The following is a 57,671-nucleotide window of genomic DNA, read 5'->3' as shown; positions in this document are numbered from 1 at the left end:
CTGACAGGCGCGGCTGAGTGAGGCGATCCCTCGACCCCGTTCGGGCGGGGATCCCTCGCGATCCCCGCCCGAACGCCGCCGTCGCGTCAGCGCACCTCGCGCAGCGCCGAGACCAGCGCGTCGATGTCGCGCTCGGCCGAGTAGGCGTGCAGCGAGAGGCGCAGCCGCTCACCTCGGGGCGAGGTGCCGATGCGCCGCTCGGCGAGGCGCGCGGCGAGATCGTCGGGATCCTCGCCGATCACGGCCACCTGGGGACCTCGGTGCGCGGCGTCCTCCGGGTAGTCGAGCTGCAGGCCGAGCCCGCGCAGCTGCTCGGCGAGGTACTCGCGAAGCCCCACGATGTGCTCCCACGCGGCGGCGGGGTCGAGCTTCGCGACCATCTCGAAGCCGGCGACGCCCGCGTAGGCCGAGGGGATCGGATGGGTGCCCAGCTCGAAACGGCGCGCGTTGGCCGGGTAGTCGACGCCCGCGGGGTCGAACGCGAACGGGTTCACCCGGCCGAACCAGCCCGTCAGGGCGGCGGGGCGCTCCACGTTCCCGCTGTCGCGCACGTAGAGCATCGCGATGCCGGGCAGACCGAGCAGGTACTTCAGGTTGCCCGTCACGAGGTAGTCGCAGCCGAGCCCATCGACCGAGAAGGGCACGACGCCCGCGCCCTGGTAGGCGTCCACGAACACGAGCGCTCCGACCGAGTGGGCGTGCTCGACGACGCGCTCGATCTCGGGGCGGGTGCCGTTGATGTAGCTGACGAGAGGGATCGACACGAGTTTGGTGCGCTCGTCGATGAGCGGGATCCAGTTGTCGGCGTGCAGTGCAGCCTCGACGCCCTCGACGTTCACGACGTCGATCCCGTCGCGCTGCGCGCGCCACACGTTGCCGACCGAGGGGAACTCGAGATCCGAGGTGACGAGGCGGTTGCGCTCGCCGCTCCAGTCGAGCGAGGAGACCACCTGGAAGGCGCACTCGGAAGCGCAGGAGAGGACGGCGACGTTCTCCCCGCTGGTGCCGAGAAAGCGGCCGGCGAGGGATCGGTACTCCTCCACCTTGGCGACCCACGCGCCCCACGGCGCCTGCGCGTCCATGAGCCCGGCGGTCATGCGCTGCATCGTGTGGGCGAGGTGATCGGAGAGCGCGCCCTGGCTGCAGCTCGCGAAGTGCGGCGCATCGTCGAGGGCGGGGAACAGCGTGCGGAACTGCGCAGGGGCGAGCGGTGCGGGAGTGGCGGACATGGTTTCTCCTTAGCGGGTTTCGGTCGTGGTGCGGGTGCGCTGGTCGCCGACGGCGGTCGGGTCGGCCTGCGGCGCGTCGGCATCGAGGTCGGCCGCGCGCGAGGGATCCTTCTCGACGGAACCGCCGATGCCCTCGTATCTGCGACCCCAGCCGGTGAGCACAGCGGTGAGGATGACGCAGGTGAGCACGAGCGGGTAGAAGGCGCCCGTGAAGATCGACATCGGGTCGAGCGCCGGGGCGGATCCCTGATCGACCGTGAGCAGGCTCGCGATGAACAGGAAGGAGCTCACCACCGGCACGACACTGCCGAGGCCGAGTGCGAAGCAGTCCATGACGTTGGCGCGGCGGAACGGGTGCAGCTTCACCTGGGCGCCGATGCGATCGGCGATCGGGCCGAAGACCAGCATCGACGGGCCGTTGACCCCGGCGAAGAGGGTGGTCGTCGCGAGGATGCCGGCACCGATCGCGAGCTCTGCGCGTCGCGGCGTGGTGACCCAGCCGCTCGACACGACCTTCTCGACGAGGCGGTCGAGCACGCCCGCGCTCTCGAGCACGCCGAGCATCGCGAAGATACCCACGTTGAGCCCGATGATGGGCAGGATGTTCGCCACCCCGCCGATGAGGAAGCCGGTGATCGCGTCACCCTCGACGCCGATGATGCCCGCGGGCTCGAGCACGCCGCTCAGCAGGCCGACCACGATGCCCGATACGAGGCCGGCGGTCACGGCCTTGAAGATGTTGCGGGTGACGATCGCCGTGCCGAGCAGCACGACGACGGCGATGAGCATCCAGAGCCCGGCTGGAGAGAAGTCGTCGGGCGAGACACCGGCCACGGCCTCGCTGCCCGGGGAGACCAGCGTTCCGATGCCGAGGAAGAGGCAGAACGCGATGGCGGCGGCCGTCAGCGAGTAGCGCAGCCGGCTGCCGACCACGCCGGGCACCTCGGCCGTGCCGTCCTTGGTGCGGTAGCGCTGCGTCGTCGAGGAGATGACCGTCGAGTCGGAGATCGGAGCGAGGTTGTCGCCGAAGAGGGCGCCCGACAGGATGGCACCCGCGAGCAGCACGGGATCGGCACCCAGCACGAAGCCGGCCGGGTAGAAGATCGGGAAGGCGGTGAACATCGTGCCGAGGGACGATGCGGTGGCCATGGCGATGGCACACACGGCCGCGAAGGTGATCGCGATGAAGAGGCCGCCGTGCACGCCGAGCGACAGGGACAACCAGATGAATCCCTCGGAGATGCCGGTCGACTTGATGAGCGAGGAGGTGAGGCCGATCGAGAAGAGGAGCAGGATCAGGATCACGGAGGTCTTCGAGGAGACGCCCCGAGCCGCGGCCTCCCAGAAGGCGTCGTAGCGACGCGCGAAGGGCGCCGCGATGAAGAGCCCCGCGAGGGCAGCTGCGGTGAGCGCGTTCATGTCGAACGCGCGGAAGACCACGAAGAAGACGATCGTCGAGACGACGAACACGATCGGCGCGATGAAGGCCCCGAGCAGGCCGATCCGGAAACTGAGGAGGGGCGCTGCGGCCCGGTCTTCACTCATGAGGCACCTTTGTCTGTTCTGAGTTCGAAGTGGGCACCGCCGTTCGCGGTGCCGCGGCGCGAGGATCGCGCTCGACTCAGTTTACTCAAACAAAAGCGAAATTCAATATCAGTGAAACTGATGAGGTGCTCGCTCACCGCGGAGTCGGAGACGCGCACTCCCCCATCGGACGCGCCCGGCCCGGCGGTCAGTAGCTGGGCGGCGTCACCGACAGCGTGAACCGCACCACCGCCTCGGTCCGGTTCAGGAAGCGGTGCGGATGCGCAGATGCGAAATACGCGCTGTCGCCCGCAGCCAGCTCGACCTCCTCGCCGTTCACCTCCAGCGTCAGCGTTCCCGCCAGCACGAGCACGCACTCCTCGCTCGGCGCATGCGCCCACGGCTCCTCACTCGACGCAGCCCCGGGAGCCAGCTCCCCCATCAGCACCTCGAGCCGACCGCTCCCCGGCGACACCCGCGAATACGAGAGACCACCGCGCGGCGTGCGCACGACCATGCGCTCGTCCTCCCGCACGACGCGCACGGGGCCGTCCTCACTCTCCGAGAAGAAGTCGAACAGCGGCGTTCCCAGCGCACGCGCGATCCGACGCAGCGCGTCGAGGCTCGGATCGCTGTTCCCGTGCTCGATCTGACTGATCTGGGCCGGCGACAGCCCGGCGTCGCGCGCCAGTTGCTGCGCCGTCATTCCGATCGACTGCCGCTGTCTGCGAATGCGTTCTCCAAGCACCCCGATATCTTGTCACACTCCCCGCTCAGGACACGCAAGCGGCCCGGGCCGATCCCTTCGGATCGACCCGGGCCGCAGCGCTCTACGAGCGGGAATGAGCAGCTTCGCGGCTAGTATCCTCCGTGCTCCGCACGTCGGCTGAGCGCGGGGGCGCGCTCAGCGGCAACGCCGCGCAAAGCTCCGCTTTGCTTTGAGCGGCTGGCCGCCCCCTCGATCGAGTGGGAATGCGCAGCTTCGCGGCTCATTCCCACTCGATGGTCCCCGGGGGCTTCGAGGTGACGTCGAGCACCACGCGGTTGACCTCGGGCACCTGGTTCGTGATGCGGTTCGAGATGCGTGCGAGCACATCGTAGGGCACGCGGGTCCAGTCGGCCGTCATCGCGTCCTCCGACGAGACCGGACGCAGCACGATCGGATGGCCGTAGGTGCGGCCATCGCCCTGCACGCCGACCGAGCGCACGTCGGCGAGCAGCACGACCGGGCACTGCCAGATCGTCTGGTCGAGACCGGCCGCGGTCAACTCCTCGCGAGCGATCGCGTCGGCCTCGCGCAGCGTCTCGAGGCGATCGCGGGTCACCTCGCCGACGATGCGGATGCCGAGACCGGGGCCCGGGAACGGCTGACGGCCGACGATGGCCTCAGGGATGCCGAGCTCGCGGCCGATCGCGCGCACCTCGTCCTTGAACAGGGTGCGCAACGGCTCGATGAGCTCGAAGTCGAGGTCTTCGGGGAGGCCGCCGACGTTGTGGTGCGACTTGATGTTCGCGGTGCCGGCGCCGCCGCCCGACTCGACCACGTCGGGGTAGAGCGTGCCCTGAACGAGGAACTTGACCTTCTCACCCGAGGCCTTTGCCTCGGCGACGAGGTCGAGCTGCACCTTCTCGAAGGCGCGGATGAACTCGCGGCCGATGATCTTGCGCTTCTGCTCGGGGTCGGTGACGCCCTCGAGATGCCCGAGGAAGGTGTCGGCGGCGTCGACGGTGATGAGGTGCACGCCGGTCGACTCGACGTAGTCGCGCTCCACCTGCTCGCGCTCGCCCTTGCGCAGCAGGCCGTGGTCGACGAACACGGCGGTCAGCTGGTCGCCGATGGCCTTGTGCACGAGCGCGGTCGAGACGGCGGAGTCGACGCCGCCCGACAGCGCGGAGATGACGCGCGCATCGCCCACCTGCGCGCGGATGCGCTCCACCTGCTCGGCGATGACGTTGCCCGCGTTCCAGTCGGAGGGGATCCCGGCGACCTCGTGCAGGAAGTTCTCGAGAATGCGCTGCCCGTGATCGGAGTGCTTCACCTCGGGATGCCACTGCACGCCGTAGAGCTTGCGCTCGGGCGATCCGAACGCCGCGACCGGGGTGACCGCTGTGCGGGCGAGCACCTCGAAGCCCTCAGGTGCCTGCTGCACGGCGTCACCGTGGCTCATCCACACGTTCTGGGTCTCGGGCTGCCCGCCGAGGATCGCACCGCCACCGCCGACGACGACCGCCTCGGTCGCGCCGTACTCGCGGTCGCCGGTGTTGCCGACCACTCCGCCGAGCGCGCTCGCCATGACCTGGAAGCCGTAGCAGATGCCGAGCACGGGCACGCCGAGGTCGAAGATGCCGGTGTCGAGCCGCGGCGCACCCTCCTCGTACACGGACGAGGGGCCGCCCGACAGCACGATGCCGAGCGGCTGCTTGGCGGCCACCTCGGCTGCGGTGATGGAGTGTGGCACGAGTTCGGAGTAGACCCCCGCCTCCCGCACGCGGCGCGCGATCAGCTGCGCGTACTGCGCACCGAAGTCGACGACGAGAACCGGTTTCTGCGCCGTGTTGGTCTGTTCTGTCAAGAGGGATCCTTTGCGCTTTCGTAGTCGGGAGCCGCTGGAACGGCTGCGGTCGAATCGAGGAACTCGGTGACCTCGCGCACGATGCGGGCCTCCAGGAAGAAGGACATGAAGGGGATCACGCCGCCGAGCGCGATGAGGATGAAGCGCCAGAAGCTCCATCGCATCGGGCTCCACAGCATGAAGTCCGAGACGAGGTAGACGACGTAGAACCAGCCGTGCGCGATGAGGATGGCCCGGAACAGATCGAAGCCTTCGGGCTTGAACTCGCTCTCGAGCCCCTCCTGCGCGATCGGGTAGAAGTGCGCGAAGCCGTCGGGGGTGAAGAGGAAGAGCTGCACGCCGAAGGCGTATTTCATCACCATCACGGCGCAGAGCAGCAGCAGCATGACGCCGGTGATCACCGAGGTCACCTTGTACAAGCTCAGCGCTTTCCGGATGCGCGGATAGTCGGCGGGCTTGGGCTGCAGTCGCATGATCTCCATTCTATCGAGAGGTTGCCTTAGAGGTCGCGCGGAACGGGCGCCGCCTTCGACAGGCGCAGAGGGCGGAAGCGGGCTCGGGGAATGGAGGCGGCTCAGACGGACGAGTCGACGCCGTCAGCGGCCTCCAGCAGTTGCAGCTCGTGCTCCTTCTCCCAGGCGTCGCGCGCGAGCCTGAACCACAGGAAGACCGCGAAGCCCGCGAACACGATCCACTCGATCGCGTAGAACACGTTGAGCCAATTCACCGACTCGGGGGCCTCCGGGGCGACCGAGTCGATCGGATCGAGACCCGCGGTGTCGAGGAGCTCGGACGCATCGCCCGTCGGGTGCATGACGAGGTATCCGGCGTAGGCCGGTCCGTCGACTCCGTTCCAGAGGTTGACGAGCTGCGCCGGCACCATGCTCTCGAGGAGCGAGGGATCCTGCCCGGGCTCGGGAACCGTCGGCCCCTCCGACGGCATGAACCGCCCCTCGAGCTCGCGTTCGCCGGTGAACTCCGGGTCGGAGGAGAGCTGCGCGACGACCCGTTCGGCGGCGCCCTCGTCGGGCGCCCAACCCACGGCGACGGCGAGGTGGGATCCCTCGCCATCGTCCGAGGCCGGGGTCACCAGGTGCGCGACCACCCAAGCGCCCCGCTCCCCCGCGTTGTCGCGGGGGGCGACGACCCGCAGATCGTCGGCGCGGAAGGCGCCCGGAACCGTGACCACGGCCCCGGCGGCGGCCTCCGTCACCGGCGCGCCGGGTTCGGCGAGGTCTGACAGGGGCCGCGGCGTCTCGAACTGCGAGGTCTCGTGGGCGTCGGTGCGGATCGCGTTGTCCATCTGCCACCTGCCGAGCCACGCGAAGACCGCGGCGACGATGAGGGCGAGCAGGAGCGCGAGGATCCACTGCGGGCGCAGCATGACGCGTGCGAGCGTCGGATCGCCCAGGTACTCCGGGCGGCGCGATGACGTCGTGCCTGACAAGATCAGCGTTCGGCGTGGACGATGCCGACCCGCTGGAACTCCTTGACCTCGGAGTAGCCGGTCGTGGCCATGGCGCGGCGCAGAGCCCCGACCAGGTTGGCGCTGCCGTCGGCGACATGCGCGGGCCCGTTCACCACCTCGGCGAGCGGCGCGACGGGTTCGACGCGGAGGCGGCGGCCGCGCGGCAGATCCTCGTGGTGGGCCTCCTGCCCCCAGTGCCAGCCGAGGCCCGGGGCGTCTGAGGCCTTCGCGAGGGCCGCGCCGAGCATCACGGCGTCGGCGCCGCAGGCGATCGCCTTGATGAGGTCGCCCGAGGTGCCGAGCCCGCCGTCTGCGATCACGTGCACATAGCGGCCGCCGGACTCGTCGAGGTAGTCGGAGCGGGCGCCGGCCACATCGGCGATCGCGCTCGCCATGGGGGCGCGGATGCCGAGGGTCGCACGGGTGGTCGAGGAGGCGCCGCCCCCGAAGCCGACGAGCACCCCTGCCGCACCCGTGCGCATGAGGTGCAGCGCCGACTGGTAGGTCGCGGCGCCGCCCACGATCACGGGCACGTCGAGCTCGTAGATGAACTGCTTGAGGTTGAGCGGCTCGCGGCCGGGCTCGGCCACGTGCTCGGCCGAGACGGTGTTGCCGCGGATCACGAAGAGGTCGACGCCCGCGTTCACGACGGTGTCGGTGAACTCGGCGGTGCGGTGCGGCGAGAGCGCGCCGGCGACGGTGACGCCCGCCTCGCGGATCTCACCGAGGCGGGAGGTGATCAGCTCGGGGCGGATGGGAGCCGAGTAGAGCTCGCGCATGCGCTTCACCGCGGTCACCTCGTCGTCGATGCCTGCGAGCTCGGCGAGCAGGGGCTCCGGATCCTCGTGGCGCGTCCAGAGGCCCTCGAGGTTGAGCACGCCGAGACCGCCGAGACGGCCCAGAGCGATCGCGGTGGCCGGCGACATGACGGAGTCCATGGGGGCGCCGAGCACCGGGATGTCGAAGTGGAACGCGTCGATCGCCCACGCGGTCGAGACGAGTTCGGGATCGCGGGTGCGCCGCGTCGGCACGATGCCGATCTCGTCGAAGGTGTATACGCGCCTCGCGCGCTTGCCGCGGCCGATCTCGATCTCGTTGCTCACCCCGCCAGTCTACCCGGCCTCCTCTCGGAGATTCGCGAGCGACCTCCACCCGCCCGGGGCGGGGCGCGCGGAGGGCGCTCGCGAGAGACAGCCGACTCAGTGCTGCACGGGCGGCTCCGCGCCGTGGCCCGTGAGCGCGCGCACCTCCATCTCGGCGGCCAGGCGCTTCGACTCGCGACCGGGATCGGTGATCGACCCCAGCCACCCGAGCAGGAAGCCGAGCGGTATCGAGATGATGCCCGGGTTCTTCAGCGGGAAGATCGCGAAGTCGAGTCCATCTCCGAGCATGGCGGCGGGATCGCCCGACACGACCGGCGAGAGGGCGATCAGCAGTACGGCCGAGACCAGTCCGCCCACCATCGACCACACGGCGCCGCGGGTGGTGAAGCGACTCCAGAACAGCGAGTACAGGATCGTGGGCAGGTTCGCCGAGGCCGCGACCGCGAAGGCGAGCGCCACCAGGAAGGCGATGTTCTGCCCCTGCACGCCGATTCCGCCGAGGATCGCGGCCGCGCCGATCACGAGCGTCGTGATCTTCGCGACACGCACTTCCTGCTTCGCCGACGCCTGCCCCTTCCTGATGACGCTGTTGTAGATGTCGTGGGCGAACGAGGCCGAGGCCGTGATGGTGAGCCCCGCGACCACGGCGAGGATCGTGGCGAACGCGACCGCCGAGATGAAGCCGAGCAGCAGCGGGCCGCCCAGGTGCAAAGCGAGCAGCGGTGCCGCCGAGTTCTGGCCGCCGGGTGCGTTCGCGATCGTCTCGGGCCCGACGAGAGCCGCGGCGCCGTAGCCGAGCACGAGGGTGAACAGGTAGAAGATGCCGATCAACCAGATCGCCCACACGACTGAGCGCCGCGCCTCCTTCGCCGTCGGCACGGTGTAGAAGCGCATGAGCACGTGCGGCAGGCCCGCGGTGCCGAGCACCAGGGCGAGGGCGAGCGACACGAAGTCGATCGGGTTGGCGCCGTACTGCAGGCCCGGTGCGAGGATCGCCGCACCGTTCGCGTTCTCGGGGTTGTTGACGGCGGCGTCGAGCACGGCGCCGAAGTCGAGGCCCTTGAGCGCGAGCACCCACACCGTCATCGCGCCGGCGCCCGCGATGAGCAGCACGGCCTTGATGATCTGTACCCAGGTGGTGCCCTTCATGCCGCCGATGAGCACGTAGAGGATCATGACGACCCCCACGACCGCGATCACGAGCGACTGCCCCAGCTTGTCGTCGATCCCGAGCAGCAGCGACACGAGGCCGCCCGCGCCCGCCATCTGCGCCAGCAGGTAGAAGAAGCAGACCGCGAGGGTCGTGAGCGCCGCGGCCATGCGCACGGGCTTCTGCCGCAGCCTGAACGACAGCACGTCGGCCATCGTGAACTTCGCCGTGTTGCGCATGAGCTCGGCGACGAGCAGCAGCGCCACGAGCCAGGCGACGAGGAAACCGATCGAGTAGAGGAAGCCGTCGTAGCCGTTGATCGCGATCGCGCCGCAGATGCCGAGGAACGACGCCGCCGAGAGGTAGTCGCCGGCGATCGCGAGCCCGTTCTGCCTGCCCGAGAACGAGCGCCCGCCCGCGTAGAAGTCGGCCGCGCTCTTGTTGTTGCGGCTCGCGCGGATCACGATGACCATCGTCACCGCGACGAAGGCGAGGAAGATGCCGATATTGAGCACCGGGTTCTGCTGGCCGGTCTCGGTCAGGTGGAAGATCTGCGCGGTCATCGGGCGCCTCCCTCGGTGCCGGTGGTGCCGTCGAGGCCGTCGGTGTCATCGCTGTTGCGGGTGCCGACGGCGCCTGAGGGATCCGCACCGCGCTCGATGTCCTCGAGCTCGCCGCGCAGTTCGACCGTGGCGGGATCGAGGCGCTTGTTCGCGAACGACACGTACCACATCGTGATGCCGAAGGTCGTGACGAACTGCGCCAGGCCGAGCCACAGCCCGACGTTCAGGCCCAGCAGCGGACGCGCCATGAAGTCGTGCGCGTAGGCCGCGAGGACCACGTAGAGCAGGAACCAGATCATGAACGCGGCGGCGAGCGGGAAGACGAAGCGCCGGAAGCGGTGCTTGTACTCCTGGAACTCCGGGCGCGCCTGGAACGCCTCGTAGTCGATGGGGGTCTCTTCGAACCCCCGGGGTTCATTGGACATGGGGCCTCCTTGCCTCATGGATGGGAAGATCTGGGATCGGACGGGGAAGATGAGGGATCGCGCCGCTCAGCGCGGCACCGACACCGCCTGCGTCGGCGGAGCCGAGACCGTGTCGCCGAGGGCCTCGATCAGCGCGTCGATCACGGTCGGATCCTCGATGGTGGCGGGCACTCGGTACTCCTCGCCGTCGACGATCTGGCGCATCGTCTTGCGCAGGATCTTGCCCGAGCGCGTCTTCGGCAGCCGTTCCACGATGGTGACGTCGCGGAAGGCGGCCACGGGCCCGATGTGCTCGCGCACCATGCGCACCAGCTCGGCCGCAAGCTCCTCGCGCACCACCTCCTCGCCGTGCTTCAGGGTGACGAAGCCCGCGGCCCGCTGCCCCTTGAGCTCGTCGTGCACGCCGATCACCGCGCACTCGGCAACGGCGGGGTGCTGCGTCAGCACCTCCTCGAGCGAGCCCGTCGAGAGCCGGTGCCCTGCAACGTTGATCACGTCGTCGGTGCGGCCCATCACGAAGAGGTAGCCGTCCTCGTCGTAGTGCCCGGCATCGCCGGTGGCGTAGTAGCCGGGGAACGCCGACAGGTAGGAGTCGACGAAGCGCTGCTCGCTCCCCCAGATGCCGAGCAGCGCGCCAGGCGCGAGCGGCAGCCTGATCGCGATGTTGCCCTCGACGCCGGGAGCCGTGATGTCCTCGCCTTTCGAGTCGACGATGCGCACGTCGAAGCCGGGCATGGGCACCGAGGTCGAACCGGCCTTCGACGGCAGCGTCTCGATGCCGAGCGGATTCGCGCAGATCATCCAGCCGGTCTCGGTCTGCCACCAGTGGTCCACCACCGGCACTCCGAGACCGTCGTTGATCCAGTGCCAGGTTTCGGGATCCATCCGCTCGCCCGCGAGGTAGACGGCTCGCAGCGAGGAGAGATCGTACTTCGCGAGCTCGACGAGCTCGGGATCCTCGCGCCGGATCGCGCGAAGCGCCGTGGGTGCTGTGGAGAGCATCTTCGCGCCGTAGCTCGAGAGGATGCGCCAGAAGGCCCCGGGATCCGGCGTTCCCACCGGCTTGCCCTCGTAGAGCACCGTCGTGCCGCCCGCGAGCAGCGGCCCGTAGACGATGAAGGAGTGGCCGACCACCCAGCCGACATCGGAGGCGGTGAAGATCGTGTCGCCCGGGCCGAAGTCGTAGATGTTGCGCATCGCCCAGCCGAGCCCGACCGCGTAGCCGCCGCTGTCGCGCACCACGCCCTTGGGGCTGCCCGTGGTGCCCGAGGTGTAGAGGATGTAGAGCGGATCCTCGGAGCGCACGGGCACGGGATCGGCCGGCGTCGCCCGGTCCTCGAGCTCCGCCCAGTCCCGCCACGCGATCCCCTGCTCGTCCGCGTAGTCGGCGGCCGAGCCCGGCACGGCGTCGCGGTCGCGCACGATCACCGTCTCGACGCCCGACTCCGGGCCGCCCGCGATCTCGAGCGCCCGCTGCACGAGCGGCAGGTACTCGACAACGCGATTCGGTTCGAGGCCGCCCGAGGAGGTGACGATCACGCGGGGCTTCGCGTCCGCGATCCGGACCGCGAGCTCGTTCGCCGCGAAGCCGCCGAAGACGACCGAGTGGATCGCGCCGATGCGCGCGCAGGCGAGCATCGCGATCACCGCTTCCGGCGTCATCGGCAGGTAGATCAGCACGCGGTCGCCTGCGACGACGCCCGCGTCGTGCAGCACGCCAGCGAAGCGGGCCACGTGATCCCTCAGCTGCTCGTAGCTGATGCTCGCGCGGGTGCCCGTCATCGCGGAGTCGTAGATCAGGGCCGCCTCGGCGCCGCGCCCGGCCTCGACATGCCGGTCGAGCGCGTTGTAGCAGACGTTCAGCCTGCCGTCGGGAAACCACCGCCACTCGCTCGCGCTGCGCTCGTCGATGGTGCGGGTCGGCCGGGTCTCCCAAGACACGCTCTCGGCCGCATCGAGCCAGAACGCGTCGCGATCCTCGATGCTCCGTGAGATGACCTCGGGATAGCGATCTCCTGGGCGGGGAACAGATATTGCTGTGCTCACTCATTTCTCCTTTGAAACCAGCGCGGCCATGCGGCCGTCGTGTGCGTGGATTAGGCTATTGAGCGAGGGGGCCCACCCAATACCCCCGAAAGTTGGTAGTCCCGATGCAGCGACTCGATCCGCAGGCCCACCAGAACCTGCTCGATCTCGCAGTGGCCGAGTTCGCGGCCGCGACCCGCTTTCCCCTCGTCTTCGGGGGCTTCGAATCGCGAGGGATCGCGACCGTGACGTCGATCACGGGCAACCGCACGCAGAGCCTGCTCGGCCTGTGCGTGCACTCCGGCCGAGGCCTCGGCGGCAGGGCCATGATCGAGCGGCGGCCCCGGTTGACCATGGACTACCGGAGCTCGCGCCACATCACCCACGACTACGACTCGCAGGTGCTCGGCGAAGGGATCCGGGCGCTGTTCGCCTATCCCGTCATCGTCGGCGGCGCCACCAGGGCCGTGCTCTACGGGGGCGCGCGCACGAGCACGTTCGGAGGGGCCGAGTTCGCGCAGGCGGCGGCCTCGGTCGGTGCCGAGCTCGCTCGCGAGATCGAGGTGCAGGACGAGATCGATCGCCGGGCGACGCGCCTCGCCGCGCGCCTGGCGACGGAGCAGGCGCCCCGGGGGCTGCCCGGACCCGTGCTCGAGACGCTGCGCAGCAGCCACGCCGAACTGCGCAGCATCGCGGCAACGGTTCACGACGAAGCGCTGCGCAGCCGCCTCGCCCGGCTCGAGCGCAGTCTCGCGACGATCGAAGCCGCCTCACCTGAGAGCTCCGCCGCCTCGCTGCGCATCGAAGCGACGCAGGCCGATACCGCTGAGGCGTCCGAGGGCGGCGATGCGCCGCGGCTCACCGCCCGCGAACTCGACGTGGTCTCGCACGCGGCGCTCGGCGGAACGAACGCCGAGATCGGGCAGGCGCTGGGCCTCGCCGAGAGCACCGTCAAAAGCTATCTCAAGACGGCGATGTCGAAGCTCGAGGCGTCGACCCGCCACGCGGCGGTCGCGACGGCCAGGAGACACGGCCTCATCCCGTGAGGGATCCCATCCATCCCGCCCGTTGAGCGAGGCGGAGCCGAGTCGAAACCAGAGGGCGCGCTCCTCGATTTCGACTCGCTCCGCTCGCTCAATCAGCGGAGGGGGCTCCGCTCTTTCACTCCGGGCGACGGGCCTACTTCTTGTAGTTGGGGGCCTCCACGACCATCTGCACGTCGTGGGGGTGCGACTCCTTGAGACCCGCGGCGGTGATGCGCACGAACTCGCCGCGCTCCTTGAGCTCCTCGATCGTGTGCGCGCCGACGTACATCATCGACTGCCGCAGGCCGCCGATGAGCTGGTGCGCTACCGAGCCGAGCGGGCCGCGGTAGGCGATCTGACCCTCGATGCCCTCGGGGATCAGCTTCTCGTCGCTCGCGGCGTCGGCCTGGAAGTAGCGGTCCTTCGAGTACGAGGTGCGCTCGCCCCGCGTCTGCAGCGCGCCGAGCGAACCCATGCCCCGGTAGTTCTTGAACTGCTTGCCGCCCATGAAGACGAGGTCTCCGGGGCTCTCGTCGGTGCCCGCGAACAGCGAGCCGATCATCACGGACGAGGCGCCCGCGACGAGCGCCTTCGCGATGTCGCCGGAATGCTGCAGCCCGCCATCGGCGATCACGGGTACTCCCGCGGGAGTGGCGGCCTTGGCGGCCTCGTAGACGGCCGTGACCTGGGGCACACCGACGCCCGCAATGACGCGAGTCGTGCAGATCGAGCCCGGACCGACACCCACCTTGACCGCGTCGACGCCGGCCTCGACGAGCGCCTTGGCGCCGGCGTAGGTGGCGACGTTGCCGCCGATCACGTCGACACCGTCGAACGCGGGGTCGCCCTTGATCTTCGCGATGATGTCGAGCACGCCCTTGCTGTCGCCGTTCGCGGTGTCGACGACGAGCACGTCGACGCCGGCCTCGACGAGCGCCGTGGCGCGCTTCCAGGCGTCGCCGAAGAACCCGACCGCGGCCCCGACGAGCAGACGCCCTTCCGCGTCCTTCGCGGCGTTCGGGTACTCCTCCTCCTTGTCGAAGTCCTTCACCGTGATGAGCCCCGTGAGCTTGCCGCTGTCGTCGACGAGCGGGAGCTTCTCGATCTTGTGCTGGCGGAAGATGTTCGCGGCGTCGGCGCGGGAGATGCCCGTCGGCCCCGTGATGAGGGGCATCTTCGTCATCGCCTCCGAGACGCGCACCTGGGCGCGATCCTTGGGGTCGATGAAACGCATGTCGCGGTTCGTGATGATGCCGAGCAGGGTGTCGTTGGAGTCGACCACGGGCAGGCCGGAGACGCGGTACTCCCCGCACAGCGCGTCGACCTCGGCAACCGTGGCGTCGACCGTGGTCGTGACGGGGTTCGTGATCATGCCGGCCTCGCTGCGCTTGACGCGGTCGACCATCTCGGCCTGATCCTGGATCGAGAGATTGCGGTGCAGGATGCCGAGGCCGCCGTTGCGGGCCATCGCGACCGCCATGCGCGTCTCGGTCACGGTGTCCATCGCCGCCGAGATCAGCGGGATGCCGATCCTGATGCGGCGCGTGAGCCGAGTGGAGGTGTCCGCCTCGCTCGGGATGACATCGGTGTGCGCGGGGAGCAGCAGCACGTCGTCGTAGGTCAGACCGGTGAACGCGAAGGGGTCACGCTGTTCCATGGAACCTCATCTGTGTTGTGGTTGGAGCCTGGTGGATGCCGAGGGTCCGCTGATCGAGGCCCCGCACCTCATATCAGTCTAAGGGAACAGGCTCCGTATTCGTCTGACCGCCGGGCGGACGGCGCAGTTGACCGAGCATGTCGACGATGAGGATCACGAGCGCGACCCACACCGCGATGAATCCGATCCAGCGACCGGAGGTCATCTCCTCGTGCAGCACGAGCGTGCCGTAGAGGAAGCTCATGATCGGGGTGAGGAACTGGACGAAGCCGAGATAGGAGAGCGGAAGCCTCCGCGCCGACTCGCCGAACAGGATGAGCGGCACGGCGGTGAGCACGCCGCTGAAGAGCACGAAGAACGAGACTGCGGCGCCGTGCGAGAAGGCTTCGAGGCCCGTGAGCGCCGATATGAGAACGAGCTGGAGGGCGCCCACCGGCGCGGTCACGAGCGTCTCGATGGCGAGGCCGGTGATGCCGTCGACCGCCTCGCCCCCGGCCTTGTGCGCGAGGCCGTAGAGACCGAAGGTGAGTGCCAGGCCGAGCGCGATCCACGGCACCGTGCCGTAGGCGATCGCCGCGATGAGCACGCCGACGGCGGCGACCGAGACCGCCGCCCACTGCAGACGCGTCAGGCGCTCACCGCGGAAGACGACCCCGAGCAGGATCGTGAAGAGCGGGTTGATGAAGTATCCGAGCGCCGTCTCGATGACGTGCCCCGTCATGACGCCCACGACGAAGAGCTGCCAGTTGGCGTAGAGCATGATTCCTGAGAGCGCGAACCAGCCGAGCTGGCGCGGGCTGCGCACGATGCCGAGCACACGGCCCCAGCGCCGGGAGATCGTGACGATGAGGGCGCAGAACACGAGGGTGGCCGATACCCGCCACGGCACGACCTCGAGGGGGTTGACGGCGGAGAGGAGGCCGAAGTAGATGGGGAAGAACCCCCAGATGACGTAGGCGCTGATCCCGTAGGCCAGGCCGGCGCGGGTTCGTCTCACCGGCACGGCCGACCCCCCTCGATATGACGGAGCGGGCCCGCCGATCGCAGGGATCGGCGGGCCCGCTCGATGCGCGGCCTGAGGCTCAGCGCTCGACGATCGCGAGGATGTCGCGGGCCGAGAGCACGAGGTAGTCGGTGCCGCCGACCTTGACCTCGGTGCCGCCGAACTTCGAGTAGATCACGAGGTCGCCGACGTTGACGTCGAGCGGGATGCGGGTGCCGTTATCGGAGACACGACCGGGGCCCACGGCCACGACCTCGCCCTCCTGGGGCTTCTCCTTGGCGCTGTCCGGAATCACGAGACCGGAAGCGGTGGTCTGCTCCGCCTCGACCTGCTTGATGACGATACGATCCTCGAGCGGCTTGATGGCTACCGACACGGTTGACCTCTTTCCAATGACGAAAGTGACTCTCGCACCCGACCACCTCGGCCGGGCCCTGCAGCCGATTCTAGGGGCCGCATTGGCACTCTCGCAAGGCGAGTGCCAATCAGAGGGCGAGGGATCGCCGAAAGCGAACGCCGCGCACCCACCGGCCGGCCTCCGGCCTCCCGAGCGGCCCTGTGGGATAATCGGGACCAGTGCTCCGGCGCGCTCGCGCGGATGCCGTAACGACGGAATCGAGGATCCCATGTCGAACACCGCCCCGCAGCATCAGGCCGGTCCCGCGCAGCCGACGCAGCCCCTGCCGCCTTACACGGCGCCGACGCAGCCCTATCAGGCGGCGCAGCCGGGCTACGCGCCCGCGCAGGCCTCCCCCGCACCGGCGCCCGCGGGAACGAAGGTCTCCGACACCAACACCTTCGCGCTGCTCTCGATCATCCTCGCGTTCATCGCCCCGCTCGCCGCCATCATCTTCGGCCACATGGGGCTCAGCCAGATCAAGCGCACCGGCGATGCCGGCCGCGGCATCGCGCTCACCGGCACCATCATCGGCTACGCCTACTTCGTCGCGATCGGCCTCTTCATCATCTTCTACATCGGCATGCTGGTGATGGTCTTCGGCACGATGGGCGCCGCGTTCTCGAGCATGGATTCCTTCGGCTCCGGCGACTACTCCTACGACGACTACTCGTACGACTACTGATCCCGTTGCCCGAAGCCGCGATCGTCGCAGCGCCTCCCGGCTGGGAGGCGCTGCTCTCGTCGAACGGCGCCGAGACGCTCGCCACGGCCGAGCGCGAGCTCGCATCGGGGAGCGACAGCATCCGTGTCGGCGCTGAGCTGCGCACAGCAGGCGTCGACTCCGATCTCATCGCCGCGGTGCTCACTCAAGCCGAGCTGCGCCGACGCGCAGCGGCGAAGTTCGGCCCGCTCGCCGAGCTCCTGCTCTTCACCCCGGCGGGCCTCGAGCAGGCGACCCGCGCGCCGATCGCCGCGCTCCACGCGGCGCGCTTCGCGGAGGCGGGGTGCCGCAGCGTCGCCGACCTCGGGTGCGGCATCGGCGCCGAATCGCTCGCGCTCGCCTCGGCAGGGATCCGCCCGCACGCCGTCGAGTTGGATCCCTTCACGGCCCGCATCGCGGAGCACAATCTCGCCGCGGTCGGCAGCGAAGCCCCGGTGACGGTCGGCGACGCGGAACGGATGCCGCTGCCCGCCGAGGTCGACGGCGTCTTCCTCGACCCGGCGAGGCGCACGGCGGGGCACCGCGACACCCGCCGCGTCGCATCCCCCGATGACTACTCCCCTTCGCTCGGCTTCGCGTTCGCCCACGGCGACCGTCTGCCGACAGGGGTCAAGCTCGGTCCGGGTCTCGACCGCGAGCTGATCCCCGACGGAGCCGAAGCGCAGTGGGTGTCGTCCGACGGACAGCTCGTCGAGATGGGGCTCTGGTTCGGCGCGGTCGCACGCCCGGGTCTCGGCCGCGCAGCCCTCGTGCATCGCAGCGGCAGGGGCTCCTCACCCGACGAGGCGCACGAGCTCACCGCTCCGGCCGATACGCCCGACGCCGACGAGCGACCGCTCGGCGAGTTCCTCTACGAGCCCGACGGGGCCGTGATCCGCGCCCGACTCATCGGCTCCCTCGCGGAACGGCTCGACGCCGGGATGGTGAGCGGGCGCATCGCCTATCTCACGGGCGACCGCGCGGTGGCGACACCGTTCGCGACCGGTTTCCGGGTGCTCGAGGAACTGCCGGTCAAGGAGAAGGAGCTGCGCCGCGCACTCGCCGACCGCGGCATCGGACGGCTCGAGATCAAGAAGCGAGGCGCCGACGTCGACCCCGCCGCCCTGCGCAAGCGGCTGAAGCTGCGCGGCGCCGAGGGTGCGACGCTGTTCCTCACACGCGCCGGCGGACGCCACGTCGCGCTGCTGGCCGAACGCCTCTGAGACGTCGTCGCACGGGATCGGGCGCAGGAGTAGGCGTTCACACCCTCGGAAACGCCGCAGCCGGGGCGCGCCGCCCAGCGGCCCGCCCCGGCTGGTGATCGGCCCGGGTCAGTAGTTCATGATCGACGTCATGATGATGAACCCGATGATCGAGGAGATCACCGAGAGGCCGAGCGCCACCGAACCCGTGATGATGCCGCCGAGCGCGAGGCCCTTCGCCTGCCCCTTCTTACGGGCGATGATGCCCATGACGAGGCCGAGGATGCCGCCGACGTAGCCGAGCAGCGCGAACAGGAAGGCGAAGAGGATGCCGCCGATGCCGCAGCAGAGCGCCGCGATCGCAAGGCCGTTCGACTGCGGTGCGGCGTAGCCCGTCTGGCCTGCGCCCGCCGGTGCGCCGTAGGAGGGCATCGCCGGAGGCGCGCTCGGGGTGCTGGGAGCACTGGGAGCGCTCGGCGCGCCGAACGACGGGGCGGCGCTCGGGGCCTGAGGCGCGCTCGGAGACTGAGGCGCGCCGGGAGTCTGGGGTGCGCTGGGAGCGCTCGGGGTGCTCGGCGCCGTAGGGGTACTGGGAGCACCGGACTCCGGCTGCGAGGGCGCCGCGTCGGGCGCCGGGTTGGTCTCGGGCTGATCGCCTGGGAGGTTGTCGGACATCATGCTCCTTCTGCGTTCTGAGCCGGCGGGGAGCGGATTCTTCCGCCCCGCCCGTACTACACACTAACGAGAAACCCGCATTCCGTTCAGGTTTCACCGGAGTTTCCGCGTTCGTGCGATGTCGGGTTCCGGCTCGCTCCGCTCGCGGAGCGGCGAGGGATCCCTCGCTCAGCGCACCTGGATCTCCGTGACCGGAAGCGTCGAATCGGCCCCGAAATCGAGGCCGGATGGTGCACGGCCGGCCGCCACGAGCTGAGCCCCCAGCGAGGCGATCATCGCACCGTTGTCGGTGCAGAGCGACAGCGGCGGCACGCGCAGCTCCACGCCGGCCCGCGAGGCGCGCGAGGCGGCGAGCTCGCGCACCCTGGCATTCGCGACCACGCCGCCGCCGAGCAGCAGGCGAGGGATCCCGAGGTCTGCGCAGGCCGCGAGCGCCTTCGTGACGAGCACGTCGGCGACTGCCTCGCGGAAGCTCGCGGCGACATCGGCGACCGGCACGGGCTCACCGGTGGCCTCGCGCTTCTCGACCCAGCGCGCGACCGACGTCTTCAGCCCGGAGAACGAGAAGTCGTAGCGGTGCTTCGCCATGTCCTTCGGCAGGGACAGCCCGCGCGGGAAGCGGATGGCCAGGGGGTCGCCGTCGGCGGCGACCCGATCGATCTGCGGGCCGCCGGGGTAGGGCAGGCCGAGCAGGCGCGCGACCTTGTCGAAGGCCTCCCCCGCTGCGTCGTCGATCGTCTCGCCGAGCATCTCGACGTCGCTCACGAGGTCCCTCACGACGAGCAGCGAGGTGTGCCCTCCCGAGACCAGCAGCGCCACCGTCGGAAGCTCGAGCTCGCCGACATCGCCGAGCGCCGGGCGCAGCTGCTCTCCGCGCAGCAGGTCGGCGCCGACGTGGCCGACGAGATGGTTCACCGCGTAGAGCGGCAACCCGCGCGAGACCGCGAGCGCCTTCGCAGCGGACACCCCGACCATGAGCGCGCCCGCGAGCCCGGGGCCGCTCGTCACCGCGACGGCGTCGAGATCGTCGAGCGTCACGCCCGCCTCTGCGAGCGCCCGCTCGATCGTGGGGGTCATGGCCTCGAGGTGCGCACGCGCCGCGACCTCGGGCACCACCCCGCCGAAGCGGGCGTGCTCGTCCATCGACGAGGCGATCGTGTTGGCGAGCAGGGTGCGGCCCCGCACGATGCCGACACCGGTCTCGTCGCAGCTCGTCTCGATGCCCAGGACCAGGGGCTCGTCGGCGCTCATCGGCGCTCCTCCATCCGCAGCCGCATCACGACCGCATCCACGTCATCGGGCTGGTAGTAGTGCGGGCGCACGGCGATCTCCTCGAAGCCGAGCGAGGCGTAGAGCCCGCGGGCGGGCGGGTTGTCGGCCCGCACCTCGAGGAAGACCTGCGTCACGCCGCGCCGGTCGGCCTCGTCGAGCAGCTCGTCCATGAGTCGGCGGCCGTGCCCCTCGCCCCGCACCTCGGGCGAGAGCGCGATCGTCTGCACGTCGCCGTCGTCGCCGACCGCGAGCAGGCCAGCGTAGCCGCGCACGGCCCCGGCGCCGTCGACGAGCACGATGTAGTGCCGGTACTCGCCCTCGAGCTCCGAGCGCATCGTCTCGCGGCTCCACGCCTCGGCGCCGAACACCCCGGCCTCGATGGACCAGATCGCGTCGAGATCGTCGGGTGAGGCCTCCCGCAGCGAGAGATCGCCGCCGCTCACGTCGAGACCCGCTTCGGTGCGGTCGGCTGTCGCATATCGGGAGCTCGCAGGTAGAGCGCGCGGTTCGGCTCGAAATCGCGACCCGCCGCGAGGCGGCGCGCGGCGAGCCGCACGAGGCCCGCCGCCGGGATGCGCTCGGGCCACACCTCGTTCGCCGCGGGCGTGTGATCGGCGCGGGCGACCAGGTGCGGCTCGACGCTGCGCACGGGAACGCCAGCCCAGTCGATGCCGGAGTACTCGGTGACGAAGAGCTCGCGCCGCTTCGCGTCCTGCACGACGTGCACCCCTGCAAGAGCGCCTGCGAGCGCTTCGAGCGCTACCGCCTCATGGCCCTGCAGCGGCAGCAGCGGCACCCCGCGCGACTGCGCGAAGACCTGCGCCGCCGCGATGCCGACGCGGAGACCGGTGAAGGGGCCGGGCCCGATACCGGCGACGACGCCCTCGACGCGCTCCGGGCCGACTCCCGCGGTCTCGAAGACCTCGGCGAGCAGCGAGCCGATGCGCTCGGCGTGCCCCCGCGGGTCGTCGCTCGTCGCCTCGAAGATGCGCCCGTCGACGCCGAGCGCGATGCTCGTGCCGATCGCGGTGTCGATGGCGAGCAGCACCCGCTCGCCGAGTTCGGGGGCCTCGTTCACTCGCTCGCTCCGTTCTGCTCCGTGCCGGCCTCGGCGCTGCGCTCCCGCGCCGCGCCGCGATCGGTCCCTGCGCCGCGCTCCGACCCCGACTCCCGCAGCGCCGAGCGCAGAGCAGCCGCTCTCTCCGCGTCGGCCAGCCAGCGCGGCCCGTAACCGGTGACCGTGACCGTACGGGGCTCGACCGGCTCCTCCGAGGCGTCCTCGGTCTCCGGATCGACGCCCTCCGCGTCACCGCCGACGGGTCGCTCGATGACGATCTCGATCCACGAGTCGCCCTCCTCCACGAGTCCGGCGCCCCACTCGGCGACCACGACGGATCCCTCGAAGTCGATATCGAGGTCGTCGAGCTCGGTCGCATCGGAGAGACGGTAGGCGTCGAGGTGCACGAGCGGAGCACCCCCGACGAGGGAGGGGTGCGTGCGAGCGAGCACGAAGGTCGGACTCTGCACGGGGCCCCGCACGCCGAGCCCGGCGCCGATCCCTCGCGTGAGCGTCGTCTTGCCTGCCCCGAGCGGGCCGGTCAGGATCACCAGGTCCCCCGCACCGAGCAGACGCCCGATGCGCTCCCCCAGCGCGTGCATCTCGTCGGGGTCTCGGATCTCGGTGTTCAACGCCCCTCCTCCTGCTCCACTCCGCCGGTCGACTCGACCACCACGAACGCCGTCGCCGTGCCGCCGTCATGCGTGAGCGACAGGTGCGCACGATCGGCCCCGCGCGCCGCGAGCGCGGCATCGAGGCCGGGCGTCGAGACGAAGCCGGGAGCGCGATCGCGATCCCTCGCCACCGCCATATCCTGCCAGCTCAGCCTGCCGGAGCCGCCCAGCGCCTTGATCAGCGCCTCCTTCGCGGCGAATCGGGCCGCGAGAGAGGCGTCGGCGAGACCGCGCTCCGACTCGGTGAAGAGTCTCTCGCGCAGCGCCGGCGTTCGCGCCAGCTGCCGCTCGAAGCGTGCGATGTCGACCGTATCGACGCCGATCCCGACGATCATGCCGGGAACCCTACTCGACCGTGACCGACTTCGCGAGGTTGCGCGGCTGGTCGACGTCGAGCCCCTTGACGGTCGAGAGCTCGAGCGCGAACCACTGCAGCGGGATCACCTGCAGCAGCGGCTCGAACAGCGCATCGGCGAGCGGCAGGCGGATCACGTCGTCGGCGTAGGGCAGCACCGCGGTGTCGCCCTTCTCCACGATCGCGATCACGCGGGCGCCGCGCGCGCGGATCTCCTGGATGTTCGAGACGACCTTCGAGTGCATGAGCGGCGCGGTGCGCGGGCTCGGCACGAGCACGAAGACGGGCTGGCCGTGGTCGATCAGCGCGATCGGGCCGTGCTTCAGCTCGCCCGCGGCGAAGCCCTCGGCGTGGATGTACGCGATCTCCTTGAGCTTGAGCGCGCCCTCGAGCGCGATCGGGAAGCCCACGTGGCGACCCAGGAAGAGCACCGAGCGGGTGTCGGCCATCCAGTGCGCGAGCTGCGCGACCTGTTCGTGGGTGTCGACCGCCTCGCGCAGCTTCGCGGGCAGCTCCTCGAACTGTGCGACGGCCTGAGCCGACTCCTCGGCGCTGATCGTTCCTCGTACGCGGCCGAGGTGCAGGCCGACGAGGTAGAGGGCGGTGATCTGCGCCGTGAACGCCTTGGTCGAGGCCACCGCCACCTCGGGGCCGGCGTGCGTGTAGACCGCGGCATCGGATTCGCGAGGGATCGTCGCGCTCTGCGTGTTGCAGACCGACACGGTCGTGACGCCGCGCTCGATCGCGTACTTCACGGCCATCAGGGTGTCCATGGTCTCGCCCGACTGGCTCACCGAGATCACCATGGTGCGATCGCTCAGCACCGGATCGCGGTAGCGGAACTCGTGGCTGAGCTGCACCTCGACTGGGATGCGCGCCCACTGTTCGATCGCGTAGGCCGCGACCTGACCGGCGTAGGAGGCGGTGCCGCAGGCGATGATGATGATGCGATCGATGCTCCGCAGGCGCTCGTCCCCGAGCTCCGCGAGCTCGGGGATCACGACGCCGCCGCCCGAGATGCGGCCTCGCACCGTGTTCTCGACCGACTCGGGCTGCTCGTTGATCTCCTTCGCCATGAACGAGGACCAGCCGCCCTTGTCCGCGGCGTCCGCGTTCCACTCCACCTCGAACTCGGCGAACTCGACCGGAGCGCCGTCGAAGTCGACGATGCGCACCTCGTCGGGGGTGATGATCGCGATGTTGTCCTCGTCGACCGCCACGGCGCGGCGCGTCGAGCTGACGAAGGCCGCCACGTCGGAGCCGAGGAAGTTCTCGCCCTCGCCGAGGCCCACCACGAGGGGCGAGTGGTGACGGGCCGAGACGATCTTGCCCGGCTCGTCGCGGTGCATCGCGAGCAGGGTGAAGGTGCCCTCGAGGCGCCTCACGACGTTGCGGAAGGCGGTCTCGAGATCGCCGGTGGCGGCGACCTCGCGGCCGAGCAGCACGGCGACGACCTCGGTGTCGGTCTCGCTGCTGAGCTCGACGTCGCCGAGTTCCGCGCGCAGGTCGGCGAAGTTCTCGACGATGCCGTTGTGGATGAGTGCGAGCTTCCCGTCGTCGCCGAGATGCGGGTGCGCGTTCGCGTCGGTCGGGCCGCCGTGCGTCGCCCAGCGGGTGTGTCCGATCCCTGTCGAGCCCGCTACGACCGGGTTCACCTCGAGCAGCTCCTCGAGCCGCGCGAGCTTGCCCGAGCGCTTGCGCACCGAGATCTCGCCCTCGGCGTCCGTCACGGCGATTCCCGCCGAGTCGTAGCCTCGGTATTCCAGGCGGCGCAGGCCGCTGATCAGAGCGTCGACCGTATCATTGGGGCCGACATATCCGACGATTCCACACATGATGCACAGTTTAGTGGCACGATGGGTGGACGATGACTGACAACAGCGCTTCCCCGACCGAGGTCGGCACCGATACGCAGGCGCTCGTCCGCCCCGAGTACACCTCTCCGTTCACCGAGATCGACCGCGAGGAGTGGGCCAGGCTCGCGGGTTCGACCCCGATGCCGCTCACCGAACAGGAGATCGCGGCGTTCCGCGGCCTCGGCGAGCCGCTCGACATGGCGGAGGTGTCGGAGGTGTACCGCCCGCTCAGCCGCCTCATCAACCAGTACGCGATCGCCGCGAGGGAGATGCATCAGCGCACCCGGGGCTTCCTGCGACACGGCGACGAGCAGCAGAGCCCGTTCGTGATCGGCGTGGCCGGCTCCGTCGCCGTCGGCAAGTCGACCGTCGCGCGCATCCTGCGCGATCTGCTGGCGCGCTGGCCCGAGACCCCCAGCGTCGAGTTGATCACGACGGACGGTTTCCTCTACCCCAACGCCGAACTGCAGCGGCGCGGCATCGCCTCGCGCAAGGGGTTCCCCGAGTCCTACGACCGACGCGCGCTGCTGCGCTTCGTGTCGCAGGTGAAGGCCGGCGTGCCCGAGGTGAAGGCGCCCCACTACAGCCACCTCGTCTACGACATCGTGCCGGGCGAGTTCACCGTCGTGCGCCGCCCCGACATCCTCATCGTCGAGGGGCTCAACGTGCTGCAGCCGCCCTCCATGCAGCACCCGCTCGCGGTCAGCGACCTCTTCGACTTCTCCGTCTACGTCGACGCGCGGACCTCCGACATCCACCGCTGGTACCGGGACCGCTTCCTCAAGCTGCGGCAGAGCGCGTTCTCGAACCCCGACTCCTACTTCCGGCGCTACGCGGGCCTCGACGACGAGGTCGCCGTCGCCGTCGCCGATGAGTTCTGGAACAACATCAACGAGCCCAACCTCATCGAGAACATCCGCCCGACGCGGGCCCGCGCGACGCTCGTGCTGCGCAAGGAGGCCGACCACAGCGTGCAGAAGGTGCTGCTGCGCAAGCTGTAGCTGCGGGCGGAGCGCACGAAAAGGGGCGAGGGATCCTGCGTCAGGATCCCTCGCCCCTCGTGAAAGGCGACCGCGTCACACGGCGAGCCGCTCCTTGACCACCGCCGCGAGATCGTCGGCGAGGCTCTGAGCCTGCTCCTCGTGCTCGGCCTCGACCATCACGCGCACCACGGGCTCGGTGCCCGATGGGCGCAGCAGCACGCGGCCCTTGCCGCCGAGTGCGAGCTCGGCCTGGTGCACGGCCTGCTGCAGCACGTCGTCGCCCGCGACTCCGGTGCGGTCGACGCCGCGCACGTTCACGAGCACCTGCGGGTAGACGGTCATGCACTCCGCGAGCTCGGCGAGCGACTTGCCGCTGCGCACGATCTCCGCCGCGAGGTGCAGACCGGTGAGAATGCCGTCGCCGGTCGTCGCGTAGTCGCTCATGATGACGTGGCCCGACTGCTCACCGCCGAGCGAGTAGCCGTGCTCGTTGATCGCCTCGAGCACGTAGCGGTCTCCGACCCCGGTCTCGACGACGTCGATGCCGTTGTCGGCCATCGCGAGCTTGAGCCCCAGGTTCGACATCACGGTCGCGACGAGCGTATTGCGCTCGAGCTTGCCGCGCGAGGCCATCGAGAGGGCGAGGATCGCCATGATCTTGTCGCCGTCGACCACGTTGCCGTCGGCGTCGACCGCGAGGCAGCGATCGGCGTCTCCGTCGTGCGCGATGCCGAGGTGGGCCCCGGTCTCGCGGACCTTTGCGATGAGCGGTTCGAGGTGGGTCGAGCCGACGCCGTCGTTGATGTTGAAGCCGTCGGGATCGTTGCCGATCACCGTCACCTTGGCTCCCGCATCGGTGAACACGTCGGGCGAGATGCCTGCCGCGGCGCCGTGGGCGCAGTCGAGCACCACGTCGATACCGTCGAGCCTCAGTCCCTCGAGCGTGCCGAGCAGGTGCACGAGGTAGCGGTCCTCCGCGTCGGCGAAGCGGCGGATGCGCCCGACCTCGCGGCCCGTCACGGCGATCGGCGGTCGGCTCATGGCCTCCTGGATCTCGTCCTCGATGTCGTCGGCGAGCTTGCGGCCGCCCTCAGCGAAGAACTTGATGCCGTTGTCGGGGGCCGGGTTGTGCGATGCCGAGACCATGACGCCGAAGTCGGCGCCGGTGTCCGCGACGAGGTAGGCGGCGGCGGGGGTTGGGATCACGCCGGCGTCGAGCACGTCCACGCCTGCTGAGGCGAGGCCGGCCGCGACCGCAGCGGCGATGAATTCACCGGAGACGCGCGGATCGCGCGCGACGACGGCGATAGCGCGACGGCTCTCGCCCCTGGCCGACCGGCCGAGGACGAGAGCCGCTGCATGGGCGAGGTCCAGGGCCAGGTCGGCGGTCACATCGACCCCGGCCAGACCCCGAACCCCATCGGTGCCGAATAGGCGTCCCATCGGGTACTCCCGCGTTAGCGCTTCGAGTACTGGGGAGCCTTGCGGGCCTTCTTGAGACCGGCCTTCTTGCGCTCGATGACGCGAGCGTCGCGGCTGAGGAAGCCGGCCTTCTTGAGCGTCGGACGGTTGTGCTCGGCGTCGATCTCGTTGAGCGCGCGCGATCGCGAGGCGGAGCGCACCGGCCTGCCCCGAGGGGCCGCCGCCCTTGATGCGGGCGATCACGTCGTACGAGCCGTTCAGCTCGAGGACCGTGAAGGGGTCGGTGATGAGCTGCTGGTGCAGCTTGTTCGGGAAGTACTCGGCGAGCTCGCGACCGTTGACGGTCATCGAGCCGGAGCCCGGGACGAGGCGCACGCGGGCGATGGCCTGCTTGCGGCGTCCGACGGCCGAACCGGGAACGGTCAGCGCGGGGCGGGGGGTGGACGCGGCCGCCTGCGAGGCGGGGGTCTCGGTGGTGTAGCTCTCGGGGGCCACGGTCTGCTCTTCAGTCACTGTGCAGTCTCTCTTCTTACGTCTCGTTGGCGCCGCGGATTACTGCGCGACCTGGCCGAAGTTGTAGGGGGTGGGCTGCTGGGCGGCGTGCGGGTGCTCGGCGCCCGCGTAGACCTTCAGCTTGCGGAACTGGTCGCGGCCGAGCGAGTTCTTCGGGAGCATGCCGCGGATGGCCTTCTCGACGGCGCGCTCCGGGTTGTTCGCGAGGAGCTCGGTGTAGCTCACGGAGCGAAGGCCGCCCGGGTAGCCCGAGTGGCGGTAGGCCAGCTTCTTGGACGCCTTGTTGGCGGTCAGGACGACCTTGTCGGCGTTGACGATGATCACGTAGTCGCCCATATCCATGTGGGGGGCGAACGTGGTCTTGTGCTTGCCGCGGAGCAGGGCTGCGGCGTGCGAGGCGAGTCGGCCGAGCACCACATCGGTGGCGTCGATGACGATCCAGTCGTGCTTCTGCTCAGCTGCCTTCGGCGAGTAAGTGCGAGTCACTGTCGTGCTGCTTTCTGTCGAAATGGAGGTGTTCGTGGATCCCACTCCGTTGTCCGGTCCCGTGAGGGTGCCAGGGCGGTGGAGGGCTCAACAAATCGGATGCTTGCGCACCAAGGATCTACTTTAGCACAGTCGGAGCGGTCGACGGCGAGGGATCGGTCGTCCCCTCAGTCGGCGTACCGCCGACGCCGCTACACTCGCGGCATGACGCAGCAGAGCAGACGCACCGTGCATTCCGCGCTTTCCGCGCTGATCGCGATGGGCCTGACGGTCGCGCTGGCCTCGTGCGCCTCGGCGCAGACCTCGGGCGAGGGATCGACGCCCACGCAACCGCCGTCGGAGACCTCGACGCAGTCGGTGGCCGAGGCCTGCGACATCTCGGGCGGGGCGATCTCGGACCTCACCGATCGAGCGAGGGCGGAGATCTCCGAGGCCGGAGCGGGTGTCGCCTCGGGCGAGATCCCCGATCTCAGCGACCTCGGCGATACCCTGAGCGGTTCGCTCGACGAGGTCAGGGCGGGCGTCGAGAACTCCGAGGTCTCCGCCGCGCTCGCGGAGATCCGCGCATCGCTCGAGGGGTTCGGCGACATCGAGCAGCCCGATTCGCTGTTCGGCGCTCCCGCATATCTCGGCGAGCTCCGCTCTCAGCTCGAGCGGTTGAACGCGGCGAGCGGCGAGCTGCAGGCGCTCTGCGGCAAGGGCTGAGCTTCCGCCGCCGGCACTCCCCCGGGCCCCGGCCACCGGCCTCGAGCGCGGCACGGGTCGGCCGCACCGACGCGAGCGCCGCCCCGGGGACCGCCCGCCGCTAGCCCGCGGCGGGCGGATCCTCCTCGAGCAGGGTCGCGAGCACGCGTCCCGTCCACGCGACGATGTCGCCCTCGTCTCCGACGCTTCTCTGACCGACGCCCGCGAGCGGGCTGCGCGAGGAGGCGGTGCCACCGGGAAGCGGCACCTGCAGCACGCCCGTCGTCTCGGTGTAGCGGGCGCCCGGATACATGCGGTTCATGCGCATGCGCCTGGAGTCGAGCAGCTTCACCGGCTCGATGCGCAGCGCGGGGCCCGCGGCGACGACCTTCGCGAGGCCGAGCTTGGAGGCGCGGCGGCGCAGCGACGAGACCGCGGCGAGGCGCTGCACCTCCGCCGGCGGCGGCCCGTAGCGATCGGCGAGCTCTTCGAGCACGAGTGCGACGTGCTCCTCAGGGGCCTGCGGGTGGGACGCGGCGGAGAACTTCTGGTAGGCCTCGAGCCGCAGGCGCTCGCTCTCGACGTACTCCTCCGGGATGTGCGCGTCGACGGGCAGTTCGAGCACGAGCTCCGATGGACCGCTCGTCTCCTGCCCCTTGAAGGTGTTGACCGCCTCGCCGATCATGCGCAGGTAGAGGTCGAAGCCGACTCCGGCGATGTGGCCGGACTGCTCTCCGCCGAGCAGGTTGCCGGCGCCGCGCAGCTCCAGATCCTTCAGCGCGACCTGCATGCCCGAGCCGAGCTCGTTGTTGGTCGCGAGCGTCTCGAGCCGCTCGTGCGCGTGCTCGGTGAGCGGCTTGTCGGGGTCGTAGAGGAAGTAGGCGTAGGCGCGCTCGCGGCTGCGGCCGACGCGGCCGCGCAGCTGGTGCAGCTGGCTGAGGCCGTACTTGTCGGCGGCATCGATGATGATCGTGTTGGCGTTCGCGATGTCGAGGCCGGTCTCGATGATCGTGGTCGACACGAGCACGTCGAACTTGCGCTCCCAGAAGTCCTGCACCACCTGCTCGAGCTGGTGCTCGGAGAGCTTGCCGTGCGCGACGGCGACGCGGGCCTCGGGCACGAGCTCGGAGATCTGGGCGGCGACCCGGCCGATCGACTGCACCCTGTTGTGCACGAAGAACACCTGGCCCTCGCGCAGCAGCTCGCGTCGGATGGCCGCAGCGATCTGCTTGTCGCTGCGGGGGCCGACGAAGGTGAGGATCGGGTGGCGATCCTCGGGCGGGGTCGCGAGGGTCGACATCTCGCGGATGCCCGTCACGGCCATCTCCAGGGTGCGAGGGATCGGCGTCGCGCTCATCGCGAGGATGTCGACGCCCGTCTTGAGCTTCTTCAGCGCGTCCTTGTGCTCGACGCCGAAGCGCTGCTCCTCATCGATGATCAGGAGGCCCAGATCCTTGTAGCGGACGCCGTCGGCGAGCAGGCGATGCGTGCCGATGACCACGTCGACCGTACCCGCGGCGAGCCCGTCGATCGTGTCCTTCGCCTCTTTGTCGGTCTGGAAGCGGCTGAGCGGGCGGAGAGTGACGGGGAAACCGGCGAAGCGGTTCTGGAACGTCTCGAGATGCTGGTTCACGAGCAGCGTCGTCGGCACGAGCATCGCGACCTGCTTGCCGTCCTGCACCGCCTTGAACGCTGCGCGCACGGCGACCTCCGTCTTGCCGAAGCCGACATCGCCTGCGAGCAGCCGGTCCATCGGGATCGGGCGCTCCATGTCGCGCTTCACCTCGTCGATGGTGGTGAGCTGGTCGACGGTCTCCGCATACGGGAACGCCTCTTCGAGCTCGTGCTGCCACGGGGTGTCGGGAGAGAAGGCGTGCCCCTTCGAGGCGACGCGGGCGGAGTAGAGCTTGACGAGCTCGACCGCGATGTCGCGAACGGCCTTGCGCGCCTTCTTCTTGGCATTGGCCCAGTCGCTGCCGCCCATCTTCGAGAGCGCCGGCGCCTCGCCGCCGACGTAGCGCGACAGCTGATCGAGCTGGTCGGTCGGCACGTAGAGCTTGTCCTTCGGCATGCCGCGCTTCGAGGAAGCGTACTCGAGCACGAGGTACTCGCGCAGTGCCTTGGTCGCATCGCGGCCGATGCCGGTGGGAACCATGCGCTGAGTCAGCTCGACGAAGCGGCCGATGCCGTGGGTCTCGTGCACCACGTAGTCGCCCGCCACGAGCTTCAGCGGGTCGACGACGTTCTTGCCGCGACGAGCCAGCTTCTGCCCGCCTGCGGCCTGCGCGCTCACCGCGCGCCCGAAGAACTCGGCCTCGGTCGCCAGCAGCAGCTTCGCCTCGGCGCTCTCGAAGCCCGACCACGCGGTGCCCGCGACGAGGTAGACGACCCCGTCCTCGAGTCCGTCCCCCGCGCCGGGCTCCTCGTCGGGGAGCCGGTCGACGATGCGCGCAGCGGCACCCGCCTCCGCAAGCACATCGCGGGCGCGCTCGACGAGCCCGGTGCCCTGGGCGGTGACGACCGCGCGCCATCCCTCGCGAAGCCGCTCGGCGATCAGTCGGATCGCCGAGCCCGTCGGATCCGCCCCTGCGGCCGGCTTCGGGAAGGCGCCGCCGCGCACCGCCACGACCCCCGGGTCTCCGAACCGCGGCTCGCCGCCGTCGCCGGGCAGCTCGTCGTCGTGGGTGAAGCCGGAGACCGTCCACCACGGACGGCCCCGCGACGCTGCCCGCAGCTCCCCCATCGACAGCATGCCGCTGTCGTCGACCGGCACGGGCGCATCGGCGCCCGCCGTCGCGGCCTGCCAGGCGGCTTCGAGGAACTCGCGGTTCGTCTCGGCGAGGCTCACGGCCCGGCCGGCCACGCGCTCGGGAGAGGCCACGACGACCGCGCCGCCCTCCGGGAGCAGCGCCGTGAGGGGCGAGAGGCCGGGCACGAGCTGCGGCAGCAGGCTCTCCATGCCCTCGACGGGGATCCCGTTGCTCATCTTCTCGAGCAGCGATCCGAGCGCGGGGAAGCGGGGCAGCAGCTCGGCCGCGCGCTTCCGCACCTCATCCGTGAGCAGCAGCTCGCGAGCGGGCCACAGCTCGACCTCGGGCAGCGGGTCGCCCGCGCTGCGCTGGTCGGAGACCGAGAACCGGCGCACCTGATCGACCTCGTCGCCGAAGAAGTCGACGCGCACCGCGTGCGGCGCCTCGGGAGGAAAGACGTCGAGGATGCCACCGCGCACCGCGAACTCGCCGCGCCTCGTGACCATGTCGACGCGCGTGTAGGCGCGCGCGACCAGTTCGCGCGCGATCGACTCGAGCCCCTCGGACTCGGCGCCGGCGCGCAGCACGAGCGGCTCGGCCTCCGCGGCGTGGGGAGACACGGGCTGCAGCGCCGCCCGCACCGACGCGACGAAGACCAGTGGGCGGTCGCCCGTGTGCTCCCGCAGCATGCGCAGCGCGACCGCGCGCCGCCCCACCGTCTCGGCGCTCGGGCTCAACCGCTCGTGCGGCAGCGTCTCCCACGCCGGGAACTCGACCGTCTGCGCCTCGGGCATGAGCGAAGCCAGTGCCGAGCGCAGCGCGTCGGCCTCGCGGCTCGTCGCCGCGATGACGAGCAGGGCTCCGCGGTCGCCGTTCTCGCGCCGGCGCCTGATCAGACCGGCGATGAGGGCGGGCCTCAGCCCCTCGGCGACGGAGTAGTCGGTGTCGAGCGACGACGCGTCGAGCGCGCGCGCGAACGACTCGGAGCGCTCGAGCAGTCGGTCGATTCCTTGCAGGCTCATTTCGCCCGCCCGTGGAAGCGCTGCTGGGCCGCGAGCAGCCCGTCCTCGACGAGCGCCTCGGCCGCGTCGGCGGCGTCTTCGAGCAGCACGGCGAGGGATTCGCGCTCTCCGCTCGCGAAGGGCCGCAGCACGAAGTCGGCCGGATCCTGTCGGCCAGGCGGCCTGCCGATGCCGATCCTGACGCGCAGGAAGTCGGGCGTGGAGAGCGCCTTCGCGATGTCGCGCAGCCCGTTGTGGCCGCCGTGTCCGCCGCCCTGCTTGAGCTTGAGGGCGTCGAAGGGCAGATCGAGCTCGTCGTGGAGCACGATGACGCGGTCGGCGGGGATCCCGAAGTATTTCGCGAGCGCAGACACCGGACCGCCCGAGGTGTTCATGTAGCCGTTCGACTTCGCGAGCACGAGCTTCGGGCCGCCGGGACGCAGCCTGCCCTCGGCGACGCGCGAGCCCGTCTTATGGGGCGAGAACCGGGAGCCGAGCCGATCTGCGAGCACGTCGACCGCCATCTGCCCGACGTTGTGCCGCGTCGCCTCGTACTTCGCACCGGGATTGCCCAGGCCGACGATCAGCCAGCTGTCTTCAGACACTCGTCCCTCTTCTCTCCGCTTGCGCCAGAACATCCACCGCTCCCATGCTCGCATCGACCTCAGACATCGCACCGGTCCCGCCGCCCCGCGCCCGGAAGACGAAGAACCCGTCGGACCGCGGCGAAGCGCGGGCCCGACGGGTTCGAGGCTGGAACGACCTTACTCGGCCGCCTCCTCCTCCGCGGCGCCCTCATCGTCCGAGGCTGCGCCGCGCGGAGTGACGACGTGCACGACGAGCTGCTCGGCGTCGCCCAGCAGAGTCGAACCGGCGGGCAGCTCGATGGCGCCCGCGAGCACCTGGGCGCCCTCCTCGAGACCCTCGACGCTGACCTCGACCGCCTCGGGGATCGAGGTGGCGGGCACGCTGAGGTGCAGGGTGTTCAGCTCCTGCAGGGCGTTGGTGCCGGAGAAGGACTCGCCGACGACGTGGATGGGCACCTCGACGTCGACGGTCTCGCCCTTCTTCACCACGAGGAGGTCGACGTGCTCGATGATCTGGCGCACCGGATCCTTCTGCACGTCCTTGACCAGCACGAGCTGGGGCTTGCCCGCGACATCGAGCTCGATGAGCGCGTTGGCGTGGCGCACGATGAGGCTCAGCGGGTGGGTCTCGACCGAGACGTGCACGGGGTCGGTGCCGTGGCCGTAGACGACCGCGGGGGTCTGGCCGGCGGCGCGGAGCTTGCGGGCAGCGCCCTTGCCGAAGTTGTCGCGTGCGGTCGCGACGAGCTTGAACTCGCTCATGTCAGTCTCTCCTTTGCGGGCTTCCGCCCAGATGAGGCGGGGTGGCCCGCCTGATGGGTGATGTCTCGCCGTACGGCGCGTCAGAAGGGCCCGCGAAGAGGCTCTACCGCGTCGATCACGGGCACGCGAACGCGCCCCTCGCCGAAGTACAGCTATATATCGTACACGATGAGGGATCCCTCGCCGAACGACCGCTCGCGAGCCGGTGCGAAGCAGCGGCTCATCCCGGTCTCCGCGCCCAGACCGATCAGTTTCGAAGAAGACGGATGCCGCAGGTCGGCAGTAGCCTGTCGTCATGTCTGCAGCACCCGCACCCCATCCCGCCGACTCCCACGACCTCATCCGTGTGCGAGGGGCCCGTGAGCACAACCTGAAGAACGTGAGCGTCGAGCTGCCGAAGCGCAGGCTCACGGTCTTCACCGGGGTCTCGGGCTCGGGCAAGAGCTCGCTCGTGTTCAGCACGATCGCGGCCGAGTCGCAGCGCCTCATCAACGAGACCTACAGCGCCTTCGTGCAGGGTTTCATGCCCTCGCAGTCGCGCCCCGACGTCGACGTGCTCGAGGGGCTGACCACTGCGATCATCGTGGACCAGGAGCGCATGGGGGCGAATCCGAGGTCCACGGTGGGCACCGCCACCGATGTGAACGCCATGCTGCGCATCGTCTTCTCGCGCCTCGGGCAGCCGCGCATCGGCTCGCCCAACGCGTTCTCGTTCAACGTGGCCTCCGTCAGCGGGGCGGGCGCCGTCACCCTCGAGAAGGGCGGCAAGAAGGTCAAGGAGCGGCGCAGCTTCGAGATCCTGGGCGGCATGTGCGCCACCTGCGAGGGCCGCGGCTCGGTGAGCGACTTCGAGCTCGGCGAGCTCTACGACGCCGACAAGTCGCTGCGCGAGGGCGCTCTCAAAGTTCCGGGTTACAGCATGGACGGGTGGTGGGGGCGCCTCTTCTCCGACCTCTTCGACATGGACAAGCCCATTCGCGACTTCACCGAGGGCGAGCTCGACGACCTGCTGCGCAAGGAGCCGACCAAGATCAAGGTCGAGGGCGTGAACCTCACCTACGAGGGCCTGATCCCCCGTATCCAGAAGTCGATGCTCTCGAAGGATCGCGAGGCCATGCAGCCCCACATCCGAGCCTTCGTCGACCGCGCGATCGTGTTCCGCGCCTGCCCCGAGTGCGACGGCACGCGCCTCAACGAGACCGCGCGCTCCTCCAAGATCGGCGGGCTCTCGATCGCCGACGTGTGCGCGATGCAGATCACCGACCTGGCCGAATGGGTGCGGGGCATCGAGGATCCGGGTATGGCCCCGCTCATCGAGAAGCTCTGCGACACCCTCGACTCCTTCGTGCAGATCGGCCTCGGGTACCTCAGCCTGGATCGCCCCACGGGCACGCTGTCTGGTGGCGAGTCCCAGCGCACGAAGATGATCCGCCACCTCGGCTCCCCCATCACCGACGCGACGTACGTCTTCGACGAACCCTCGGTCGGCCTGCACCCCCACGACATCCAGCGCATGAATCAGCTGCTGCTCAAGCTGCGCGACAAGGGCAACACCGTGCTCGTGGTCGAGCACAAGCCCGAGATGATCGCGATCGCCGATCACGTGGTCGATCTCGGTCCGCGCGCCGGCACCGACGGAGGCGAGATCTGCTTCGAGGGCACCGTCGACGGCCTGCGCGCGTCCGGCACGCTCACCGGCAAGCACCTCGACGACCGGGCTCGGCTGAAGGACTCGGTGCGCTCGTCGACCGGAACCATCGAGGTCCGCGGAGCGGATCGCCACAACCTGCGGGGCATCGACGTCGACGTGCCGCTCGGGGTGCTCTGCGCGATCACGGGTGTGGCGGGTTCGGGCAAGAGCACCCTCATCCACGGCTACGTCTCGAACCGCGAGGGCGTCGTCGCCGTCGACCAGGGTGCGATCAAGGGATCGCGTCGCTCCAACCCAGCCACCTATACGGGCCTGCTCGACCCGGTGCGCACCGCGTTCGCGAAGGCGAACGGCGTCAAGCCCGCACTGTTCAGCGCGAACTCCGAGGGCGCGTGCCCCGAGTGCAAGGGGGCGGGAATCATCTACACCGACCTCGGCATGATGGCGACGATGGAGAGCGTCTGCCAGGTCTGCGACGGCAAGCGCTACGACGCCGAGGTGCTGCAGTACACGCTCGGCGGCAAGAGCATTGCCGAGGTGCTCGATCTGTCGATCGCGGAGGCGCACGAGTTCTTCTCGGCCCCCGAGTCGAAGATCCCGAAGGCTGCGAAGATCCTCGATCGCCTCGTCGATGTCGGCATCGGCTACATCAAGCTGGGACAGCCGCTCTCCACGCTCTCCGGCGGCGAGCGCCAGCGGCTCAAGCTCGCGATCCACATGATCGAAGATGCCGACGTCTACGTGCTCGACGAGCCCACCACGGGCCTGCACCTCGCCGACGTCGAGCAACTGCTGGGCCTGCTCGACCGGCTGGTCGACGCGGGCAAGAGCGTGATCGTCATCGAGCACCATCAGGCGGTCATGGCGCACGCCGACTGGATCATCGACCTCGGCCCGGGCGCCGGCCAGCAGGGCGGCACGGTGGTATTCGAGGGATCCCCGCGATCCCTCGTGGAAGACGGCTCGACGCTCACCGGCCGGCATCTCGCGGAGTACGTGGGCGCGTGACGCGAGGGGAGGGAGCGCGGTGATCGATCCGGGCTTCACGCTGACACAGCTGCGATACTTCGCCGAGACCGCCCGCGTCGGCAGCATGACGGAGGCGGCGCGTCGTCTCCACATCTCCCAGCCCGCCCTCTCCTCGGCCATCAACCAGCTCGAGCACGATCTCGGCGTGCAGCTCTTCGAGCGCGTGCCGCGCCGGGGCGTGCGCCTGACGTCGGCCGGCCGCCAGTTCCACACCGATGCCGCAGGGCTGCTCGCGCACGCCGCCGGGCTCGCCGAGCGGGCAGGCAGCTTCGCGAACTCGCTCACCGGTACGCTCCGGGTGGGGATGTACCTCCCGCTCGCCCCGTTCCGCGCCCCGACCATTCTGCAGGCGTTCACCAGGCGGCACTCGAGCATCACGGTCGAACTCTTCGAGGCGAACCACGACCGCCTCGTCGAGATGCTGGAGGACCACGAGATCGACGTCGCGATCGGCTATGACATGGCGCCGCTCGAGCACCTGACGAGCGAGGCGCTCGAGGTGATCCCTCCCCATATGATCGTCGCGCCCGAGCACCCGCTGGGCGCCTCCGCCGAGCCCGTGAGCCTCACCCGGTTCGCGGGCGACCCCCTCGTGCTCCTCGATCTGCCGCACACCGCCAGCTACTACCTCAGCCTCTACCGGATGGTGGGCATCGACCCCGAGGTGCGCTACCGCGTGCAGGGCTACGAGACCGTGCGCGGGCTCGTGGGGCGCGGCTTCGGCGTGGCGCTGTTGAACCAGCGCATGGGCCACGACGTCACCTACGGCGGTGCGAAGGTGAGGGCCGTCGATCTCGCGGAGGATCTCCCCGGTCTCACGCTGCAACTGCTGCGTCGCCCCGACGACGAATCCCAGCGCGTCAGGGTCTTCGCCGATGTCTGCCGGAGCCTCTTCTCGCGCAGCGGCGCGGTGGCGCGGCACGATGCGGCTGCACGGGAATAATCTCGCATTATCCATAGGCAATATCTATACAAACGAAACACACGGCCTCCGGAACACCTTCGGAATGAGTGGTGAACATCCACACTCGCAGACCTTTTCGACCCAAATAGACTCAGTTATCCGCGGTGGCCCGTAACCGGCCCGCAATAATCAAGGCACCATGCGCCGCGAACGCGGCCCCGCTCCAGTCGCAATCCATTGACACAAGCTATTCAAAGAACCTAGATTCACGTCCATGACTCGCAGCAATGAAGCTCCAGCCTCACCAGCCCCGACCGCATCCGGACCCTCCGCGAAGCCGTCCCCCGGCATCACCCCGATGCAGCGCCGAGTGCTCCTCGGCGGCAGTGTCGGCCAGTTCATCGAGTTCTACGACTTCGCCCTCTACGGCGTCTCCGCCGTCGTGCTCGCCGAACACTTCTTCCCCTCCGACAACCCGCTCGCCGGGCTGCTCGTGCTCTTCGCCACCTTCGGCGTCGCGTTCTTCATCCGCCCGATCGGCGGCCTGTTCTTCGGTGCGCTCGGCGACCGCCTCGGCCGCCGCAACGTCCTCGTCATCACCCTGCTGACGATCGGCCTCGCCACCACCGGCATCGGCCTGCTGCCCACCTTCGAGGTCATCGGGGCGGCGGCCCCGATCCTGCTCGTGCTGCTCCGTCTGCTGCAGGGGCTCTCCGCCGGCGGAGAGTCGGCAGGCGCGCCGTCGTTCGTGTTCGAGCACGCACCCATCCACCGTCGCGGCCTCTTCGTCAACATCACCCTCGCAGCCACCGCGCTGCCCTCGGTCGTCGCCGCGTTCCTCGTGTTCTTCCTCTCCTCCTCGATGAGCGATGCCGCGTTCATGTCCTGGGGCTGGCGCGTGCCGTTCATCATCGCCCTGCCGCTCGCGCTCGTCGGCCTCTGGATCCGCGCGAAGACCGAGGAGTCGCCGGCGTTCAAGGAGATGATGGCGGAGCAGCGCGCCGACGAGGCCGAGGTCCGTCCCGAGGTCGGCAGCCACACCACCATCGGCGAGGCCTTCCGCAAGAACTGGCTGCAGATGATCCAGGTCGTGTTCGTGATGGGCCTCACAGCGATGGGCTTCTACTTCCTCTCGGGCTACTTCATCTCGTACGTCTCGACGACCGGCAACCTCAGCCGCGAGCAGTCGCTGCTCCTCAACGGCGGAGCGATGCTCGCCTACACGCTCCTCCTCCCCGTCGCGGGAGCCATCGGCGACCGCGTCGGCCGCAGGCCCATGATGATCGGCGGCGCGATCGCCATCGCCGTGCTCGCGATCCCCGCGTTCTCACTCGTGACGAGCGGCAGCGTCGGGCTCGCATTCCTCGGCCAGCTGATCTTCGTCGTCGCGATCTGCTTCTACGGCGGCGGCTGCTACACCTTCTTCATCGAGGTCTTCGACACGCGCAACCGCTTCACCTCGGCCGCCTTCAGCTACAACCTCGGCTACGCGCTGCTCGGCGGCACCGCGCCGTTCATCGGCACCGCCCTCGTCGACGCGACCGGTGTGCCCCACTCGCCCGCGTTCTACGTCATCGGCGTCGCAATCATGACGCTCATCGTCATCGCGGCCACGCGGGTTCCCGAGACCCGCGGCTGGACCAAGTAGCCCCCGTCGAACCGCACTGCCCACCCGCTTCACCCACCCAGAAAGACACGGAGACATGACTGACACGATCTCGCCGCTCAGCACCGAGACCGCGGACCTCTTCCTGCGCAACTTCCACCACGTCGCCACGATCGGGGCGACCGACCGTAACGGCGTGGAGCGCCAGGCCGCGACCGAGGAGGACCGGCAGACCCGCGACTGGTTCTCCGAGTTCGCGCGCTCCCGCGGCTGGACCGTCGAGGTCGACGGCATCGGCAACGTGTTCGCCACGATCGAGTTCGTGCCCGGCGCCCCCGCCGTCCTCACCGGCTCGCACCTCGACTCGCAGCCCCGCGGCGGTCGCTTCGACGGCGCCTACGGCGTGATCGCCTCGCTGCACGCCGCCGTCGAGATCCAGCGCAGGGTCGAGGGCGGCGAGCTCCGGCCGAAGTACAACCTCGTCGTGGTCGACTGGTTCAACGAGGAGGGCAGCCGCTTCGCGCCCTCGATCATGGGCAGCTCGGTCTACACCGGCCTCATGGACCGAGATGAGATCCTGGCCGTCCGCGATCTCGCGGGCACGAGCGTGCGCGACGCGCTCGACGGCATCGGCTACCTCGGCTCCGCGCAGGGGCCGAGGGATCTCGCGGGCTACGCCGAGGTGCACATCGAGCAGGGCCGCATCCTCGAGCGCGAGGGCATCGCGATCGGCGCCGTCGATTCGAGCTGGTACACGCAGAAGCTCGACATCGACATCATCGGCGAGCAGTCGCACACGGGCGCCACGGCCATGGCCGACCGCCGCGACGCCCTCGTCGGAGCGGCCAAGGTCACCCTGCTCGTGCGCGACATCTGCGACGAGTACCCGGCGGAGTCGCTCGTCTCCTCCGTCGGTCAGATCACCGTCGAGCCCAACTCCCCGATCGTGGTCAACAGCCACGTGCACCTCGTCGCAGACCTCCGTGCGAACGACCCGGCCATCGTGCAGGGCGCGCGCGACGCGCTGGTCGAGCGCTTCCGACGGGTCGCCGAGGAGGAGCGGCTCGAGATCGTCGCGAAGGACTTCGACATCCGCCCGAACCGCTACTACCCCCGCGAGGGCGTCGAGCTGCAGGAGCGGGTGGCGGAGCGCCTGGGCCTCGGCGTGCGCCGCATCCAGACGATGGCGGGTCACGACTCGGTCGCGCTCAACACCGTCGCGCCCTCGGTCATGATGTTCGTCCCCTCTGTCGACGGCGTCTCTCACTGCGAGCGCGAGTTCACGAGGGACGAGGACATGGTGAACGGGCTCGCAGCGCTGAGCGGCGTGATCTCGGAGATGCTCACCGGCGCGCTCGACGGGGTCTCCTACCCGGGCGAGGCGGCCGACTACGCCGGCGGGGAGCGCTGATCGTGACGGCCGGATCCCTCCACGAGCTGGGCGCCGTCGAGGCGCTGCGCGCCTTCCGCTCGGGCGAGCTGTCGCCGGTCGAGCTGTTCGACGCGAGCGTGGCGCGCATCGCCGCCGTCGACGCGGCCGACTCCGAAGGCGAGGGCGCGATCAACGCCGTCGTGCAGGTGCTCGAGGGCGCCCGCGGCGCAGCCGAGGAGGCGGAGCGGCGCTACGCCGCGGGCGTCGACGAACCGCTCGGCAGGGGCGGGACGGCGCTGCTGGGCCTCCCGGTCGCCACGAAGGAGAAGCACGGTCTCGCCGGCGAGCCCCTGAGCCAGGGCCTCGTCGCGCTGCGGGACGAGCGCGCCGAGGCCGACCACCCCGTGATCGAGCGGATCCGCGCGGCCGGGGGCATCGTCCACGCACGCACGAGCTCGCCGGAGTTCAGCTGCGCCACCGTCACCCACTCGCGGCTGTGGGGCGTCACGCGCAACCCCTGGAACCGTGCGCTCTCCCCCGGCGGCTCGTCGGGCGGCGCCGGGGCCGCGCTCGCGGCCGGCTACGCCCCGCTCGCCACGGCCTCCGACATCGCCGGCTCGACGCGCATTCCCGCGGCGTTCAACGGCGTCGTCGGCTACAAGGCGCCCTACGGCCGCGTCCCGGGCCTGCCGCCGCTCTCCGCCGACTGGTACCGCGGCGACGGGCCTATGGCCCGCACGGTCGCCGACACCGCTCTGCTCGCGGGCGTCATGTCGGGCATGCATCCGGCCGATCACGGCACGGTTCCGGGCGAGGGATCCCTGCCGATCGAATATCCCGACGCCGCGGGGTGGCTCGCCGGGAAGCGCATCGCCCTGTCGGTGCGCCTCGGCGACTACCCGGTGCATTCGGACGTGCAGGCCGCGATACGGCGCACGGCAGCCGTGCTCGCCGGCGCAGGCGCGATCGTCGAGGAGGTGGAGCTGCCCTGGGCGAGCGGGCGCATCCGCGACATCACGATGGCGCACTTCGGCAAGATCCTCGGCCCCGCCATGGCCGAGCTGACGGCGGGCATGACGGAGCTCAGCGATTACACCGAGCGCTTCATCTCGGACGCGCACGCGGCCGGCGAGCGGATGAGCCTCGTCGAGTCGCTCGCAGGCGAGGCTCGTATGCAGGCGGAGCTCGCGGCCGCGATGGACGGCTTCGACGTGCTGCTGGCCCCCGTGAACGCGGTGGACGGGCTCGTCGCCGACGCCAGCTACCTCGACGGGATCACCGTGCCCTCGCCGGATCAGGCCGGGGGCGAAGTGCGGCTCGACCACTACTGGCAGGCCCACATGACGGTGCCGTTCAATGTGAACAACCGTTGTCCAGTGCTCTCGGTTCCGGTGGGCATCGCCGGGAACGGGCTGCCGATCGGCATGCAGATCGTGGGGCACCCGTACGCGGAGAGCTCGGTGTTCCACGCCGGAGCAGCACTGGAGTCGCTGCAGCCCTGGCCGCTGCTGGCACCACTCGGCTGACGATGGGAGCCCCGGGAGAGCCGCTCGAGCGGGCGTCGCGGATCGACCGCGCGCTCCTCGTGCTGGTCACCGCGGTGTGGGGCGTCAACTTCGTCTCCGCCCGCTTCGGGCTGGACGCTACGACCCCGCTGGGCTTCCGGGTGCTCACCTTCGGAGGCGGCGCCGCCATCGTCGCCGTCGTCGCGGCCTGCTCGCGCACGAACCTGCGGCTGCCGCGCACCAGGGACTATCTGCACCTGCTCGTGGCCGGCGTCTTCAGCATCACCGGGTTCGGTCTGCTCGCAGCCCTCGCAGTGCTGAGCGGCGGGGTCGGGCGCACATCGATCATCGTCTACACGATGCCGCTGTGGGTCGTACTGTTCGGTCGGCTGATGCTGGGCGAGCGCATCGGCGGCAGACGGCTGACCGCCGTGGCGCTCGGTGCGGCCGGCCTCGCGGTGCTTCTCGTTCCTCTGCTTGTCGAGGGCGAGTCGGCGGGAACGCCGGCCGCTCTCGGTGCCGCGCTGAGCTGGGCGATCGGCACGGTCTATCTGAAGCGGGCGGGCGTCGACGCCCCGCCGATCGCGCTGACCGTGTGGCAGCTCGTCGCGGGCACGGCGGTGCTCGGACTCGCGGCGCTGTTCACGAGGGATCCCGTCTTCACGGCCGTTCCGGGCCCGGCGTCGTGGGCGGGAATCGTCTACACCGCCGTCGCGGGCACGGCGGTCGCCTACCTGATCTGGTTCAGGGTCGTGCAGCGCCTGCCCGCGAGCACGGCCGGGATGGGCACGCTGCTCGTTCCCGTCTTCGGCATCGCCGCAGCCGCGATCCTGCTCGGCGAACGCCCCACGCTCCCCGACCTCGCGGGTTCCGCCCTGATCCTCGCAGCGGGCCTGCTCGCCCTCGCCCCGAGCCGCACTGAACCGGACGGCGGAGCGCAGGGCACTAATCTGAAGCGATAGGGGCGGGGGCTCGAGGATCCCTCGCGGAACGCCGGGAGGTTCCCATGTCACTCACCATCCGAACCGTGCTCGAACCGCACGGACCCGCGACCGCGATCGAGCTCGACGAGGCCCAGGTCGAGCAGCTGGGCGGCGGCAGGCGCGCCGCCGTGGTCGTCTCGATCGGCGGACGCACCGCACGGCTGCGTCTCGCGTCGATGGGCGGCAGATACCTGATCGGGATCTCGAAGGCGAATCGGGCGGCGCTCGGCGTCGAGATCGGCGACGAGGTGGAGGCGACCGTCGCGCTCGACGACGCTCCCCGCGAGGTCGAGGTGCCCGATGATCTCGCCGCCGCGCTCGCAGCCGTCGACGGTGCGCGCGCGGCGTTCGACCGCCTGCCCTACACCCACCGGAAGGAGCACGTGAACGCGATCCTCGAGGCGAAGAAGCCCGAGACGCGGGAGCGCCGCATCGCTGCGGCGGTCGCGAAGGTCTCCGGCTGAGCGGGTCCGCATCCGCTGGCTGAGCGAGGCGGAGCCGAGTCGAAACCCAGGATCCCGCAGCCCTCGATTTCGACTCGCTTCGCTCGCTCAATCAGCGGGAAGGCTCCGCCTCGCTCGATCAGCGGGAAGGCGCCGAGCCGAGCTCGTTGATGGCGCGGATCAGCACGTGCAGGCGGCCGATCGCGCGCGGGGTCGGCACGAGCGTGAGCCGCGGCAGGTCGAGCCGGTCGCGGTCGGCGACCTCCGGCTGCAACGGCTCGGTCGCCTCGATCCGCCCCTCCGCGAGCATGTCGGCGAAGCGCTCGTTGAGCTCGGCGATCTCCTCCTCGCTCGGGGCGTTCCGCAACCGCAGCACGAGCCGATCGTACTGCGCCTCGTTCGCCGGGGACGGAGCGAGATGCGCGTGTGATGATCCCTCCCGGGCAGCGGATCCCTCACCCGCATCGCCGCCCCGAGGCGCCGAGGCTCCCGGCCTCGGGCCGGTCGCGCTGCGGTCGGGCGTCCAGCGCAGCGAGTCGAAATTGCGCCAGAACCCCTCGATCTCCTCGACTGCGGCCTCGACGGAGTCGGTGATGAGCACGCGGTCGAGGTCGCCTGGCGAGATCATCCCGTAGTCGGTGAGCTCTTCGCGCACGAACCGTTCGAAGCCGCGCCAGAAACCGCCGCCCGGCCGGTCGAGCAGCACGATGGGCGCAGGCAGCATCTTGCCCGTCTGCTGCAGCGTCAGCAGTTCGAAGGTCTCATCGAGCGTGCCGAAGCCGCCTGGCAGGCAGACGAAGCCGCTCGACTCCTTCACCAGCATGAGCTTGCGCGTGAAGAAGTAGCGCATGGCGACATGGTTGCCGTCCTGGTTGATCATGTCGTTCGGCTTCTCCTCGAACGGAAGCCTGATCGACACCCCGAGCGACTGCTGCGGGCCGGCGCCGCGCGCCGCGGCCTCCATGATGCCCGGGCCGGCGCCCGTGACGACCATCCAGCCCTGCTCGGCGAGCCGGCGCGCGGTCGCCTCGGCCTGCACCCACAGCGGGTCGTCGAGCAGGGTGCGCGCCGAGCCGAAGATGGTGACCTTGGGGGTGCCGTCGTGACCCGCGAAGATCCGGAACGCCCGCCGCATCTCCGACAGCGCGGCTGACGAGAGCTTCAGGTTCGCGCGGCTCGTGCCGTCTCGCCCGAGCCCGATGCTCGTCTCCACCAACCGCTCGATGAGCTTGCGCTGCGCCCGCACGCCGGCTTCGTCGAGCAGCTCCGCGATCGCGCGGGCCAGTGCGTCCTCGTTCGACATGCGTTCGACCTCAGCCATGCCTCCGAGTCTAGGAGAAGCCGCGACCGGCCTGCCTGAACTCGCACACCGGCGCGGCACGGACGGCTAGTGTGGGAGGAGGCGACGCAGAGGTCTGGGATCGAGAAGAGCGCCCGTGAGAGATCGAGAGGAGCTCCCGTGAGCGACCCGCAGCAGGCTGCACCCCGACCGCCATGGAGTCTCCGACTCGCGGGGATCTGCTGGATCCTCGCGGGCGTCGTATTCGCGCTCACCCCGCTCGTCGCCGCCCTGCTGCTGCGCTCGCAGTACGTCTCGCTGCGCGGCAGCGCCTTCCGCGTCGCCGATCTCGCCGACCGCTTCACCCCCGAGCAGTTCGTGCGGCTCGAACCCTACCTCGCCGACTTCGAGCGGATCGAGGCCGCCGTCGGCGACGCCTCGGGGTGGGCTCTGCTGCCGATCCTCCTGTTCTACCTGTGCTTCGCGGCGCTGACACTGGCCTGCTACCTGCCGCTCGGCATCGCGACGGCGCGGGGCGTGACCTGGGTGCGAGTGGTCGCGACCGTGATCGCCGCGCTCGGTTCCACCGCAGTGTTCGCACTGTGGCAGGCGTTCGCCGCGTTTTCATGGCTGCCGCTGAAGGCCCTGTCGGCGAACCACCTGGGCCTCGTGCTCATCGCGCTGCACATCGCCGGTATCGTGTTCGCCTGGCTGCCCTCCGCCAACGCGTACGCGCGGGAGCGCGCCGCTTCGCGTCTCCACGGCGCGCAGGCGCAGGCCGGGCCGGTCTCGCAGACGCCAGCCGTGCCGGCCGCGCAGCAGACGCACCGGCGCTAGGCTGTCGCCATGCCCAGCAGGCGAACGCACATCGCACCGCGATCCGCTCGCGGAAGCCTCACCGCAGCACTGACCGCGCTGCGCGAGGAGTTCGAGGTGCCGGACGACTTCCCGGCCGACGTGCTCACCGAGGCCGAGACGGCCGCGGCGAGCGGCCCCGCCGAAGCGGCGCTCGACCTGCGCGATGTGCCGTTCGTCACGCTCGATCCGCCGGGTTCGCGCGACCTCGACCAGGCTTTCCACATCGAACGGAGCGGACACGGCTTCGTGCTGCGCTACGCTATCGCCGACGTCCCCGCATTCGTTCGTCCGGGCGGAGCGGTCGACGCGGAGGCCAGGCGCCGCGGGCAGACCCTCTACCTTCCAGACGGAACCGTGCCTCTGCATCCGCCGGTGCTCAGCGAGGATCGGGCGTCACTGCTGCCGGGAGCCGAGCGCACGGCCTACGTGTGGACGATACCCGTCGACGAGCACGGCCTCTCGGGCTTCGAGGGATCGGCTGCCGGGCCGGCACGCGTCGAGCGCGCAGTCATCCGCTCACGCTCGCGCCTCGACTACGTCTCCGCCCAGCGGGACCTCGATGCCGAGACGGCGGAGGAACCGCTGCTCCGCCTGCGCGAGTTCGGGCGGTTGCGCATCGAGCAGGAGCTGCGGCGAGGCGGCGCGAGCCTGAACCTCCCCGACGAGGAGATCGTGCGCGACGCGCACGGGTATCGCATCGAACGCCGCTCCCCGCTCGCGGTCGAGGACTGGAACGCGCAGCTCTCCCTGCTCGCCGGTATGGTCGCGGCCCGCATGATGCTCGACGGCGGTATAGGGATCCTCCGCACGATGCCCGCCGCCGAGGAGTCGGCGCTCTCGGAGTTCCGGGGCCGCGTCGCGGCGCTCGGCCTGCCCTGGGACGAGGCCGTCGACTACGGCGACTACCTGCGCTCGGTGCCCCGCGGCACGACGCAGGGCATGGCCGTGCTGCACGCGGCGTCGAGCCTCTTCAGAGGTGCCGACTACACCGTGTTCGGCGTCCGCGGGCAGGACGGGGCGCCGATCGCGCCTCCCGAGCGGCCCGAGCAGGCGGCGATCGCGGCCCCGTACGCTCACGTAACCGCACCGCTCAGGCGGCTCGTGGATCGCTGGGGTCTCGTCATATGCGCCTCGCTCTGCGCGGAGACCCCGGTCCCGGAGTGGGCGGTGGCGAGCCTCGCGGATCTGCCCGCGCTCATGCGGGCCTCCTCGTCGCGGGCCGGGCGGCTCGGGGCGGCGGCGCTCGATCGCATCGAGGCCGCGCTCCTGCACGACCGCGTGGGCGAGGCGCTCCCGGCGACCGTTCTCGAGGTACGGGGCTCGCGCACCCGCCTGCAGATCGAGGATCCGCCCGTCACCGCGCTGGGCCCGGCCGAGACTCCCGCCGGCGGGGCGCTGAAGGCCGGCGCGAACACCGGCGTGCGCGTGCTGCGCGCCGATGTGCCGAGCGGTGAGATCGAGCTCACGATCGCCTGACCGGCATACCCCGGTGTCATCCAGACGTCAGCGGCGATCCCTCGTCAGACCGTGATGACCTCGGGCGCGCCGATGCCGGCCTCGTGACCCATGTCGGCCGCGATGCGGTTCGCCTCTTCGATCAGGGTCGCGACGATCTCGCTCTCGGGCACGGTCTTGATGACCTCGCCCTTGACGAAGATCTGCCCCTTGCCATTGCCGCTCGCGACGCCGAGGTCGGCCTCGCGCGCCTCGCCGGGCCCGTTCACGACGCAGCCCATCACGGCGACGCGCAACGGCACGCTCATGCCTTCGAGGCCCTTCGTGACCTCGTCGGCGAGCGTGTAGACGTCGACCTGGGCGCGGCCGCACGACGGGCACGAGACGATCTCGAGCTTGCGCTCGCGGAGGTTGAGGGACTGCAGGATCTGCAAGCCGACCTTGACCTCCTCGACCGGCGGGGCGGAGAGCGAGACGCGGATCGTGTCGCCGATGCCCTCGGAGAGCAGGATCCCGAACGCGGTCGCGCTCTTGATCGTGCCCTGGAACGCGGGGCCTGCCTCGGTGACGCCGAGGTGCAGCGGCCAGTCGCCGCGCTCCGCGAGCAGGCGGTAGGCCTTGACCATGACGATCGGGTCGTTGTGCTTGACCGAGATCTTGAAATCGTGGAAGTCGTGCTCCTCGAACAGCGACGCCTCCCAGACGGCGCTCTCGACGAGCGCCTCGGGCGTGGCCTTGCCGTACTTCTGCAGCAGGCGGGGGTCGAGGGATCCGGCGTTCACGCCGATACGCAGGGAGACGCCGGCGGCCTTCGCGCGGCGGGCGATCTCGCCCACCTGGTCGTCGAACTTGCGGATGTTGCCCGGGTTCACGCGCACCGCGGCGCAGCCGGCGTCGATCGCGGCGTACACGTAGTTCGGCTGGAAGTGAATGTCGGCGATGACCGGGATCTGGCTCTTCATCGCGATGATCGGGAGCGCCTCGGCGTCGTCGCGGGACGGGCAGGCGACGCGCACGATGTCGCAGCCGGCGGCCGTGAGCTCCGCGATCTGCTGCAGCGTCGCGTTGATGTCGGTGGTCGGCGTCGTGGTCATCGACTGCACGGAGACGGGGGCACCGCCGCCGACGGCGACCGACCCGACGTTGATCCGCCGGCTCTCGCGCCGCGGTGCGAGCACCTCGGGCGCCTTCGGCATTCCCAGATTCACAGCTGCCACGTCGATGAGTCTACTCCGTGCCGTCCGCGGCGATCGGCGGCAAGCATCCTCACCCCCGCTCCGCTCGACAGTAGATGTCGAAAACTCTCGAGAAGAGAGCATCTACTGTCCAGCGCAGAGCCTCGCCCGTCCAGGGAAAGCCCTCGCTCGACCAGCGGAAGCCCGCCACCCGACAGGGATCGAGAGCGGTCGGATCGTCGGCCCGGTTAGGATCGGTGGTGACCGAGGCGCTGCCTCTTCCGTATCCGAAGCGCGATGGGCCATGATGACCACTCCCGAAGATCCCGCCGATCTCTCCGACCTGGTGCGCAGCATCCAGGAGCAGCAGGAGCGCGAGCGACGGGAGTCCGAGGCCGGCCTCGCGCAGACTCGCGCGTCACGGGTCGGCCCCAGGCGTCCCCGCGGTGCGCGGAGGCTTTCGGTGCAGACCGAACCGGCGCAGACCGAACCGGCGCCGCCCGCTTCAGCGACCCCGGCACCCGAGGCGCCGCTCCCAGCGTCACCAGAACCCGACCACGACGCCCCGGCACCCGCTGCCCCCGTGCGAGCGCGATCGACGCAGGCCGCACCCGCGCAGAACGATTCGCCGTCCCCCGCGCAACCCGCCCCCGCGCCCAGGGGCCCCGCACGAACCGACTCGGAGCCCGACGGCCCGGCCCGCACCCGCTCGACTCACATCGACTCGACGCGCACCGAGCCCGCTCCCGCCTCCCCCTCCGCACGGCCGGATGCGCGGCAGCGCAAGCGGCGGCGTCTGCTGATCGCGACGGCGATCGGCGCCGCGGCCGTGCTGCTCGGCGGCGGTGCCGCCTGGGCCGGTGTCGCGCTCCTCTCCGACGACTCCGCAGAGGTTGCGGATCCCTCGCCGAAGACGACGCCCAAGACGACACCCTCCCCCGAGCCGAAGCCCGAGGAACCGGCCCCCACCGAGCCCCCCGCCCCCGAACCGCCGCAGCCGCAGTGGTCGCTCGACGACCCCGCTTCGCTGCAGGTCGTCGTGAACAAGCAGCGGCCGCTGAACCCGATCGACTGGGCGCCCTCCGATCTCGTCATGCCGAACGTGCCGAACGCCAACGGCCAGCCCCTGCGCGCAGAGGCGGCCGCCGCCCTCGAGGCGATGCACGCCGAGGCGACCGCCGCGGGGGTCCCGTTCACACTCGTGAGCGCGTTCCGCGACTACAACCTGCAGACCAGCCTCTTCAACAACTACGCCGCCTCCGACGGCATCGCCGCGGCAGAGACGTACTCCGCGAGGCCGGGCCACTCCGAGCATCAGACCGGTCTCGCCGCAGACATCTCGGAGTGCATGGGCTGCGGGCTCAGCGAGGCGTTCGGCGAGACCCCGCAGGGGCAGTGGGCCCGCGCAAACGCTCCCCGCTTCGGATTCATCCTCCGCTACGACCAGGGTCAGGAGCCCGTGGTCGGGTACGTCTACGAGCCCTGGCACTTCCGCTACGTGGGCACGGAGATCGCGATGGACATGCAGGCGAAGGGGATCGTGAACCTCGAGGAGTATCTGGGCCTGCCGGCTGCGCCGACGTACTGAGCGAGCGCCGAGGCCGGATCCCTATCCGAAGAACGATACCGGCTTCACAATGTCCGCGTACATGAGCAGCGCGCTCATGGCGCCGAGCACCACGACGACTGCGAAGGTGACGGGCACCATCCGGGCGGTGTCGACGGGGCCCGGATCGGGTCTGCGGCGCAGCCGCGCGATCCCTCGCTTCGCGCCCTCGTAGAGAGCTCCCGCGACGTGCCCGCCGTCGAGCGGCATGAGCGGCACGAGGTTGAAGACGAACAGGGCGACGTTGAGCGAGCCGAGCAGCCCGAACATGGTCTGCGCCTTGGCGGCGACGGGCGCGTCGAGGCTCGCGACCTCGCCCGCGAGCCTGCCGACGCCCACGACGCTCATGGGCCCGTTCGGGTCGCGCTCGGCGCTGCCGAAGGCGGCGTTCCAGATATCGACCATGCGCTCGGGCAGCCGCACGATCACGCCGGCGACGACCCTCACGTTCTCCCCCACGTACGACGGCACCGCCGTGAGCGGCTGGGGCACGTTCTCCGAGGCCGGGGTCGCGCCGATCATGCCGACGGTCTCGGTGCGGGGCTCGCCCGAGGCGTCGGTGAGCGGGTTGCCCGCCTCGTCGACGAGGGCGCGCTCGTTGGCGATCGGGGTGAGGGCGAGGGATCGCTCCGCACCGTCGCGATCGACGGTCACGTCGAGCGTCGTGCCGGGCGACGCGGCGACGCGAGCGCGGAACTGCTCCCAGCTCTCGATCTTCGCGCCGTCGACCGAGACCACGCGGTCGCCGGGCTGCATCCCCGCCTCGGCCGCGGGAGCCGCGGGGTCGCCGCTGCCGCAGCTCGCGGCAGAACTCGTCGCCGGGATCAGGCACTCGCTCACGCTGCCGAGCGTCGTGCTGCTCTGCGGCACGCCGAAGCCCACGAGCACGATGCCGAAGAACACGAAGGCGAGCACGAGGTTCATGAACGGCCCGCCGAGCATGATCACGATCTTCTTCCACACGGGCAGCCGGTAGAAGGTGCGGTGATCCTCGCCCGTCTCGATGGTCTCGGCACTCGCGAGGCGGGCCTCGTCGACGAGCCCTGCGATCCCTCGCCGGGACTCGACGGGTTCGTCGACGTCGCCGATGCGATCGATCTCGTCGAGCACGGCGGTGCCGCCGTCGCGCTTCGCGGTCGGAGCGCCCTCCTGCACGACGGTGTTCAGGAAACCGGTCGTCGACGCCCTCGCGCGCTCCCCCGGCTTCTGCGGCGGGTACATGCCCGTCATCGCCACGTACCCGCCGAACGGAAGCACCTTCACGCCGTACTCGGTCTCGCCGATGCGGCGCGACCAGATGGTGCGGCCGAAACCCACCATGTACTGCGTGACCTTCACCCCGAACAGCTTCGCCGGCAGCAGGTGCCCGATCTCATGCAGGCCGATGGAGACCGCGAGCCCCAGGAGGATGATCGCGATCCCGAGCACGTAGAGCAGCACCTCAGTCACGGAGACAGGCTACTGCCCGGCGCTGTGGGGTTTCGGGGAGCGGCCCGGGCGGTGAGGGGCCGCGCGGATAGGCGTACCTACTTCGGTGCGCCTATCCGCGCGACCTCTGGGGGATCAGCGACCCGCGCGGGCGGCGATGACCTTCTCGGCCTGTTCGCGCGCCCAGCGCTCGGCCTCGAGCAGCCTCTCGAGCGTCAACTCGTCGGGCGCGGAGTGCACCTCGAGCACGTCGCGCACCGTGTCCACGATGTCGAGGAACCCGATGCGACCGGCGTGGAACGCCTCCACGGCCTGCTCGTTGGCCGCGTTGTAGACGGCCGGGTACGTGCGGCGGGCGCGCCCCACCTCCTTGGCCAGCTCGACCGCGGGAAAGGCCTCGGAGTCGAGCGGTTCGAACTCCCAGCTCGTGGCCTCCCGCCAATCGAGCGGCGCACCGGCATTCGCGAGTCTGTCGGGCCACGTCAGGCCGAGCGCGATGGGCAGCCGCATATCGGGCGGCGAGGCCTGGGCGATGGTCGATCCGTCGATGAACTCCACCATCGAGTGCACGATCGACTGCGGGTGCACGACCACCTCGATGTCGCCGTAGGACACCCCGAAGAGCAGGTGCGCCTCGATCACCTCGAGGCCCTTGTTGATGAGGGTCGCGGAGTTGGTCGTGACGACCCTGCCCATGTCCCAGGTCGGGTGCGCAAGCGCCTCTGCAGGCGTGACGTCGCGCAGGGATTCCCGGCTGCGCCCGCGGAAGGGCCCGCCCGACGCGGTGAGCACGAGGCGCCGCACCTCGTCGCGGGAGCCGGAGCGCAGGGCCTGCGCGATCGCGGAGTGCTCGGAGTCGACCGGCACGATCTGGCCGGGCTTCGCGAGTCCCGTCACCAGGTCGCCGCCGACGATGAGCGACTCCTTGTTGGCGAGCGCGAGCGTGCGACCCGCCTGCAGCGCCGCCATCGTGGGGCCGAGGCCGATCGAGCCGGTGATGCCGTTGAGCACGATGTCGGCCGGCACCTCGCGGATCAGCTGCTCCGCCGCCTCCGCGCCGAGAGCCGTGTGCTCGACGTTGAACTCGTCGGCCTGCTGCTGCATTCGGTCGGCCTGCGTGCCCGCGACGAGGCCGACCACCTGGAATCTCGAGGGATTGCGCCTGACCACGTCGAGAGCCTGCTCACCGATCGAGCCGGTGGATCCCAGGATGACGATGCGCCTCATGCCTCCATTCTGCCCGACAGGGCCGAATGCGGCATGAGGCGCATCGTGTCACAGGCTGGCCCGGCGAGCGAAGCGAGCGCTGCGTCTCTACTTCGAGTCGGCGTGCACCGTGCCGAGGATGTCGAGCACGAACACCATGACGTCGTCGGGCTCGTGCCCCATCTGCTCGAGCTGCGCGGCGCCGTAGCCGCCGTCATCCGCCGGGACGACCGCGATGACCTGCGAGCCGACCTTCTGGCCTTCGAGGGCCTTCTGGAATCCGCCGATGACACCGTCCGTGGTGAAGCTCGTCGCCTCGCCACGGCTCCAGCTCGAGTCGAACTCCTCGCCGGTGCGCCAGATCACGCCGCGGTAGTTGACGTAGACGCGGTCGCCGGGCTCGACGGTCTCGCCGTCGCCCTCGATGAGGGTCGCGATCTCGAGCTTGTCCGGAGCCTCCACACCCTCGGGCATGGTGATCGTGGGGGCGCCGTCCTTGTCGAGCTTCACGGTCGGGAAGCCCTCGGGCGCCGGCTTCTTCTCGCCCTCGGCCTTCTTCAGCAACTGGTCGGGCTCGAGCTCGCCTGGCTCGGCGGTGCTCGCACCGGATCCCTCGCTGGTCTTGCCGAACTTCATGACGACCACGATGGAGTCCTTCTCGGAGAGGCCCTCGAAGCCGGTCTGGTCGGCCGGCGTCTCGCCGAAGACCTTGTCGTAGGGCGCGACGACGGCGACCTGCTCGCCCGGCACCGCGCAGCGGATGCCCTCGTAGGCCCACTCTGCGAGCTGCTCCTTGGCCACCGGCACCTCGCTCTCGGGGAACTGCTGCAGGCTCGTGCCGTCCGCGCCGTTGAACATCGACATCGCGACGGCGATGTTCTGCCCGTCCTTCACCGTGTCGCCCTTGCCCTTCTCGAGCACGGAGCGCTGCATCTCCTTCGCCTTCAGCGGGGTCTTGGAGGTGATCTCGAGGTCGTCGCCGGTCTTGCCCTTCACCTCGAGCGACTTGCTCGCGTCGCCCGCGGGGAGGCAGTCCACCCCCGAGGCGTCCTTGCCTCCACCCGAGCAACCGGTGAGCAGCAGGGCACCGGCGAGGGCGGCGGGGAGAATAGCGCGGGTGAGCTTCACGGCTGGGTTCCTAACGGTGGGAGCGGGTCGGGGTCTGGCGCGCGGCGGGGCCCGGGCGCGGATCGAGTACGAGGTTACCGGGATACGGTGGGGAGTCTCTGAGCGGCACTACCGATCCGCGACGGCGGAGAATCGTGCGGCGCGGGCGGAGGTGACCGCGGCAGCGATCAGCAGCGCCAGTGTGACGAGATCGCAGGCGATGTAGACGTAGTGCCAGGGCGACTGGCCGGGATCAGCACCCTGGAGCACGAGGTCGGTGCGGGCGTTGAGCGGAGGGCGGACGACGGCGACCTTGGCGACGAACACCACGATCAGGCCGAGCCAGATCGCGAGTCGACGCCCGGTGAGGCGGCAGGCGGACGGCCACAGGGCAAGTACCGAGTAGGCGAGCAGAATCGCACCCTCGACCGCGTTGAGCGCCGTGAACACGAGCCGCCCGATCCCGAGTCCGAGCGGGATCGTGATGCCGGGGGCTTGGAACTTCAGCGGAGCCTCGATGAAGGAGATCGCTCCGACCATGCCGAGCCACAGGACCGGCAGTGCGAGCCGCCACAGCTCGACGGAGATGCCGGCGCCTCCCCTGTCGATTCGCTCCGTCACCGTTCGCCCCGGGGGCTGCGGCGCGCGGCGAGCGCGGCGGCGTAGAGCTCTCGCGACGACAGCCCCGTGGCCTCTGCGACGGCCCGGCTCGCGTCCTTGAGACGTTCGCCGCCCGCGACGCGCTGCTGCACCTCCACGAGCGCCTGCTCGGGCGAGGCGGCCTGCTCGGGCGCCCCGCCCACGACCACCACGATCTCGCCGCGCACGCCCTCGGCCGCCCATGCGGCCAATTCGGCGAGGGATCCTCTCCGCACCTCCTCGTGGAGCTTCGTGAGCTCGCGGCACACGGCGGCCGGCCTCGTATCGCCGAATGCCGCTGCGAGGTCGGCGAGCGACGCGGCGAGCCGGTTCGGCGATTCGAAGAAGACGAGGGTACGGCGGTCGGCGGCGAGCGCGGCGAGGGATCGCGACCGCTCACCCGCCTTGCGCGGCAGGAAGCCCTCGAAGGCGAAGCGGTCGGTGGGAAGGCCCGCGACGGCGAGCGCCGTGATGACGGCCGAGGGGCCGGGGATCGCGGTGACGTCGACGCCGCGCTCGGCGGCGAGTTGCACGACGCGGAAGCCCGGGTCGGAGACCGTCGGCATGCCGGCGTCGCTGACGAGCACGACGTCCTCGCGTTCGGCGCGCTCGACGAGGGCTGCGGCGCGGTCGTGCTCGTTGTGGTCGTGCAGGGCGACCAGCTCGGGCCTGTGCTCGATGCCGAGCAGGCGCAGCAATTGCGCCGTGTGCCTGGTGTCCTCCGCTGCGACCACCGCCGCGCTGCCGAGCAATTCTCTCAACCTCGGGGACGCGTCCCCGAGGTTGCCGATGGGGGTCGCGGCGAGGATGATCACCGCTCCATCGTACGCCGCGGGCGAGGGATCCCTTCCTGCGGAGCGGGATCCCTCGCCTCCTGCTAAACTTGGTCGGCTATGCCTCAGGTCGAAACGAACAACTCCCCCGATACGAAGCGGGCGACGCTGTTCTCGCACACCGGCTTCGCCTACTTCCCGCTCGCCATCGTCGCGCGGCTGCCCTTCGCGATGGTCGTCGTCGGGGTGCTGACGCTCATCGTCTCCTCGCGCGGCTCCGTCGAGATCGGCGGGCTCGGCTCGGCGATGGTGGGACTGGGCTCCGCGATCGTCGGGCCCCTGATCGGCGCTGCGGCCGATCGCTTCGGCCAGCGCCCGACGCTGCTCGTCAGCGCCGCGGCCAACAGCGCCGCGCTCGGACTGCTCGCGTGGGCGGCCTACGCCGACATCTCAGTGTGGTGGGTGTTCGCGGCCGCGTTCTGCGTCGGCGCGAGCGTGCCGCAGGTCTCGCCCATGTCGCGCTCGCGGCTCGTCACGATCATCACCTCGCGGTTGCCCGCCGACCGCGCGCCCCGCACGCTCTCCACCACGCTCGCCTACGAGTCGACCGCCGATGAGATCGTGTTCGTCTTCGGACCGGTGGTCGTCGGCGTGCTCGCGACCGTACTGGGCGCCTGGGCGCCCGTCGCGGGCGCGGCGGTGCTCACCCTGGTGTTCGTGGTCGCGTTCGCGCTGCACCGCACGGCCGTCCCCGCGCGCACGAGGGCCGAGCGGGCCGCGACGCTCGCGCCGGCCGGCGATCTGCTGCGCCCGACCCTGCTCGTCACCGTGCTCGGCATCTTCGGCGTCGGCCTCGTCTTCGGCACGGTGCTCACCTCGCTCACCGCGTTCATGCAGGCGCGCGGGGAGGCGGAGGCCGCGGGTGTGCTCTACGGCGTCATGGGCCTCGGATCGGCGATCTTCGCGCTGAGCGTCGCGCTCTTCTCGACGCGCTTCACCCTGCGCTACCGATGGCTGGTGTTCAGCGCGTGCATCGTCGCCGGGGCGACCGTGCTCTCGCAGGCGGAGACGGTCGGCTGGGTGATCGCGGGCCTCGCGCTCACCGGCATCGGCATCGGGCCGCTGCTCGTCACGATCTACGGCTTCGGTGCGGCGCGCAGCCCAGAGGGCCGCTCAGCGACGGTCATGACGATGCTCGGCTCGGCGATCATGCTCGGGCAGTCCCTCGCGGCCGGCGTCACCGGCGCCGTCGCCGAGAGCCAGGGTGTCGCGGCCGCGCAGTTCCTGCCGCTCTGTGCGGCCGGCCTCACCCTCGCGACGGGCATCGCGAACTGGGCGCTCACCCGCACGACTGCCGAAGCCCGCTGAGCGCGCGGGCGACCGGCCGGCTCCGCCTTCGAGTCGGCTGCGAAGGTCCTCTCCGATCGGAATACCCGCCGCGAGGGCCGCGTTGACCAGAACGAACCCCCGCGAGGCCAGCGCCGGGCGGGATGGAAGAATGGAACGCATGGGATCCCTCACCTCCTCAGAAGTCGCCGAGCTGCGCGCGGCCTTCCCCTACTTCGCGACCCTCGACGCGCAGCCCGAGCCGCCCGCCTACCTCGACGCGGCGGCCACCTCGCAGCGGCCCACCGCGGTGCTCGACGCCGAGCGGCACTTCCTGGAGACGGCGAACGCGGCGGTGCACCGGGGCACGAGCGGCGCGGTCGGCGCCGCCACCGCAGCGTTCGAGGGTGCACGAGCCCGCGTCGCGGCCTTCGTGGGCGCCGCCGCGCCCGAGCAGATCGTCTGGGCCGAGAACGCCACCGACGCGCTCAACATCGTGGCCCTCGGGATCGGCGAGGCGAGCGCGGGAGCCGCGCTCGGCGTTCCGGGCAGTGAGCGCTTCGCACTCGGCCCGGGCGACGAGATCCTCGTCACGGAGGCCGAGCACCACGCGAATCTCATCCCCTGGCAGCGGCTGGCAGCCCGCACCGGCGCGACGTTCCGCTACATCCCCGTCCGGGAGGACGGCACCTGGACGCTCGACGACGCCCGCGAGGCGCTAAACACCCGCACGCGCATATTCGCCTTCGCGCATGTGTCGAACGCGACCGGTTACGTGGCGCCTGTCGCCGAACTCGCCGAACTCGCGCGCTCGGTGGGAGCGATCACCGTGCTCGACGCCTGTCAGTCGGTGCCGCACATGCCGGTCGACCTCGACGCCCTCGGCGTCGACTTCGCCGCGTTCTCGGGCCACAAGATGCTCGGGCCCAACGGCATCGGCGTGCTCTACGGGCGACCGGAACTGCTCGCGGCGCTGCCCCCGTCGCGCACGGGCGGCTCCGCGATCACGAAGGTGACGATGGAATCTGCGCAGTTCATGCCTCCGCCCATGCGCTTCGAGCCGGGCACCCAGCCCGTCTCCCAGGCGGTCGGGCTCGGCGCGGCCGTCGAATTCCTCGAGGGCGTCGGCATGGAGCGCGCAGCAGCGCGCGAGCACGAGCTCGTCGAGCGGCTGGTCGAGGGGATCAGCGCCACGCCCGGACTGCGTCTGCTCGGCCCCGCCGATCCCTCGCAGCGGATCGCCCTGACCTCGGTCGTGGTCGAGGGCCTGCACGCCCACGACGTGGGGCAGTTCCTCGACGAGCAGGGCGTGCTGGTGCGGGTGGGCCACCACTGCGCGCAACCCCTGCACCGCGCGCTCGGCATCACCTCTTCCACACGCGCGAGCGTGCACCTGACCACCACCGAGGACGAGGTCGATCGCTTCCTCGACGCGCTCCGCGGCGCCCAGCGGTACTTCGGAGTGGAGGCGGCGGCATGAGCGCGCTCGACGGGCTGTACCAGGAGGTGATCCTCGACCACTCGAAGCGGCCGGTCGGCAAGGGATCCCTCGAGGCTCCCGAGGGATCCCTCACCGCGAGCCACCACGAGTTCAACCCGAGCTGCGGCGACGAGATCGATCTGTCGATCGCCGTAGACCCCGAGAGCGGCCGCATCGACGGCCTCGCCTGGGACGGCCAGGGGTGCTCGATCTCGATGGCGTCGGCATCGATCCTGTCCCAGCTGCTGCGCGATGAGCGGCTCACGGTCGCCGAGGCGCAGGAGCGGATCGATGCGTTCCGCGAGATGATCCAGGGGCGCGGCGAGGGCGAGCCCGACGAGGATCTGCTGGGCGACGCGGTCGCGCTGCAGGGCGTCTCGAAGTTCGTGATGCGCGTCAAGTGCGCGATGCTCGGCTGGGTCGCGCTCGAGGCCGATCTGCGCCAGGTGGAGGCGCAGCGGCGCTGATCCCGGTCCGGGCGTGAGCGGCGGGGCTGCGCCCGCGGCGTTCGAAGAGGAGTCCGCCCGCCGCGGCGGGGTGCGAGTCGGCGTGGCGCCCCGAGACCGTGGGACCGTGGGACCGTGGAACCTTTGCTGGCTCATCGGAATTGAGGGTGTAGGAGCGGTCTGAATCCGCCGGCTTCGAGCAACGACCGCGCAATGTAGTGGGTCAGGTTCCGGAACCCCAGCGCGGAGCCACGGAGGTGTTCGAGCCGACCATTG

At 70.3% G+C, this 57,671-nt stretch carries 50 protein-coding genes and 1 pseudogene; 18 read left to right on the top strand and 33 right to left on the bottom strand.

Going from position 1 to position 57,671, the window contains the following annotated elements; all coding sequences use genetic code 11:
* Positions 1–86: 86 nt before the first annotated feature.
* The 10 genes from J4H91_RS02435 to J4H91_RS02390 form a co-directional block, all read right to left on the bottom strand.
* On the bottom strand, positions 87–1,229 hold the full coding sequence (locus tag J4H91_RS02435; protein ID WP_208044665.1) for an aminotransferase class V-fold PLP-dependent enzyme: 1,143 nt from the start codon (positions 1,227–1,229) through the stop codon (positions 87–89).
* A gap of 9 nt (positions 1,230–1,238) precedes the next feature.
* Positions 1,239–2,774, bottom strand: coding sequence for a Na+/H+ antiporter NhaC family protein (locus J4H91_RS02430; protein WP_208044664.1), 1,536 nt, complete (start codon positions 2,772–2,774; stop codon positions 1,239–1,241).
* A 187-nt stretch (positions 2,775–2,961) separates the two neighbouring features.
* Entirely contained in the window at positions 2,962–3,501 is a 540-nt protein-coding gene (locus tag J4H91_RS15845; RefSeq protein ID WP_341783396.1) for a helix-turn-helix domain-containing protein, read from the bottom strand.
* 241 nt (positions 3,502–3,742) lie between these two features.
* Positions 3,743–5,326 carry a glutamine-hydrolyzing GMP synthase gene (gene guaA / locus J4H91_RS02420; protein ID WP_208044662.1) on the bottom strand — a complete coding sequence of 528 codons (1,584 nt, stop codon included), beginning with the start codon at positions 5,324–5,326 and terminating at the stop codon, positions 3,743–3,745.
* Positions 5,323–5,799, bottom strand: a complete 477-nt coding sequence (locus J4H91_RS02415; protein ID WP_208044661.1) for a DUF3817 domain-containing protein — start codon at positions 5,797–5,799, stop codon at positions 5,323–5,325. Before J4H91_RS02415 ends, guaA begins: the two co-directional genes overlap by 4 nt.
* A gap of 101 nt (positions 5,800–5,900) precedes the next feature.
* Complete coding sequence (locus J4H91_RS02410; protein WP_243752551.1) at positions 5,901–6,773, bottom strand: SURF1 family cytochrome oxidase biogenesis protein; 873 nt, start codon at positions 6,771–6,773, stop codon at positions 5,901–5,903.
* A 2-nt stretch (positions 6,774–6,775) separates the two neighbouring features.
* Complete coding sequence (locus tag J4H91_RS02405; RefSeq protein WP_208044660.1) at positions 6,776–7,897, bottom strand: GuaB3 family IMP dehydrogenase-related protein; 1,122 nt, start codon at positions 7,895–7,897, stop codon at positions 6,776–6,778.
* 96 nt (positions 7,898–7,993) lie between these two features.
* Positions 7,994–9,610, bottom strand: coding sequence for a solute symporter family protein (locus J4H91_RS02400; RefSeq protein WP_208044659.1), 1,617 nt, complete (start codon positions 9,608–9,610; stop codon positions 7,994–7,996).
* On the bottom strand, positions 9,607–10,035 hold the full coding sequence (locus J4H91_RS02395; protein ID WP_208044658.1) for a DUF485 domain-containing protein: 429 nt from the start codon (positions 10,033–10,035) through the stop codon (positions 9,607–9,609). The genes J4H91_RS02400 and J4H91_RS02395 overlap by 4 nt, the downstream gene beginning before the upstream one ends.
* A 66-nt stretch (positions 10,036–10,101) precedes the next feature.
* Complete coding sequence (locus tag J4H91_RS02390; RefSeq protein WP_341783395.1) at positions 10,102–12,081, bottom strand: AMP-binding protein; 1,980 nt, start codon at positions 12,079–12,081, stop codon at positions 10,102–10,104.
* A 104-nt stretch (positions 12,082–12,185) separates the two neighbouring features.
* Here J4H91_RS02390 and J4H91_RS02385 point away from each other — a divergent pair, with 104 nt between their 5' ends.
* Positions 12,186–13,106, top strand: a complete 921-nt coding sequence (locus J4H91_RS02385; RefSeq protein ID WP_208044657.1) for a helix-turn-helix transcriptional regulator — start codon at positions 12,186–12,188, stop codon at positions 13,104–13,106.
* 133 nt (positions 13,107–13,239) lie between these two features.
* Here J4H91_RS02385 and guaB read toward each other — a convergent pair whose 3' ends face one another.
* The 3 genes from guaB to groES all read right to left on the bottom strand — a co-directional run bounded on the left by guaB (position 13,240) and on the right by groES (position 16,121).
* Positions 13,240–14,742, bottom strand: a complete 1,503-nt coding sequence (guaB, locus tag J4H91_RS02380) for an IMP dehydrogenase (protein ID WP_208044656.1) — start codon at positions 14,740–14,742, stop codon at positions 13,240–13,242.
* 73 nt (positions 14,743–14,815) lie between these two features.
* Positions 14,816–15,745 (bottom strand): EamA family transporter RarD, encoded by a 930-nt coding sequence (rarD, locus tag J4H91_RS02375; RefSeq protein WP_341783394.1) that lies wholly within the window; start codon positions 15,743–15,745, stop codon positions 14,816–14,818.
* 79 nt (positions 15,746–15,824) lie between these two features.
* Entirely contained in the window at positions 15,825–16,121 is a 297-nt protein-coding gene (gene groES, locus J4H91_RS02370; protein WP_208044655.1) for a co-chaperone GroES, read from the bottom strand.
* Positions 16,122–16,371: 250 nt separating this feature from the next.
* Here groES and J4H91_RS02365 point away from each other — a divergent pair, with 250 nt between their 5' ends.
* On the top strand, positions 16,372–16,827 hold the full coding sequence (locus tag J4H91_RS02365; protein WP_208044654.1) for a DUF4190 domain-containing protein: 456 nt from the start codon (positions 16,372–16,374) through the stop codon (positions 16,825–16,827).
* A 5-nt stretch (positions 16,828–16,832) separates the two neighbouring features.
* Positions 16,833–18,068 (top strand): THUMP-like domain-containing protein, encoded by a 1,236-nt coding sequence (locus J4H91_RS02360; RefSeq protein WP_243752550.1) that lies wholly within the window; start codon positions 16,833–16,835, stop codon positions 18,066–18,068.
* A gap of 108 nt (positions 18,069–18,176) precedes the next feature.
* Here the strand turns inward: J4H91_RS02360 and J4H91_RS02355 are convergent, their stop codons facing one another.
* The 7 genes from J4H91_RS02355 to glmS form a co-directional block, all read right to left on the bottom strand.
* On the bottom strand, positions 18,177–18,479 hold the full coding sequence (locus tag J4H91_RS02355; protein ID WP_208044653.1) for a DUF4190 domain-containing protein: 303 nt from the start codon (positions 18,477–18,479) through the stop codon (positions 18,177–18,179).
* Between the two features lie 411 nt (positions 18,480–18,890).
* On the bottom strand, positions 18,891–19,973 hold the full coding sequence (gene tsaD, locus J4H91_RS02350; RefSeq protein WP_208044652.1) for a tRNA (adenosine(37)-N6)-threonylcarbamoyltransferase complex transferase subunit TsaD: 1,083 nt from the start codon (positions 19,971–19,973) through the stop codon (positions 18,891–18,893).
* Positions 19,970–20,437, bottom strand: a complete 468-nt coding sequence (rimI, locus tag J4H91_RS02345; protein ID WP_208044651.1) for a ribosomal protein S18-alanine N-acetyltransferase — start codon at positions 20,435–20,437, stop codon at positions 19,970–19,972. The genes tsaD and rimI overlap by 4 nt, the downstream gene beginning before the upstream one ends.
* Positions 20,434–21,072 carry a tRNA (adenosine(37)-N6)-threonylcarbamoyltransferase complex dimerization subunit type 1 TsaB gene (gene tsaB / locus J4H91_RS02340; protein WP_341783392.1) on the bottom strand — a complete coding sequence of 213 codons (639 nt, stop codon included), beginning with the start codon at positions 21,070–21,072 and terminating at the stop codon, positions 20,434–20,436. The genes rimI and tsaB overlap by 4 nt, the downstream gene beginning before the upstream one ends.
* The gene (tsaE, locus tag J4H91_RS02335) at positions 21,069–21,683 is read right to left on the bottom strand and encodes a tRNA (adenosine(37)-N6)-threonylcarbamoyltransferase complex ATPase subunit type 1 TsaE (RefSeq protein WP_424960819.1); all 615 of its coding nucleotides are present in this window, start codon (positions 21,681–21,683) and stop codon (positions 21,069–21,071) included. The genes tsaB and tsaE overlap by 4 nt, the downstream gene beginning before the upstream one ends.
* Positions 21,680–22,060 carry a holo-ACP synthase gene (locus J4H91_RS02330; RefSeq protein ID WP_208044650.1) on the bottom strand — a complete coding sequence of 127 codons (381 nt, stop codon included), beginning with the start codon at positions 22,058–22,060 and terminating at the stop codon, positions 21,680–21,682. Before J4H91_RS02330 ends, tsaE begins: the two co-directional genes overlap by 4 nt.
* Positions 22,061–22,070: 10 nt before the next feature.
* Entirely contained in the window at positions 22,071–23,915 is a 1,845-nt protein-coding gene (gene glmS, locus J4H91_RS02325; protein ID WP_208044649.1) for a glutamine--fructose-6-phosphate transaminase (isomerizing), read from the bottom strand.
* 32 nt (positions 23,916–23,947) lie between these two features.
* Here glmS and coaA point away from each other — a divergent pair, with 32 nt between their 5' ends.
* Positions 23,948–24,937, top strand: coding sequence for a type I pantothenate kinase (gene coaA / locus J4H91_RS02320; RefSeq protein ID WP_208044648.1), 990 nt, complete (start codon positions 23,948–23,950; stop codon positions 24,935–24,937).
* 75 nt (positions 24,938–25,012) lie between these two features.
* On the opposite strand, the gene glmM is transcribed toward coaA, so the two are convergent.
* The 3 genes and pseudogenes from glmM to rplM form a co-directional block, all read right to left on the bottom strand.
* On the bottom strand, positions 25,013–26,362 hold the full coding sequence (glmM, locus tag J4H91_RS02315; protein ID WP_208044647.1) for a phosphoglucosamine mutase: 1,350 nt from the start codon (positions 26,360–26,362) through the stop codon (positions 25,013–25,015).
* A gap of 14 nt (positions 26,363–26,376) precedes the next feature.
* Positions 26,377–26,854, bottom strand: a pseudogene (gene rpsI / locus J4H91_RS02310) (30S ribosomal protein S9).
* Between the two features lie 39 nt (positions 26,855–26,893).
* Positions 26,894–27,340: a 50S ribosomal protein L13 gene (rplM, locus tag J4H91_RS02305; RefSeq protein WP_208044646.1), complete on the bottom strand. Its 447-nt coding sequence runs from the start codon at positions 27,338–27,340 to the stop codon at positions 26,894–26,896.
* Positions 27,341–27,544: 204 nt separating this feature from the next.
* On the opposite strand from rplM, the gene J4H91_RS02300 reads away from it, so the two are divergent.
* Positions 27,545–28,045 carry a hypothetical protein gene (locus J4H91_RS02300; RefSeq protein WP_208044645.1) on the top strand — a complete coding sequence of 167 codons (501 nt, stop codon included), beginning with the start codon at positions 27,545–27,547 and terminating at the stop codon, positions 28,043–28,045.
* A 100-nt stretch (positions 28,046–28,145) separates the two neighbouring features.
* Here the strand turns inward: J4H91_RS02300 and mfd are convergent, their stop codons facing one another.
* From mfd to J4H91_RS02285, 3 genes are all read right to left on the bottom strand, one after another.
* A complete protein-coding gene (gene mfd / locus J4H91_RS02295; protein WP_208044644.1) occupies positions 28,146–31,796 on the bottom strand; it encodes a transcription-repair coupling factor in 3,651 nt (1,216 codons plus the stop codon).
* Positions 31,793–32,413, bottom strand: a complete 621-nt coding sequence (gene pth / locus J4H91_RS02290; protein ID WP_208044643.1) for an aminoacyl-tRNA hydrolase — start codon at positions 32,411–32,413, stop codon at positions 31,793–31,795. The genes mfd and pth overlap by 4 nt, the downstream gene beginning before the upstream one ends.
* A 126-nt stretch (positions 32,414–32,539) precedes the next feature.
* Positions 32,540–33,124: a 50S ribosomal protein L25/general stress protein Ctc gene (locus J4H91_RS02285; protein WP_208044642.1), complete on the bottom strand. Its 585-nt coding sequence runs from the start codon at positions 33,122–33,124 to the stop codon at positions 32,540–32,542.
* A gap of 295 nt (positions 33,125–33,419) precedes the next feature.
* Between J4H91_RS02285 and J4H91_RS02280 the strand changes: the two genes are divergently transcribed.
* The 7 genes from J4H91_RS02280 (at position 33,420) to J4H91_RS02250 (ending at position 42,638) form a co-directional block, all read left to right on the top strand.
* The gene (locus J4H91_RS02280) at positions 33,420–35,783 is read left to right on the top strand and encodes an ATP-binding cassette domain-containing protein (RefSeq protein WP_208044641.1); all 2,364 of its coding nucleotides are present in this window, start codon (positions 33,420–33,422) and stop codon (positions 35,781–35,783) included.
* A gap of 19 nt (positions 35,784–35,802) precedes the next feature.
* On the top strand, positions 35,803–36,747 hold the full coding sequence (locus tag J4H91_RS02275) for a LysR substrate-binding domain-containing protein (RefSeq protein ID WP_208044640.1): 945 nt from the start codon (positions 35,803–35,805) through the stop codon (positions 36,745–36,747).
* Positions 36,748–36,982: 235 nt separating this feature from the next.
* The gene (locus J4H91_RS02270) at positions 36,983–38,356 is read left to right on the top strand and encodes an MFS transporter (RefSeq protein ID WP_243752549.1); all 1,374 of its coding nucleotides are present in this window, start codon (positions 36,983–36,985) and stop codon (positions 38,354–38,356) included.
* Positions 38,357–38,411: 55 nt separating this feature from the next.
* Positions 38,412–39,725 (top strand): M20 family metallo-hydrolase, encoded by a 1,314-nt coding sequence (locus J4H91_RS02265; RefSeq protein WP_208044639.1) that lies wholly within the window; start codon positions 38,412–38,414, stop codon positions 39,723–39,725.
* 2 nt (positions 39,726–39,727) lie between these two features.
* Positions 39,728–41,212 (top strand): amidase family protein, encoded by a 1,485-nt coding sequence (locus J4H91_RS02260; RefSeq protein ID WP_208044638.1) that lies wholly within the window; start codon positions 39,728–39,730, stop codon positions 41,210–41,212.
* Between the two features lie 2 nt (positions 41,213–41,214).
* A complete protein-coding gene (locus J4H91_RS02255) occupies positions 41,215–42,153 on the top strand; it encodes a DMT family transporter (RefSeq protein ID WP_208044637.1) in 939 nt (312 codons plus the stop codon).
* Between the two features lie 44 nt (positions 42,154–42,197).
* The gene (locus J4H91_RS02250; protein ID WP_208044636.1) at positions 42,198–42,638 is read left to right on the top strand and encodes a YdeI/OmpD-associated family protein; all 441 of its coding nucleotides are present in this window, start codon (positions 42,198–42,200) and stop codon (positions 42,636–42,638) included.
* Between the two features lie 118 nt (positions 42,639–42,756).
* Here the strand turns inward: J4H91_RS02250 and J4H91_RS02245 are convergent, their stop codons facing one another.
* Positions 42,757–43,938: an LOG family protein gene (locus J4H91_RS02245; protein WP_243752548.1), complete on the bottom strand. Its 1,182-nt coding sequence runs from the start codon at positions 43,936–43,938 to the stop codon at positions 42,757–42,759.
* Between the two features lie 138 nt (positions 43,939–44,076).
* Between J4H91_RS02245 and J4H91_RS02240 the strand changes: the two genes are divergently transcribed.
* Both J4H91_RS02240 and J4H91_RS02235 read left to right on the top strand, forming a co-directional pair.
* On the top strand, positions 44,077–44,733 hold the full coding sequence (locus tag J4H91_RS02240; protein WP_208044635.1) for a hypothetical protein: 657 nt from the start codon (positions 44,077–44,079) through the stop codon (positions 44,731–44,733).
* Positions 44,734–44,742: 9 nt separating this feature from the next.
* Positions 44,743–46,230: an RNB domain-containing ribonuclease gene (locus J4H91_RS02235; RefSeq protein WP_208044634.1), complete on the top strand. Its 1,488-nt coding sequence runs from the start codon at positions 44,743–44,745 to the stop codon at positions 46,228–46,230.
* A gap of 44 nt (positions 46,231–46,274) precedes the next feature.
* Here J4H91_RS02235 and ispG read toward each other — a convergent pair whose 3' ends face one another.
* A complete protein-coding gene (ispG, locus tag J4H91_RS02230) occupies positions 46,275–47,405 on the bottom strand; it encodes a flavodoxin-dependent (E)-4-hydroxy-3-methylbut-2-enyl-diphosphate synthase (protein WP_208044698.1) in 1,131 nt (376 codons plus the stop codon).
* A 286-nt stretch (positions 47,406–47,691) separates the two neighbouring features.
* On the opposite strand from ispG, the gene J4H91_RS02225 reads away from it, so the two are divergent.
* Complete coding sequence (locus tag J4H91_RS02225; RefSeq protein ID WP_208044633.1) at positions 47,692–48,972, top strand: M15 family metallopeptidase; 1,281 nt, start codon at positions 47,692–47,694, stop codon at positions 48,970–48,972.
* 21 nt (positions 48,973–48,993) lie between these two features.
* Here the strand turns inward: J4H91_RS02225 and J4H91_RS02220 are convergent, their stop codons facing one another.
* The 5 genes from J4H91_RS02220 to rsmI form a co-directional block, all read right to left on the bottom strand.
* Positions 48,994–50,439, bottom strand: a complete 1,446-nt coding sequence (locus tag J4H91_RS02220; RefSeq protein WP_208044632.1) for a site-2 protease family protein — start codon at positions 50,437–50,439, stop codon at positions 48,994–48,996.
* A 114-nt stretch (positions 50,440–50,553) separates the two neighbouring features.
* On the bottom strand, positions 50,554–51,645 hold the full coding sequence (gene dxr / locus J4H91_RS02215) for a 1-deoxy-D-xylulose-5-phosphate reductoisomerase (protein ID WP_208044631.1): 1,092 nt from the start codon (positions 51,643–51,645) through the stop codon (positions 50,554–50,556).
* Positions 51,646–51,732: 87 nt separating this feature from the next.
* Entirely contained in the window at positions 51,733–52,752 is a 1,020-nt protein-coding gene (locus J4H91_RS02210; RefSeq protein ID WP_208044630.1) for an FKBP-type peptidyl-prolyl cis-trans isomerase, read from the bottom strand.
* 108 nt (positions 52,753–52,860) lie between these two features.
* Positions 52,861–53,352: a hypothetical protein gene (locus J4H91_RS02205; RefSeq protein ID WP_208044629.1), complete on the bottom strand. Its 492-nt coding sequence runs from the start codon at positions 53,350–53,352 to the stop codon at positions 52,861–52,863.
* A complete protein-coding gene (gene rsmI, locus J4H91_RS02200) occupies positions 53,349–54,185 on the bottom strand; it encodes a 16S rRNA (cytidine(1402)-2'-O)-methyltransferase (RefSeq protein WP_208044628.1) in 837 nt (278 codons plus the stop codon). The genes J4H91_RS02205 and rsmI overlap by 4 nt, the downstream gene beginning before the upstream one ends.
* Positions 54,186–54,263: 78 nt before the next feature.
* Between rsmI and J4H91_RS02195 the strand changes: the two genes are divergently transcribed.
* From J4H91_RS02195 to sufU, 3 genes are all read left to right on the top strand, one after another.
* Positions 54,264–55,511: an MFS transporter gene (locus tag J4H91_RS02195; protein ID WP_208044627.1), complete on the top strand. Its 1,248-nt coding sequence runs from the start codon at positions 54,264–54,266 to the stop codon at positions 55,509–55,511.
* 130 nt (positions 55,512–55,641) lie between these two features.
* Entirely contained in the window at positions 55,642–56,949 is a 1,308-nt protein-coding gene (locus J4H91_RS02190; RefSeq protein WP_208044626.1) for an aminotransferase class V-fold PLP-dependent enzyme, read from the top strand.
* Positions 56,946–57,416: a Fe-S cluster assembly sulfur transfer protein SufU gene (gene sufU, locus J4H91_RS02185; RefSeq protein ID WP_208044625.1), complete on the top strand. Its 471-nt coding sequence runs from the start codon at positions 56,946–56,948 to the stop codon at positions 57,414–57,416. Before J4H91_RS02190 ends, sufU begins: the two co-directional genes overlap by 4 nt.
* The last annotated feature ends 255 nt before the right edge of the window (positions 57,417–57,671 follow it).

The organism is Leucobacter ruminantium (assembly GCF_017565705.1).
GTDB lineage: Bacteria > Actinomycetota > Actinomycetes > Actinomycetales > Microbacteriaceae > Leucobacter > Leucobacter ruminantium.
The sequence above is the reverse complement of the archived record's forward strand: the minus strand, read 5'-3'. Positions and strand labels throughout refer to the sequence as shown.

Bases quoted from the DNA above. Each gene is read 5' to 3' on its own strand.
- J4H91_RS02255 (WP_208044637.1), top strand. From the start codon at position 41,215: ATGGGAGCCCCGGGAGAGCCGCTCGAGCGGGCGTCGCGGATCGACCGC.
- guaB (WP_208044656.1), bottom strand. From the start codon at position 14,742: ATGGAACAGCGTGACCCCTTCGCGTTCACCGGTCTGACCTACGACGAC.
- J4H91_RS02265 (WP_208044639.1), top strand. From the start codon at position 38,412: ATGACTGACACGATCTCGCCGCTCAGCACCGAGACCGCGGACCTCTTC.
- mfd (WP_208044644.1), bottom strand. From the start codon at position 31,796: ATGAGCCTGCAAGGAATCGACCGACTGCTCGAGCGCTCCGAGTCGTTC.
- ispG (WP_208044698.1), bottom strand. From the start codon at position 47,405: ATGCCGAAGGCGCCCGAGGTGCTCGCACCGCGGCGCGAGAGCCGGCGG.
- J4H91_RS02435 (WP_208044665.1), bottom strand. From the start codon at position 1,229: ATGTCCGCCACTCCCGCACCGCTCGCCCCTGCGCAGTTCCGCACGCTG.
- J4H91_RS02270 (WP_243752549.1), top strand. From the start codon at position 36,983: ATGACTCGCAGCAATGAAGCTCCAGCCTCACCAGCCCCGACCGCATCC.
- J4H91_RS02355 (WP_208044653.1), bottom strand. From the start codon at position 18,479: ATGCCCTCCTACGGCGCACCGGCGGGCGCAGGCCAGACGGGCTACGCC.
- J4H91_RS02250 (WP_208044636.1), top strand. From the start codon at position 42,198: ATGTCACTCACCATCCGAACCGTGCTCGAACCGCACGGACCCGCGACC.
- glmS (WP_208044649.1), bottom strand. From the start codon at position 23,915: ATGTGTGGAATCGTCGGATATGTCGGCCCCAATGATACGGTCGACGCT.
- pth (WP_208044643.1), bottom strand. From the start codon at position 32,413: ATGTTCTGGCGCAAGCGGAGAGAAGAGGGACGAGTGTCTGAAGACAGC.
- J4H91_RS02225 (WP_208044633.1), top strand. From the start codon at position 47,692: ATGACCACTCCCGAAGATCCCGCCGATCTCTCCGACCTGGTGCGCAGC.
- J4H91_RS02280 (WP_208044641.1), top strand. From the start codon at position 33,420: ATGTCTGCAGCACCCGCACCCCATCCCGCCGACTCCCACGACCTCATC.
- J4H91_RS02330 (WP_208044650.1), bottom strand. From the start codon at position 22,060: ATGATCGTCGGGATCGGCGTCGATACGGTCGACATCGCACGCTTCGAG.
- coaA (WP_208044648.1), top strand. From the start codon at position 23,948: ATGACTGACAACAGCGCTTCCCCGACCGAGGTCGGCACCGATACGCAG.
- J4H91_RS02245 (WP_243752548.1), bottom strand. From the start codon at position 43,938: ATGGCTGAGGTCGAACGCATGTCGAACGAGGACGCACTGGCCCGCGCG.
- J4H91_RS02190 (WP_208044626.1), top strand. From the start codon at position 55,642: ATGGAACGCATGGGATCCCTCACCTCCTCAGAAGTCGCCGAGCTGCGC.
- J4H91_RS02400 (WP_208044659.1), bottom strand. From the start codon at position 9,610: ATGACCGCGCAGATCTTCCACCTGACCGAGACCGGCCAGCAGAACCCG.
- J4H91_RS02430 (WP_208044664.1), bottom strand. From the start codon at position 2,774: ATGAGTGAAGACCGGGCCGCAGCGCCCCTCCTCAGTTTCCGGATCGGC.
- J4H91_RS02385 (WP_208044657.1), top strand. From the start codon at position 12,186: ATGCAGCGACTCGATCCGCAGGCCCACCAGAACCTGCTCGATCTCGCA.
- J4H91_RS02235 (WP_208044634.1), top strand. From the start codon at position 44,743: ATGCCCAGCAGGCGAACGCACATCGCACCGCGATCCGCTCGCGGAAGC.
- J4H91_RS02285 (WP_208044642.1), bottom strand. From the start codon at position 33,124: ATGAGCGAGTTCAAGCTCGTCGCGACCGCACGCGACAACTTCGGCAAG.
- tsaD (WP_208044652.1), bottom strand. From the start codon at position 19,973: ATGAGCGCCGACGAGCCCCTGGTCCTGGGCATCGAGACGAGCTGCGAC.
- J4H91_RS02395 (WP_208044658.1), bottom strand. From the start codon at position 10,035: ATGTCCAATGAACCCCGGGGGTTCGAAGAGACCCCCATCGACTACGAG.
- J4H91_RS02300 (WP_208044645.1), top strand. From the start codon at position 27,545: ATGACGCAGCAGAGCAGACGCACCGTGCATTCCGCGCTTTCCGCGCTG.
- J4H91_RS02415 (WP_208044661.1), bottom strand. From the start codon at position 5,799: ATGCGACTGCAGCCCAAGCCCGCCGACTATCCGCGCATCCGGAAAGCG.
- J4H91_RS02365 (WP_208044654.1), top strand. From the start codon at position 16,372: ATGTCGAACACCGCCCCGCAGCATCAGGCCGGTCCCGCGCAGCCGACG.
- sufU (WP_208044625.1), top strand. From the start codon at position 56,946: ATGAGCGCGCTCGACGGGCTGTACCAGGAGGTGATCCTCGACCACTCG.
- glmM (WP_208044647.1), bottom strand. From the start codon at position 26,362: ATGGGACGCCTATTCGGCACCGATGGGGTTCGGGGTCTGGCCGGGGTC.
- J4H91_RS02195 (WP_208044627.1), top strand. From the start codon at position 54,264: ATGCCTCAGGTCGAAACGAACAACTCCCCCGATACGAAGCGGGCGACG.
- dxr (WP_208044631.1), bottom strand. From the start codon at position 51,645: ATGAGGCGCATCGTCATCCTGGGATCCACCGGCTCGATCGGTGAGCAG.